The organism is Niastella sp. OAS944, assembly GCA_024809215.1.
Lineage (GTDB): Bacteria > Bacteroidota > Bacteroidia > Chitinophagales > Chitinophagaceae > Niastella.
The window spans coordinates 173,015-230,685 of record JANUBW010000008.1; the positions used below are offsets into that span (position 1 = coordinate 173,015).

Here is a 57,671-nt window from a genome sequence, read left to right on the forward strand (position 1 = left end):
GCGCCACCCGAAGTGATCTTAGCGCAGGTGATGGATGCTATTGAGCAAAGCAAACCGTTTATGATGAAGGGCGCGCATCACTGGAGTAAACCAATTAGCTAATGTGATAATTTGCTAATGTGCTAATAAAAAAATCCCTCCGGCTGAGCAAGAGGGATTTTTTTATTAGAGTTATTTCGTAAACAATGCTTTTAATTCAGTAGCATCATCGGGTTGCATTTTACCGCCAAGTATCAAACGCAACTGTCTTCTGCGCAAAGCACCATCAAACAATTTCTTTTCTTCATCCGTTTCGGGGATCAGTGCTGGAATTTTGCGTGGTTTTCCATTGGGGTCAAGCGAAACAAAGGTAAAATAGGCTTCGTTGCTTTTGTATTTATACTGGTGAAGGGCATCTTCGCCCCAAACACTCATATGTATTTCCATGGAAGTATTAAAGGCGCGGGAAACCCTGGCCTGAATATGAACGGCATTGCCCAGTTTAATAGGGTTCTCGAAAGAAATATTGTCAACCGATGCTGTTACAACCGGTGTGCTGCAATGTTTCATAGCTGCGAGGGCAGCTGCAATATCCATCCAGTACATTAATCGTCCACCCATTAAATTGCCAAACATATTGGTATCGTTGGGTAATACCAACTCGGTCATGGTAACTACCGATTCTTTGGCCGTCTTGGAAAACTGGTCCATGCTATTTTTTGCGCAAAGATATGGTGTGGTGGGTTTATATAGTGACCTTTTCAAGTGTTTGCAGAAAAGCTTCATCGGCATCGGCGCCTATACCCGGGGTTTCAGGCACTTCCAGGAAAAAGCCTTTGTATTGTACGCCCCCTGTAACCGGGTCGGCTTTATGGCCCAGCATACAGGTATCCATATCATAAAAAGCGACATTGTTGTGCGACAGCGCAAAATGCGCAAAAGCGGTAAGAGCTACCCGGCTTTCGAGCATACCGCCCATCATACAGGGAATGTTATTTTCTTCACACACCTCATGTATTTTGCGGGCTTCCCAAATACCCCCCGATTTGGCGAACTTGATATTCACATAGTCGCAGGCGCCGGCTGCAATAATACGTTTGGCATCGTGGTGGTCAAAAACGCTTTCATCGGCCATGATCCTGATGGGCGATTGTTTTACCAGCGTGGGAAGTTTATCATCGTCCCAATACCGCATCGGTTGCTCACAGAACTGGATATTATAAGGTCCCATGGCCTTGAGGGCAAATACCGCATCATCATAATTCCAACCCTGGTTGGCGTCTATACGAAGCCCTATTGCAGGACCAACGGCTTCCCGTATCTTTTGCACCCGTTCTACATCTTCTTTGGCATTTTTACCCAGCTTTATTTTGATAATTCGTACGCCCCGTTTTACAAAATCGATGGCTTTAGTGGCCATATTATCAGGTGTGTCTATACCTATGGTGAGGTCGGTCTCCAATTCTTTTTTGCTTCCACCCAAATAACTATACAATGGTTTGCCGGCGGCTTTGGCTGCCAGGTCGTACAGCGCCATATCGAAGGCGCTTTTAATGGTTGCATTGAAGGCCGTGTAACTATGTAGTTCCTGCAACCGTTCTTCAATAGCCGCTGCATTTTTGTTTTTCCAAAGGGCGGCAAAATCCTTCGCCATTTCAAAACAGGTGGCCTGGGTTTCACCAGCGATCATTGGAAAAGCACTGCATTCGCCCACGCCATAAATGCCTGCATCGGTGTGCACCCTGATAAACGTGTTTTGCGCATAGTGCATGGTACCGGTGGCAATGGTAAAGGGGTGCATGGGTATGCTAAACTTATAAATATCGGTATGTAGGATCGTCATAAGGGCCACAATTTACAAGGTTTAGGATAGTGAAAACTCAGCAAAAAGACGCAATGCGTGAGACGTGAAACGGTCCGCCAGCTGGCGGATGAAAGCCCATGCATCCTCACGACTAATTGCTGACTAAGTTCCTGTGCCAGACCGGTTATGCGGAAACCCGAAACCGGGAACGATTGCAAAAACCGTGTTGCAAACTTAGAATTTAAAAGTTTTCGAATTAACTTCGCGCCTAACATTCGTTAGTTCTATGTCAAAAACCGTCGTTGCTGTATCTTTTGATAATACTGAAAATGCATTTGCTTACAAATCGGATAAAGAGTTAAAAAAGGCCCATTTCCTTTTCTCAAGCATGGGATACCAGGCTCTGGTTCAATTAGGTACACGGCTTACCCCCTGGGCCATTAAGGTAGGGTTGCCTATAAAGAACATCATCCGCAATACCATATTTGAACAATTTGTTGGTGGAGAAACGCTGGAGGAAACGGCAAAGGTGGCTGCTAAATTAAAGCAGTTTAATGTGCAGGTGATACTCGATTATGGGGTAGAAGGAAAGGAGGGGGAAGAGAACTTTGACCACGCTACGGAAGAGTTCATTAAGGTGATCAATTATGCGGCCACACAACCCAATATTCCTTTTATGAGTGTAAAGGTGACCGGTTTGGCCCGGTTTGCCCTACTTGAAAAATTAGATGCTGCGGCCACAAACAAGAGTGGGTTTGAAGGAAGGGTTCATGAGGAAGTACTCACCACTGCCGAAAAAGCCGAATGGCAACGGGTGGTTGATCGTATTATTCGCATATGTGAAGCTGCTGAAGCCAAAAATATAGGTGTTTTGATAGATGCAGAAGAAAGCTGGATCCAGGACCCCGTGGATGCGCTTACCATGCAAATGATGGAACGGTTCAACCGCAAAAGAACAGTGATCTATAATACCATTCAACTGTATCGCCACGACCGTTTACAGTTCTTAAAAGACAGCTTTGCTTCAGCCCAACAAAAAGGGTTTGTACTGGGAGCCAAACTGGTACGCGGGGCTTATATGGAGAAGGAACGCAAACGCGCTGCCAGCAATAATTACCCATCGCCCATTCAGCCCAATAAAACAGCTACCGACCGCGACTACAATGCAGCGTTGGAGTTTTGCATAGATTATCTAAATCATATTGCGTTGATCGTTGCATCGCATAACGAATACAGCAATTTATATACAACCGAACTGCTCGATAAAAAAGGATTACCACATAATCATCCGCACGTACATTTTTCGCAACTGTATGGTATGAGCGATAATATTACTTTTAACCTCGCCAAGAATGGTTTTAGAGTAAGCAAGTATTTGCCATTTGGCCCCATTGGAGATGTGATCCCTTACCTTATGCGCCGGGCGCAGGAGAACTCATCCGTATCCGGGCAAACGGGAAGAGAGTTAGGATTGATTAAGAAAGAAATTGAAAGAAGAAAGACTGGGGTATAAATAAAAAGAAGCAGGAAGTAAGAAGTATGAAGTAGGAAATACAAAAAATCAGGATCTTCATACTTCCTACTTCGTACATCATCTGGCTATGTTCATAATGCTTGTTTCTATTTAATAGTATCGTTAAACAACTTCACCGTACGCTCCCAGGCCAGTTTTGCAGCTGTAGCATTATACCGCGTAGGGGCCGTATCATTATGGAATGCATGATTGGCGCCTTCATACACATACAACTCATATTTAGTACCTGCTTTCTTCAATGCTTCTTCAAATGCCGGGATACCGGCATTGATACGTTCGTCGAGGGCGCCGTAATGTAATTGCAGGGCAGCTTTTATTTTAGGTACATCGGCTGCCTCGGGTTGACGCCCATAAAAAGCAACCGCCGCTTTCAGATCGGGCACATTAACAGCTAACTGATTGGCCATGGCGCCGCCCCAGCAAAAACCAACACAACCTGTTTTACCATTGGCATCGTCCAGCGATTTGGCATAGTCGAAAGCCTTCATAAAATTGTTCAGGTTCTTCTGCATATCAAGCTTACCGAACATATTGCGGGCCTCATCTTCATTGGTTGGCGTGCCGCCCAGGGGCGATAGCGCATCGGGCGCAATAGCCAGAAAACCGGCAATGGCTACCCGACGGGTTACATCTTCAATATGGGGGTTTAAACCCCGGTTTTCGTGAATAACTACCACCGTACCATATTTCCCTTTTTGTTTTGGTTTGGCCAGATAGCCTTTCATGGTACAATCATCACCAGGATAAGTAATGTGTTCCGTAGTAATGCGATCATCCTGCGCAGGCACTGTTTGTGCCCGGGCATAATTTACTTCCAGCATGGGTAATACGGCCAGGGCCGCAGCCAGGCTGCCTGTTACTTTAGTAAGCCGGCGAAGGAATTCTTCCCGTGAAAGCGGCGCGTGGGTATACTCGTCGAAAAGGTTAATTATTTCCTGGTTCATAAAGGAGTTTGAATGGTGAAGTGCTTTCCTAAAGATAACGAATTACAAACCGGCATGAACCGATGAATATATTTTTAATGTTAAAGGCCTCCGGCGGTAATAAATTTGGGTAAAGCGGCCGGCTTTTTTATCTTCGGCTTTATACGGACTGCTAGCTCAGTTGGTTTAGAGCATTACTTTGACAGAGTAGGGGTCACTGGTTCGAGTCCAGTGCAGTCCACGAAATTGTAAAACCCGCTCTGGTAGCGGGTTTTTGAGTTTTAAGGAATCGGATTGATCTTTTTAAGATGTTTTATGTCTTTAGAATGAACTGTTTTTGGGTTCGAATCCGGTAATATTGTCCAACTGTTAAAAAAGAATTCGAAAGCCTCTTAAAAATTTACGCTGGGTGAAAAAACCTTAGTTGCTTAGCTGCTATTTGACGAAGTCTGCCTTGGCGGCTGTTAGCCGAATAGCATGCTCCATCTGCACGTCCTTATTTTCTAAAATATTGTTTATTGTAGGAACAACTACATAGTCAGGAATAATACCCCTGTTCTTTTCTTTTATTTTTCTAACGGCCATAACATATTTAGTAGTAGGAATGGAAACGGTTATACTGGTGTTCGGAAGGACTATATCGATAAAACCTCCTGATGTATTTCCATAATAACCTCCGCCCGTTTCTTCGCCAATAAACTTTCCTCGATTATTACTTTTCGCAATGGAACAAAATTCAGCGGCAGAAGAAAAAGTAAGTCCATTGATCAAAAACAATACTTCTCCGTTGTAGTGGGTATCAGTCGGCTTTAGCAGGGCTAGGTTCGGGTGATCTGCACTGGTTAGCTTTTTTCCTTTTGTTTCCAGTTCCTGGTAATACCTAAACGGTTTACTGGTTAGAAAGGAGTACAAATGAGCTCCATATACGTCCGCTCCGCCACCATTACCTCTTAAATCAATGATTAGGCGGTTAATGCCTTTTTGCTTTATCGTACGAAAAGAAGAATCTAGAAATGCATCAAAGTCTTTACTTGCGTTCGTTAATACTTGTCGGCTGAAGGTCTTGATAGTTAGTACAGCCACGTTCTTTTCAGGGTAAGACAAATCTAGCAAGTTTGCGGTTTGCAAAAACTCATAGGGCGAACAAAGGAAGTTTTTTCTTTGTTCTGCGTTTAGGGATGCAGTTTGGAAGCTGCCGCCGGGTAATTTAAAGCAGACTGCAAAGGCTTGCTGCTCTCCGAATACCAAATAGTAATAAAACCAGAAGGTACTGTTTAACATCCAATTTTTGGACGTTTTAACCGCACCATCGGAAACCAGATATGGATAAAGCCTTTCTCTAATTAGTTGTATAGCCACCCCGTTGATTGAGATTATTTGAGCTCCTTTAGGTATTAGTGGGTGGTCGCAGAAATTATAAGCACCCTGGTGAAGAAATATCAAGGACAAGGGAAAATAGGTTTGTGCTTCAAATACATTTCTCAAGCTTGGAGGTGCTTTGCTGGATAAATGCCCATCTCCCAAAGCGCTTAAAACGTATTTTATAGTGGAATAAAAGCTTGTTCGGTTGGTCTGCTGATTAATGGTAGCATTACAGCTATCAAACATTTTTTCTACTGAGGCTTTATCTGTGAAACGATTAAGGGAGGGATAGGTTCGCTCAAAAGCTTGTCGTAGGCATACAAAATCCTGCCTGTATTGCTCGGCGGTTAAAATCTGTAATGTATCTGCTGAACCCTGGCTGAAGCCAACAACACCAATTAGAATAAATAAACATACAAAGAAAGCTAGACGAAGCATAGAGTCAAAAATTTGAAAGGCACTTTATAGGCGCTAACTCCTAAATATACGTCACTTTTATTGGCCCACTTGCGTGTCATGTCGTGTAGCCGACATTTTCGGGATTAATAATTATATAAATTGCATAAACCTAATATGCCATTTATTTACTTATCAATACTTAACATGAAAATTATTTCCAGAAAAAGTTTTTTAACCGCCGGCCTTTCGTATCTGCTGTTTATTTCTGTTTTTCAGTTTAGCAGCACACACGCTTACGCACAAATGGCTAACGAAATACCATCCAAGCCGGAAGATATAAGTCCATTGTTGATCGGAGAAAATATTCCTGTAATAACGTTGCCAGATGCCATGGGTAACAATTTCGATTTAAATTCCGCTATTGCCCAGCAACCTACCCTACTGATATTTTATCGTGGCGGATGGTGCCCTTATTGTAATAAGCAGCTCTCTGGTATTCAGGAAATAGAGCCGGAACTTAAAAAAATAGGCTACCAGATCATTGCTATAAGCACAGACAGCCCCGATAATTTGAGAACCTCCGTAACTAAAAATAAATTGGAGTATACGCTTTTGTCAGATGCTGATTTGAGTGTATCAAAGAAATTCGGGCTAGCGTATCAAGCCCCTGCGGCCTATGATAATCTTTTGCCTAAGTCTTCCGGCGGGAAAAATCTAAATAAGTTATTACCCGTTCCTTCCGTTTTCTTTATCAGCAAAAAAGGGAATATCAGGTTTGAGTATATAAATGTAGATTTTAAACAGCGAATCAATGCTGATCTGTTATTATCAGTTGCACAAAAAATTCTTAATGAACTATAAAAGCATCCGCAAGACAAATTGCAAGCGACGCTGTTTAATTCAAAAAAATGGGATGAGATTGTTGTAATTGTATACGCTTAAAAAATGCCTTTAATTGGTTCGACAATCTGCCGGCGGACTCCACGAAATTGTAAAACCCGCTCTTGCAGCGGGTTTTTGCATTTAAAGAAGTTAAATTGTTCTTTCTGAGATGTTTTGTGTATTTAGTATGAACTGTTTCCTGGTTCGAATCCCTAAGCATATTCATATCTTTTGACAGAGTTGTTTAATGGGTGCAACAAATGAATATTGGAAAAGGCTTCTGTAACAGCCATTTATTTCTCACCATCTCTTTCGTTATCTCTTTTAAATGTAAGGCAAAGCTTTAATAAACTCGGTCGATTTCATTGTGTTTAATTGGTTCGACAATCTGCGGGCGGACTCTACGAAATATGAGCCTCTGATTTCAGGGGCTTTTTTGTTGATAGATGAGGGAAATTCGAACCCCGTTCTTCTCCACTCTTAACCATTCCTTTGTTATTCTTCTTTTGTTGCTGTGGCCTCCCGTATTATAATGGCTGCAATATCGCGCTCTAACTGATTTCGGTTGGCCAAGCTATTAGTCAGGATTACAAAGCCGGCATTCAGCTGTGGAAAGCATTCGAATGAGGTTCTCGAACCGCCAGTACCTCCGCCGTGCTCAAATATCTTATAACCATCTTCGCTGCTATGAATGAACCAGTTGAGCGCCATTCCTTCCTTGTCAGTACCGAATGTCGGCTGGTGCGATAATTTTATGGCCGGATCTGATTCTTTATTATTAGCGATGATATACTTTGTCAGATCTGCGGCAGTAGAACGTAAAGCGCCCATTGCCGGCAGTAATGATATATCCCACAATGGAACCGGCTCCCGCTTTTCATTATGCGGCCAAGCTATCCTTTCAGCCTGGTAAGCCGATATATCTATTCGGGTGTCACTCATGGATAATGGCTGAAGGATATGTTTGGAAATCAGACTGAAATAATTCTTCCCGTATGTGTCTTCCAGGATAGTGCCCAGTAAAGCGACTGCCATATTCGAATAAGAATAAATCTTTCCGGGAACGCTATCTAATTTCATTTTATGCAGGCCTTCGTATAACATCTTCCGGGAGTATCCTGCCAATGGGTTTAACGAATCATACCCAGCTCGTTCCCACATATTGGGAAATATCCGGGTAATGCGCGAAGTGTGGTTAGACAGCTCTTTTATGGTGATAGGCGTGCCATTGTATTCCAAATTAGAAAATGACCCTTTGAGATATTTTCTTATGTCATCCGAGAGAACGATCTTTTTGTCTAAAACAGCTTTTGCCAAAAGAATACCAGTAAAAGATTTAGTGGTGGAACCTATCTCATAGATTGTTTGCTTATCTGGTAGTTTTCCGTTTCCGGCTTTGGTTTCTCCGTAATTATAAAAATAAGTATTCCCACGCAAAACCAACCCTAATGTTAACCCAACCGCTTTAGTATCGCTGAAATATCGTAATACGTTTTCATGAACAAGGGAATCCAGCCGGGACTGATGGGGATTGTCGGTTTTGAGTGTGTTTTGACCTGAGACATTCAGCGCAGCTACACTGAAAAAGAAAATAAGTATGGATATGCATTTCATAAAAAAATAAATGTATCAGAACATCACATTTTTATTTTTTCGTCTGTCGAATAAGAACAGGCTTGCTTCTTAAACGCTCACACTAAAGATAAAGGTTTGAGGTACAGTCCTTACCAAAAGGTTGTCAATATTTATCTACCAATTGTCTTTCAACACTCATACGCTTAAATAATTCTTTTAATTGGTTCGACAATCTGCTGGCGGACTCCACAAATTGAAAATAGCCTCTGATTTTTACAAAGTACCCTGACATGATACCTGATTTCATTAAAATGTTCCCAGACCCTGTAGATGTTTTTGCTGATAAAGTTGAGCAACATGCGAAAGTATTATTTCCACTTTTTTCTGTTGACCTGAAACAGATAAATCCGGAATGGGAAGGTTACATTCATATGCTTCTTTACAATGAAGACCCTTATAATGATGACAGAGTGGACACGTTTAATGAATATTGTCAGGAGTCCATGATAGCCTTTGATGTCATTGATGGAAAATATTTATTCAAGACTGGGTTTGAATTTTTTAACCTGACACCAGATTGGGAAGAATACTTTGAAAAAACAAAGTCATCTTTCAATAAAACAAAACAAACATTTATCGACACTGGCAATTTAATTCATCCGCATTATAATAAACCTGCCGATATATACGAAGAAGTTGGCGGTAAGCCAAAATGGATACAAGGCGACGAAACTCCCAATGACCCGGATGGAAATCCAATGACTTTTATAGCGCGTGTTTATACGGCAAATTATACACACGACAGCAATGACATTTATTTATTCTACAGTCACAAACATAAGCTTGCTGTGATGCTTTATCAAACAACCTGAGAAAATAGATTGGGGTGCAAGTGTAAACTTATAAATTACCAGAAGCTTTTTTTCTTTTGATCAACTCTTCAATTTTTGACTTTATAAAACTTTCCAGCTTTTCATCTCCATTGCATCTTTTGACCATATAAGGAGTTTGCTCATCAATATCTTCTAATGAGTAATTATGCAGGTTCTCCCATATATTCAGTTCAATGAGCAGGCACTTTTTGTTGAATTCGGGGTTTTTCAATAATTCATCCAGTTCTCCTCCTCCTTCCTGTGTTAAAGAGAAGTAGTGCTCAGGATTTATGTCAATGGCATCAAAGTATAAGTCAATTACATCCCGTAGAGACTTTATTCCATTTCCTCTTAATGATTCAGCAAGAGTTAGTATTGCAGACCCACATTGAGGATGCCTTTTTTCATAAACAAGCTCCCAAAACTTTATTTCCTGTTCTTTTGTCCACCCAAAGCCATAATAAGATGTCCAAAATCCAGCTAAGATATACCATTTCAGAACCTTGACACTTTCTTGTTCAATGATCGGGAATTGATCTATAAAATTTCGAATTGACTCATAATCAGAATGAGTTTGAACAAAATTTCTTATGCTTGATGCTTGTTCGCTTAGCCCTTCCGGTGGATATTGATAATACATTTCTAAACAGTATAATATTTATTGTCGCCAGGCAATAAAAATAAAAACAAAAAAAGCTGTAACATAAATCTTATTATCAACACTTATGGAATGTGCTGCGCAGCCAGGAATTTTTTCACCCTATTAAAACTGTCCTTAACTCGATGAAAAAAATTTCTATCGTATTCGTCCTGACTATAATGTTATTTGCATTATCATGCTCTAAATCCTCCCCAGGTGTAGAACAACCAACGCAAACCCCGGTGCCTGAAAAAAGCAGTGCTAAAAGTATAACCGAGTTTTCGGTAATGAATATGCAGGCCAGCATTGTTGATTCAACCAATAGCATCACCCTGGTGCTGCCTCCTGGTACTACACTTAATAAGCTTACGCCGTATGTAACAGTTTCTGGCAAAGCTACCGTATCACCTGCCTCGCTGGCAGAGGTTGATTTCACTAATCCGGTGGTTTATACTGTAACGGCGGAGGATGGTACGCAGCGGAAATATACTGTGCGGGTCACTAACACCAAACGTACCGAAAAAGAGATCAATCTATTCACCATCAACGGTCTTTACGGCAATATTAATAAAACCAACATGACCATTACGCTGCAAATGCCTGTTGGTACCGATATAACCAGTCTGGCGCCTGAAATAAATATTTCAGACGGGGCCAAAGTGAGCCCTGCTTCCAGGGAGGTAATAAATTTTACCAATCCGGTAACTTACACGGTAACTGCAGAAGATGGCGGCGTACAGAAATATACCGTTACCGTTACTGCGAAGAAAAGCAGTGAGAAAAATATCCTCTCTTTCAATCTCGACCATCCGAACCTTTCTGCTGACTACTATGGGGCCAGTGCAGATACGGTGATCGGCGTATTCAAGCCCACGGATAACGCCATTGATTTCTACTGCACAAAAGATGCTGTAAATGGGCTGAGAAAAATTGTTCCTCTCATAAAAGTATCAGACAAAGCCACCATTAGCCCTGCCTCCGGTGTGGCTCAGGACTTTAACCTTCCGGTTACCTACACCATTACAGCTGAGGATGGTAGTAGCCGAACGGTAACAGTAACATTCAAACGTTTTGATTTGGGGTATGTAAATGCCGAAACTGTGAAAGCTACTTATCTGCGTCCCGGTAAAAACAGTTACGCAGTAGGCGAGGAGGTGATGGTAGATGTTACCGCCAACATGTATTGGGTGCTAACCAGGTCCAGTATAACGTATGTGAAATACCTGTCAGGTTCAACCCAGGTATCTGCTTTCCGCATCAAAAAAATGTATAGCGATGGCTCCCGCTTTTGGTTTGAATGTAAAGAGACAGGCAACTATGATATGTATTTCATCTACGCCAATACCATTGGCCCTAAATTCAATGTGGTAATTAATTAAACGATATTAGACACAAATTTTAAGCCTCTGATCATTCAGAGGCTTTTCTTTTGGATTGTTAAAACAACTTTATCAGGCCTGAGTGTAATTAACGCCTTCATTGCTGGTACCTGGCCGGAAGGCCTTATTTGAAATTCTTTTAAAAAAGTATATAAGAAGAAACACATTTCAACCATGGCGAAATTATTCCCGATGCACATTCTTGGCCCAGCCCCAAAGGGGAAAAAATATTTTGATCTTGCCAATTTAGGATCATTAATAAAGCGTTGAGGTTTAAAAGCCAGGGGATCGTCCCAAATATTCTTATCCCTGTGCAAGCCAAAGAAGAAAGGTATAATGATCGTTTTTGCGGGAAATGAAAAATCTCCGATCTGGTCATCTTCAACAGCCACGCGCTCTGTCATCCAGGCTGCAGGGTACAAACGCATGCCCTCATGGATGGTTGCTTTCAAATATTCATTAGACATGCAATCACCAATGTTCTTCCCGGCAAATGAAGCAATTAATTGTTCCAGTACTTCCTGGTTACACGCAAGCAGATACAATAACCAGGAAAGTGTATTGGCTGTTGTTTCGTGCCCCGCAAAGATCAGTATCAGCACTTCATCTATAACTTGTTCCTCTGACATTTTCTCACCGGTATTCTCATCGGTACAGCTTAGCAGCATATCCAGCAGATCGCAATTTTCTTTATTTTCAGTCTTTCGTTGATCGATGATACCCCTGATTATTTCCCGTAACCTGTTTGCTTTTTTAAGGCTTACATTTTTCGCTCCTGTTAGTGGATAAAATAACCGGCTTAATGGTTGATTGGTATCCCTGATTAAAAACTCCTGTATGTCGCTGAAGATCTCGCTTATTTCTGTAATGATCTCAGGAGGCAAGGGTATGTTGAATATTGATTTTAACAGCACATTGAAAGAGAGCCCATGAACAAGGGGATATACATCAACACGATCTCCGGCAGGGAATGCTGTTAGATACTTCGCAATAGTTTTAATCATGATACTTTGAAGCTCCTGTAGTTTTTCCTTATGAAAGGCAGGTTGTATCATTCTTCTTTGCTTTAGCCAAAAGTTCCCGTTTGAAAAAAGAATTCCATTACCCATGAACCTTGAGGCACTTTTTGCTATGGCCGATTTGTTGTAGTTTTTATGATTCTCTTTTAAGATGTAGTTAATGAGATCGGGGTTTTGAGTAATGATAATTTTCCTGTTTAAACCTAATGAAGCCGTATAGGTTCCAGAAAAGAGCGTCATGTTTTTAACCACAGCTTTAATGGGATCCTTTAAAAACGTACCTGACCTTATTGCTGTCTGTAATAAAGAAAATCCTGCCGGAAGACGATACTTTTTAGGGTTGCTCATTTTCAGGAGTATTGAAACCTAAAATAGCAATTGTTAATTAATTTTCACGACTGCAATGTATAATCGCCTATTTTTTTGTCTCTTCGTGATATTCCATTTCGGTATTGATAGACCAGATATTCGATTTGTCGGCAATGCCGGCAACAATATTGTCTACTGCTGTCATAGCCGTTAGCATAGAGTGGTCGGAATTGTTGTATTTGTGCATTCCATTGCGACCGATAAGGTATAGGTTTGGTAAACTGTCTACAAAGTTTCGAATAACATCAAAACGATCGTAGGTTCCAAAGTAGGCCGGATAGGTTTTCTCCATCCGGAGAACAGTAGCATCCAAAACGTCTTCCTTTCGGGCGAGCCCAATCTTTTCCAGTTCGATTATGGCTGTTTCCTTGATCACTTCTTCAGACAGGTTCCAAAAATCATCTTCTTTATTGCAAAAGTATTCCATGCCGATCCAGCTTGTTGCAGGGTCTTTTACCAGGAAAGGACTCCAATTGTTAAACAGCTGTAGCCGGCCCACCTTTACATCTTTTTCCTGTACGTAAATCCATGTATCCTCCAGGCTAAGTTTTTTGAAACCACCAGTTGCTTTATCCTGAGTAGAGAATTGTTTTAACAATAAACCAACCGTAATAAAATCACGGTATAACAAACCAGCCGCTACTTCTTTTACATCGTTTGGAACGTTACCTGACATGCCCCCAATAAGCTCATTAACGGGCATGGTAGAGAAAAAATAGTCGCCTTCCCAGGATTTAGTTTCCCCGGTTTGCGAATGAATAGATTGAATGGCTGAAACTCCGTCTTTATGATTTGCTATACTTGTAACTTTTTGATGGAAGATGATTTCACCGCCCATGCTTTCAATTTGCCGGGCAACTTCTTCCCAAAGCTGACCAGGTCCATGTTTGGGATAAAGAAAGCGTTCGATCTGACTGGTTTCCACATTTTTTTGCGCAATATCCCGGTCGTCTTTTTTCTTACGCTTTAGCGCATGTGCTACTGCTTTGGTTATGGATACTCCTTTGATCCTTTGCGCTCCCCATTCGGCGGATATTTCGTTACAATTAACTCCCCAAACTTTTTCGGTATAATCTTTAAAAAAGGTCTTGTATAAGGTTTTTCCAAACCTATTTATCATAAAGTCTTCAAGCGTTCTTTCTTTTCTTCGGGGAAATAGCCTGGCAAATGTATAGGAGAAACCAATTTTCATGGTTAGCAGAATACCTAATTTGCGAAGGGTGTTAGGCGACAGATTGAGTGGATAATTAAAAAACTGGCGCAGGAAATAAATGCGCGATAAACGACGGCGCAACAACATTACCTTGTCCTTATCAAGCGGTGCAGTACCGGAAGCTCCTGTAGTATATAAAGCGCGTGAGCGGTTCTGATAGTTAATGTTAACTTCACCTTCGGTAGTGGTTTCCAACGGCATAAAACGGAACCACCAATCCATAACCCTGTCTGATTTGGAGAAAAAACGATGCCCTCCAATATCAATACGGTTTCCCTTGTAATTAACGGTCTTGGATATCCCCCCAATGTCACCGGATCTTTCAAGGATTATTGGCTTTATGTTTGTCCGTGTCAGTAATTCATAGGCGGCTGTCAAACCCGCAGGTCCAGCCCCAATGATAATTGCTTTCTTGTTGTACTTAACAGTATCGTTTTTCATGAATGCGACTGTGAAATTAATAAAATTCCGTCATTCCTATACTTACATGGCAACGGCAATGATCTTTTGACTAATAATCAGTATCTTCCACTATAAACCTTACTCCATATGACAGAAGAGATCAATCAACACCTGCCCACCGCCTATAAAGAAATTGACATTGCCACCAAATTGTCGGGCTTTACAATGGCCTCCGATATTTTAACCTGTTCATTACTACGTACGCTCGCTGCTTCCAAACCCGAGGGTAAGTTTTTAGAACTGGGTACCGGCTCGGGACTTTCAACATCATGGATACTCGACGGAATGGATAATGATTCTACACTGGTCTCAATAGACAATGATCCTGGCTATTTAAAGATCGCCAGTGACCATTTAGGTCATGACGACCGCCTGAGCCTGGTGCTTGCAGACGGAGGCGAATGGCTGGCCGAGAACTGGTATCAAAAGTTCGATTATATCTTTGCCGATACCTGGCATGGCAAGTATCTTTTGTTAAACGAAGCACTGGCTATGTTAAAAAAAGGCGGACTGTATATCATTGATGATATGTTGCCGCAACCCAACTGGCCCGATGGGCACAATGAAAAGGCTAAGAATTTAATGGCAACCCTTGATGCGCGGAAAGACCTGTTGATTACAAAACAAGTTTGGGCAACAGGTATTATTGTGGCAGTTAAAAAGTAAACGTGCCTGTAAACAATACATGATAAGTCCCGTCCCGGCTCAGTCGGCACGGGACTTTTTTATGCGGCCCGGCTATACCACTTTAGTGGTATTTCGGCCATTAAACAGAATGAAATCGCCCAATTCAGAAATCTTAATTTTAATTTAGCCGAATTGGCGCTCAAAAAATCAGACGTATGCCACTTTATATGGATGTTCATATTATTCCTGGCATAAAGGCCCGGGACGTTGCAGAGGCGCATCGGAAAGATGTTCAGCTGCAGGAAGAACATCATTGTAAATGCATGACCTACTGGATAGATGAGGAAAGAGAGAATGTGTTTTGTTTAATAGATGCGCCCGATAAAGAATGCGTAGTGGCCATGCATCAAAAAGCCCATGGTCTTATACCAAATAAGATCATAGAGGTGAATCCCGAACTGGTGCAGTCTTTCCTTGGCAGGTTATACGACCCTGAAAATGCAGTTACTACAGATGATGGATTAAAGGTCTTTCACGACCCTTCTTTTCGCATAATTCTATTTATTAGTATAAAGGACCCGGTCTTATTGCGCCATGAGCTGGGCATCGAAAAAGCAAACGAGCTGCTGAGCATTTGCACCAACCTCATAAGGCAGCAGCTCACTGCTTTCGATGGCAGGGAAGTAGAACACCCTGGTAACGGTTTTCTTGCTTCATTTACAGGCGCCGCACAAGCCCTTTCATGTGCCTTTACCATTCAACAGCTAACACAGCAGCCCGAACTGATGGTTGTTGATCTAAAACTTGCGGTAAATGCAGGTGAGCCTATTGCAACGGTCAGTCAATTGTTTGGCGATACTATACAGTTTGCGCGGCAATTGTGTTTCATTACCAATGATTCTAAAATAGCTGTTGCATCACTTGTTAAGGAGCTTACCGTTAAAGATCAGTTTCAAAAGCCTGCCGGTAATATAGTTACCCTTGTTCCGCAGGATGAAGAACTACTTGCATCATTATTTAATAAACTGGAAGAGAACTGGCAAAATACCGATTTTACCGTTAGTGAATTTTGCCAGGCAATGGCAATGAGTCAGTCGCAATTATATAGAAAGACCATTGAGCTTACCGGCAAATCGCCCAATATATTACTAAAGGAGTTCAGGCTTGAGAAAGCAAAGGAACTAATGAATAAACAGCGATATAATATTTCTCAAATAACATTCGATACCGGTTTTACCAGCCCTTCCTACTTCACCAAATGTTTTAAAAGCCATTATGGTTTATTGCCTATGGCTTATCTCGAGTTGTTACGCTGAATGAATTTTACCATCTTCTGAACGATTTGTTTCAACCTTCACTTACTATAGTTTTTATTGATCAATGATTGATATTTATTGAATGATTTGTTATACAGCTTCCCTTGTTGTTGAAGTTACCTTTGGTTTATTAAATCATTAATCAATCAACATGAAAAGCAACATCCATTACAGCGCACTTGTTATTGTCATTCTGTTAGCATTCAGTTTTGCCGGAATGGCGCAAACAAACTTTGTTACCGAAAACTCTAAAACCAAAAAACAAGCAACAATGAAAATGTATGTTATTGAGCGGGAAATTCCTGACTTGGGTAAATTCACCCATGAGCAATTAAAAAGCGCTTCACAAACATCATGCGGCGTATTGAAATCAATGGGGCCGAAAATTGAGTGGGTACACAGTTATGTAACAGGTAATAAAATGTATTGCATTTACCGGGCCGAAAGTGTGGAGTTGATCAAAGAGCACGCCCAAAAAGGTGGCTTCCCCGCCAATTCAATTGTTGAAGTATCCGACATCATCAGTCCGGCAACAGCTACAGCCAACTGAGCCATGAAATACTAAAGCCATGAAAAAAGAAAGCCTTCCGCCGTTGACGGAAGGCTTTACTATAATGTTATCTTCATTATTGCTGCGTAAGCCAGTATACTGATAATATCAACAGTATTACCAAAATAACCGTAAGCGTTACTTTGCCTGCCGATACTGGTTTCTTACCATAGATCTTACCGGTTTGTCCGTTAATAAGAAAGTGGTACTTCTTGGTTTTGTAAACATATGAACAAACCCATAAGGGCAACAGAATGTGTTTGTAGGTTTGATTCTCATACGAAGTATTTATCTGCAGATCGCGGTACGTATCTATACGGCATTGTTCGGCACAACCTTCGTGAATTACCTGTTGCATAAATTGCTCGGCTTTATCATAACCTTCGTGTACGGCAATGTCATACACATCGGCTTTAAACCCCGACATATAACGTGCATCAAAGTTCACCACCTCTGCAAGATTGTAGGGGTAAATGCTTTCGTATTCGTTTTGCGTTAATTCAGTTGCCCCACCAATAAGGATATCATCAAACTCGTGCTGATATTCACCTTCGCGATAGATCCATTCTGTTCTTCGTTCCTGTCTGCTTGTTCTGTTACCATTTGAATCGGTATCAGAAACGTTTACATAATAGTAACGGCCGCCATAACCACTCCAGTGGCTATAGGTTTGCGCATCGTAGGTCCAGAAGGGAACATAAATACCATGCAGTGCATCCTGCCGGGCAAACTGACTAAGGTCGCGGGGCGCCCACCAGCCATTGCCCAGCCAGGCTTTGAAAATAGAAATAGATTTTTGTTGATCTACTGCAAAAGGAATAATACCCGATGGTTGAATGAGCCGTGTTTTATAAGCTACCGGGTTCACCACCTCGAAGTTGCAAAAGCTGCAAATGAAAGTGGGTGTATCGGAAACAAAAACTGTTTGTGAGCCGCAGCGTTCACATTTATATACCTGTTGTTCTATAAGAACAGCAGGATCGCCTGCTTCTGACATCTGTTGGCGAAGGCTGTTTTCTTTAACCCGGTCGGCGCCATTTTCAATGGCAACCTTAACGCCACAATATTCGCATTCCAGTTGTTGATGCCCGGGGTTGAAATACAATTGCGCATTACAGCCCGGGCATGGGAATAGCATTAGGGAATCTTTCTGAACTTGTTCCATAAGATGGTTGTCAGGGTTATTCGTTTACAGCTTGCCCAGTATCTCGGCTTTCTTTTGGTTGAATTCTTCTTCTGTAAGAACACCTGCGGCTTTCAGTTCGCCCAGTTGTTTTAACAGGTCGATCATTTTTTGTTGATCGTTACCACCGGCAGCACTACCGGCATTTTGTTGTTGCTGTGGTTGCTGGGGCTGGGTTTGTGTTTGCATCATATTCGTGAGCAAAACACCTGCGCCCATACCGGCCATATTGGCTGCGCCCGCATTCTCCGACATATTCTCCAACGCAATACCTGCCTGCATTTGGTTGAACTGGTTCAGTTTGTCGCTCATCATGTTCACCTGCGTAGCTTTGTCGAACATTCTTTCCACTTCTTCGGGCAGGCTAACATTTTCAATATAGAATTGACCCAACTCTATACCCCAGGCATCAAAATCGGTTTGGAAGATGGGTTTTAACTTATTGCCTATTTCGGTAAAATTAGCTGCCAGGTCAAGTACCGAAACACCCGCTTCGGCCAATCCTTCAGCCATTTTGCTGATGATGGTATTGCGGCATTGTTCGCTAATGGCGTCAATAGGTACATAGGGATTAGTACCTGCAAATTCTGTAATGAATTTTTTAGCGTCTTTTACCCTGATGGTATACGTACCAAATGATCTTACCCGCACCTGTTTAAATTCAGGGTCGCGCATGATAATAGGGTTTGAGGTGCCCCATTTCAAATTGGTGAACTGTTTGGTGTTCACAAAGAATACATCAACCTTAAAGGGAGAATCGAACAGGTATTTCCACGACTTCAGCGTGGTAGTAATGGGCATGTTTTGAGTAGAGAGCTCGTACCGGCCGGGTTTGTATTCATCGCCAAATTCGCCTTCATTCATCAATACCACCACCTGCGATTCCCGTACGGTTAACTGCGCCTTGTTCATGATCTTATTTCCCTTGTCGGGAAATTTATAAAGAACTGTATTGTTCGAGTCATCAACCCAGTCAATGACCTCTATAAATTCATTCTTGATAAAATCGAATAATCCCATATACTGTTGATTTTAGGAGTTGGCTAAAGTTGGTTGTTTGTAATTCTTACAAATTGGTAGTGAAACCTGGTAGAAAATTACACCAATCTGATTAAGAATTGCAATCCTTAACGAAAATTAAATGAAAGTCTTTCGTAATGTGAGTAATTTTTTATTCTTCATTGGCATTTCTTACCCAAAAACCCGGGCAAACGAGGACAATTACTATTGGTAGCAATTAGCTAAACAAGATATCTTTAGCGCAGTTAAAAACCATCGCACCCCTTCGCCTCACAAGCGCTATTTATAAATCCTTCTTCACAATGCTTTTTAGGCTTTTTGTTTCATGCTAATAAGCGTGAATTCGTATCCCTATGCCCATTCCCCAACACGATCTTTCATTTAACCATTAAAAAATCGAGTATTATGAAAAAACTGTCATTATTGCTATTGAGCGCTATGCTGCTGGGCATGGCTGGCTATAGCCAGGTAAAACCCGTGCCGTTAGGCAGGGCTGCCGATGTGCTGTCGCATTTCAGAAAACAAATTACAGTTAACGCACAACAACGTATTACCGGCCGGTTAATGTTACGAATAAATGCTGCTGATTCAATGCCGGGTAAAGTTAATTTCAGGCAATCGCTGGCTACCGGTAATGAATATCTGGTAGGTGAAATTGAAAATGTACCCGGTTCCTCTTTCTTTATTCGAATAGAAGGGACCAAAGTAGAAGGGAACATTATTTTACGCAATACTAAAAAAGCATACACTTACTCTTCTGATATTAACGGTAATGTATACATTGCCGAAACAGATATTCAAAAGGTGCTGTGTATTGATTATGAAAAAGCGCCGGCCAGTTCAGCCACCATCGCGGCAGCGGCAGCGCTTACCGCCGCGCAGTTGTATAGCCTGCAAAGTTATCCGAATGCCAATGGCGTTGTATTGCTCGATTTCGATGGGCAATATGTTTCCGGCACCGGCTGGAACAGTGGCAACCCTATTGATGCGGCGCCTTCTACATTAACTGAAGCAGAGCGGTATGAAGTATGGCAATTGATCAGTGAAGATTTTAGTCCGTTCAAACTCAACATCACAACAAGTGAGGCCGTGTATAATTCTTACCCGGCCAACAGACGCATGCGCTGTATTTTCACGCCTACCAATACTGCTGCGCCCGGCGCTGGCGGTGTAGCTTATCTTAATTCATTTACCTGGGGTAACGAAACGCCCTGCTGGGTTTTTAACGGTGGTATTAAAGGTGCCGGCGATGCCGCCTCGCATGAAGTAGGGCATACATTTGGCTTAAGCCACGATGGAAGAACAAGCCCGGTTGAAGAATATTACCTGGGACAAGGCAACTGGGCGCCCATTATGGGCGCTGGTTATTATGAACCTGTTGTTCAATGGAGCAAAGGCGATTATGCCAACTCAAGCCAAACACAGGACGATCTGGCCATCATTGCAAACAATGCAAATGGAGTAGGGTACCGTGCCGATGATCATAGTAATACAAGATCAGCTGCTACTACCATCAATATCAGTGGAACAGGCAGCGCATTTTTAACAGGTAATATTGAAACAACCAGTGATGCCGACTTCTTTACATTTACTACAACAGGGGGCGCCGTATCGTTGAATGTTAACCCTGCAGCAAAACATCCTAATCTCGATGTGCTGGCTATCTTATACGACAATGCCGGTAATGTGGTAACCTCATCAAACCCCGATGGGTTGAATGCTACCCTGAGTGCCATACTTGCTGCAGGCACTTACTTTATTTCAGTGACCGGGGTTGGCTTTGGCGATCCGGCTTCAACTGGTTATACAAATTATGGTTCGCTTGGTTATTATGCTATTACTGGTACTATTGCCGGTGGGGCCGCTAATACGGTTGCTACTTTCTATAAAGACTGTAACTATACGGGCAGCTATGCAGTAAGCCTGGCGCCCGGTGCTTACACGGTGGCCGACCTGGTGGCCAGTGGTATTCCTGATAAAGACATTTCTTCTTTCACCGTTAACAGCGGTTATGAGGTACTGTTGTACAAGAACAATGCATTGCAGGGAAGTTATACCAGCTTTACCGCAAACACGGCTTGTTTGGTAAGTTATACGTTAAACGATTCTACCTCTTCATTACGTATAAGGTCAATCACCAACCAGGCGCCCACGGTAAGTTTTGTAAAACCTGTTGCGGGGGGCATGTATCTTGCCCCGGCTACTGTAGCTATTACCGTTAATGCTGCCGACGCCGATGGCGCTATCAGCAAAGTAGAGTTCTACAATGGCGGTACTAAACTGGGTGAGGCAACCGCTACGCCTTTTTCTTACAACTGGACGGGTGTAACAACCGGTTCTTACACCATTACTGCAGTGGCCACTGACGATCGTGGTGGGCAGTCATCAGCAACTGTAGCTATTACTGTTACCAATACACCTATAGCAACTGTATATAAGAACTGTTCATATGGCGGTTATGCGGTAGGGCTGTTGCCTGGCAATTATACCCTGGGTCAATTGCAAAGCCTGGGCGTTTTGAACGATGATATTTCTTCATTGAAAGTGGCCAGTGGCTACCAGGTTGAATTATTTGCCGATAATAACTTTACCGGTACATCAGTAATTATCACCGGCGACAATACCTGTTTAACGGCTAACAGTTTTAATGATCTTACATCTTCATTAAAAGTAAGCGCTATAGGTGCAATAACCGGGGCAACCGTGTATAAGGATTGTAACTATGCTGGTTATGCTGTTTCACTGTCACCTGGTAATTATACACTTGCCCAATTGCAGGCATTGGGTGTTTTAGATAATGATATTTCTTCATTAAAAGTGAATGCGGGGTACCAGATCCAATTATTTGCGAGCGACAATTTCCTGGGTAATTCACAATCATTCAGTACCGATAACCCATGCCTGGTAACAAACGGGTTTAATGATGTGCCTACTTCAGTAAAAGTATATGCCGTAGCACCGGTAAAACCACAAGATGGCCTTATTACAGGTGCCGGTGGTTTGAAGCTTTACCCCAATCCTGTGCTTAATGAATTAAGATTCCAAACTGATCTTGATCTTACCGGAGCATTAATAAAAGTATATGACCTTTCAGGTAGAGTAGTATTACAGGCTAAAAATGTAAACAACAGGCTGAACGTTTCACACTTAACAGCAGGTATGTATTTAGTCAGAGTGAATAAGAACGGAAAAATGATCTCTGGTCGTTTTGTTAAATAGAAAGTAGTATTGAATATGGTCCCGGCCCAGGTGAACGTTGTTTCACCGGGGCCGGGATTATTATTATATTTAACGGGTATTCTTATGGAACCTGTATCTATGAATAAAAACATTAATAAATGAAATCCTACAAAGCGAATAATAAGAATGAGCTTTATTACATCTTTGTATATATTGCCCTATTGATAGTTGGGGTGGCGTTAACTAAAAAGCCAATGACGGCCCTGTATGCAGGGGGCATTTTTATACCGCTGGCTGTGCTTTACATTCTGTTTTATACCCGGCTTACCGAAATACAGGTAGATAGTAAGAAAGGTACACTCACCGCTATTTATAGCAGTCATATAAAGAAGAAAAGAAAACAGGTATTTAAGATCGCAAATCTTGAATGGGGATATAAACAGGGAGACACGGCTAAACAAGCGGTGTGTTTAATTTATGATTGCGGTAAAGAAGTAGTGAAGCTAAAGTCCGACAAAGACGGCTGGAAGAATGAAGCCATGTACTACCTTGTTACTGACCTGGAAAAACTAGGTGTAAAAAGAAGATTCACCGGTTATATGATGAAGGATGCCCAGCTGTAAATCGAAAATGTACTATAAGCCCTAATATGAAAAGAATGCTCCTAAAGACTTTATTGATAATTGCAATTGGATACCTGCTCATCTGCGTATTGCTTTACCTGTTTCAGGAAAAGCTGATCTTTTTTCCGCAGAAACTGACAAAGGACTATCGCTTTACATTCAATCAGCCATTTGAAGAACTTAACATACCCGTAAGCGACAAAACTAATTTGCATGGACTGTTATTTAAAGCGGACAGTTCGAAAGGCGTTGTGTTTTATTTGCATGGAAATGGCGGCGCGCTCGATTCCTGGGGCGAGGTGGCGCAAACCTATACCAATTTGAATTATGATGTGTTCCTGTTAGATTACCGGGGTTATGGCAAAAGCGAAGGTTCTATAAGCGGACAAAAGCAATTATTTAACGACGTTCAAACTGTGTATGATACGCTGAAGAACAGGTACAGCGAAAACAAGATAGTAGTGCTGGGGTATTCGATTGGTTCGGGCCTTGCCTGCCAGGTGGCATCAAATAATAACCCGGCCTTGCTTATATTGCAGGCGCCTTATTATAGCCTTACGGATATGATGCGGCATGCTTATCCTATTATTCCCACCTTTATTTTAAAGTATAAGTTCGAAACGAATAATTATATAAAGAACTGTAAATCGCCCGTGGTTATTTTTCATGGTAACCAGGATGAAGTGATCTACTATGGCTCTTCATTAAAATTGCAATCACATTTTAAACAACACGATACCCTTATTACATTAGAAGGCCAGTCGCACAATGGAATAACCGATAACCCCGTTTACCAGGCCGAGCTGAAGCGAATATTAAATAAGTAACATGTATATGGCGCCCATACTTTTAATACCCGAAAAAACAGACGTAGAGGTTGAACAGGTGGTTACTGCCTATACCAATCGAGGCGGTCGTGTTAAACGTCTTGGTAAATATTGGGTAAAGGATGAGGAACTGGCCGCCGAACAAATAGCCATATACGGTAACCAGGCTTTTGCGTTGGTGTTGGCTCAAATATATGGGCTTGAATTGCTTTCGCCCGACGATACATTGATTACCCGGCTTGAACATACATGGACCAAACGAACAGTTGAATTAAAACAACTGGGAAATATTAAGGAAACCGATTTCCCGGTTTTTATTAAACCTGTAATTCCAAAAATGTTTTTAGCAGGCGTATTTCAAAATATAACGGATCTCAAAAAGGCGACTGAAGGCCTGCCCAATACCGAAGAAATACTGGTTTCAACTGTTATTGATAACATACAGGCAGAAGCGCGGTGTTATTTACTGAATGGCGAGGTGCAGGATATTGCTTTTTACGAGGGAAGTGCCGATCTGTCAGCCGGAAAGGTGTTTGTTGCCGCATTTGCAACTGCCAATAAAGAACAATTACCGGCAGCAGTAGTTGCAGATATTGCTTATGCCCCACAAACCGGCTGGTTTGTACTGGAATTTAATGCCTGTTGGGGAGCTGGTTTAAATAGCTGCAACGCAGAAAACGTGCTCAATTGTATACTTGCTGCAACATTTAATGTTGGCCGATAGAGCTTGCATAAACAAAAGCTTTTACGACATTTGCGTCAGAAATCCCCTAAACTATGAAGAATCTGGTAAAGATCCTTACCCTTATTACGTTGATATACAGTTGCCAGGGCCCCATTGGAAACGAAACTTCTTTAACGGGGAAGCAAACCAGGTCAATAGACACCATGCAGCCTGAAGCGCTTGTTGAGGCTAATGTAACTGAACCACCACAAATAGAATATCCCGATTTTTCCATTCCGGCAACAGATTTTATGCTGATGTCGTACATCGCTTTTTCAGAAAATGAATTAATAAGGGTCGACCGTAAAGCCAATATCCAGGAAGAATGGGTGTTTGATCAAACCCTGAAAACAGATACTGCCGAATACCAGGTATATCAAATAGGCCATGATGCTGCCGAGGCAAGTGGCGAAAATCAGCACTTCGTCACCACCCAATGGGTGTATGTTGATACAGCTAAAAAAGAACTGTTTGAATACGATGTAAATGACGAGTGCCTGAATAAATGGACGTATGAAGGAAACAAACAGATCTTTTATCCCGTGTACGAATTGTCGCCAAAAACAACGGCCCTTGTAGTGCCTTTAAGTGAAATAGGTGAACGCCGGGGTGTGTTGGATAGTATCTTTAATGATATTGCGAAAACAGACGGTGTTTATGAAACAAGAGGAATTCCCAAATCGCATTCTTTGTACGATACAACCGGTATTTATAAACTGGTAAAGAGCAGTAAACTGGAAGCAGCGTTCAGAACGTATTTTAACCAGGAGTTGTATGTATACGGTACTAATGGATATGTAAAAACAAAAGTGAAAGATATTGTATATGGCCTCGATGAATGCATAAGCAACATCTTTGCTTTTTGTTTCGATAAAAAGAGTATTGCAACTATCGGTCGCCCGCTTTTTTGTTCCGAAAAAATGATCGATCTTAATTATGCAAAAGAGTACAATAAGATAGAGCAAAGTATACAGGCTTACGAATCAAAACAGCCAAATGATTATTCGGATAGTACTAAAACGAAAGTGTTTGCACATGTAGGAGATTTTTATTTTACCTATCATGATGATTTTAAGGTTGAACACAAAAGCCATAACTCAAAATGTAAATTCCCCGGCCGCAGTATTTATTGGGTAGATGCCAAGAGTTCTGTAGATTGCTTTTGGGCTACCGGCCTCGATTGGTTTGGAATACCCTGCGATTAATACCATAGCTTAATAACCATGGCCAACATTCAAATACAACCCGATTGCGGTAACGCACCCCGCAAGCTGTTCCTGAAAGAATTGCTGGTAGCCATTGCTGAAGGTAATGTAAAACATATACAGGAATTGGTACCTGAACAAATTAGCTGGGACATCGTAGGTCAAAAACAAACTACCGGGCTCGATCAGTATTTGAAAGAATTAAAAGGCCACGCCTTGTGGAAGGCAAAAGAACTTGTGGTTGATACCATCATTACCCACGGCCCCGATGCTTCTGTTAGCGGACAAATAACCGCCGCCGATAAAATAACGTATAAGTTTTGCGACGTGTACAGATTTAAAAGCGCCGCGGGCGCTACCATAAACTCAATAACTACCTTTCTGATAAGACTATAGCTTACATGAATTCGTCGAAAATAATTACATATACAGGCAGAACTATCACCTTTCTGGTACTTACGGTTCTAACCCAAATTGGCGGCCTGGTATATGTAATTAATTTTTCAACGTATAGGTTGATTAACCGAAAAGTAAACAACCCATGGCTGCGCAGAGGTTGTAAATTGGGGTCTTTTATTCTCCTTTATACAATTGCTGCTTTTTTAATAGTACCGGTACTGGTCAAACCCTTTGGTCGTGTACGGCTGCCGGTAAGCACCACTAACCACCTCCGCCCCCTGACGTTTTTAACCTGTTTGCTGAACAGGAATTATGTAAGCAAAGATCTGAGGGACGTGGCATTACAGGTTGCCGGTGAAATGAACACGAAATACCTAGGTACAGTAGTAAACTACCTCGATGCCAACTTCCCATTCTTCAATGGTTTCCCCTTGTTTCCGCACCTCAGCCATAATGATGGCCGCAAGCTCGATCTGGCTTTTTGTTATAAAAACAGCCAATCGATGCAGGAAACCAATGCGGCGCCATCACCCATCGGTTATGGTATTTGTGAAGAACCAACCGATGAAGAGAACAACACCGCCGCTTTTTGTGCAGAAAAAGGTTACTGGCTGTATAGTTTTCTAAAGAATGTAATACCGCAGGGAAGTAAAAACGATTTCGTGTTCAACCCGCAAAAAACTAAAACCCTGGTTGAATTATTTGCCAATGACAACCGTATAGGTAAAATATTTATTGAACCCCATTTGCAAACGCGCCTGCATATAACCAGCAACAAAATACGCTTTCATGGCTGCCATGCAGTACGGCACGATGACCATATTCATGTGCAACTGAAGTGAGGTTTATCCTGCATACACCCTGGCAAATAATGCAGCAAATTCAGTAAAACTGCGCTTCCCAAAAACAGGGTGTTTATTTTCCTCATAATGTTTTTCAAGCAATCCTTCGCGAATGGCAATACCCATATCAACAATATAATGTTGCGCAGCTTCCTTTGAGAAGTTATTTTGTAAAAGGGCCTGTAATAATTGTTCGTCGGGGAATTGTATCCAGGGAAGTTCAGGTTTGCCAATAGCGGCGCCGAGTATCTGTGCAATTTGCCGCCCATTCTTTTTATCGCTTACGATATACAAAATGTTCTTACCTGTAAAGGATAGTGAAGAAAGTGCTGTTGCAGCCGCTTCGGCAATATCCTCTGGGTGCGACATAAACAAGTTACTTTCTTCCCCGAAATTATTTCCAATAATGCCCTGATATTTAATGAGCCCAATGCTACCGAAAAAGTTGGAATAAAACCCTCCGGGCCGCAGGTGTAATACATTAACTGATGGCAGTTCATTTAGCCAGGTTTCCAGGTTTTGATAGTTGGTAAGCGGTGCGGTGCCTGCCAATGGCGAACCCGAACTGCTTAAATTTACCACGTACTTAATATCATTTTCCTGAATGGCCTTAGCATAATTCTTACCAACGGTTACCGTAAATGCATTGTAGTTGGGTACGCTGAAATTGGGTGGTATCATACAATAAACGGCATCGCTGCCTGCAAAGGCGTTCTTTACAAAATCATAGTCTTCTACTGAACCAATTAAAGGTGTAGCCTGTAATTGTTGAATGTCGCCGGCTTTTGCGGCATTGGAGCTAATAACGCGAACATCATGTCCCTGCTTAACTAATTGCATGGTAAGTGCCTTGCTTATGTTTCCTAATGAACCGGTAATTGTAATTTTCATTTTAATGATTGTTATTGTTGCACAAACCTAAAATGATACTTACTTTTATACAAGTACTTACCCCAAAGTAGGTATTGCCGCCTGGCGGCGGAAATTGCGATTTTGCATTTGTATTCATTTGGAACTTGAGATTTGAAATTGGGAATTTTTAGATTTTACTATGGCAGCAATTAAAGAATCATCCACTATTCAGGAAAATAAGGGTCAGGCGTTTGTAGCCTGCCCGGTAACGTTTGTAATGGAAAAGATCGGCGGGTACTGGAAACCCATTATTTTATTCAATTTATTATCTGGTCCCAAAAGGTATAATGAGTTGAAGCGGTCTATCTCCACCATAACCGAAAAGGTATTGATACAACAATTAAAACAATTGGAAAGCGATGGCCTGCTCATCAGGAAATCGAAACCGGTAGTGCCGCCCTTTGTTACCTACGAATTGTCGAAATCGGGTAAGGCCTTACGTCCCGTTTTATATTCCATGGCCGTATGGGCTGTTAATAACAGTGGCAAACAGGGGAAAGCTTTTTCAAAGCAGATGAAAGATTTTCCGATGGAATAATAAAATACCTTTATTTGCATTGTACAATAATTAATTGGCCACAATAATCTCATATAACGAACAGCAAATACTCAACGGCTTACAACAAGGCGATCGGGAAAGTTTTGAACGCCTGTATCACCTGTACAGCGAGCCCCTGTATGTTAGTTTACTAAAGTTGGTAAAACATCCCGAAACGGCAGAAGAAATTCTTCAAGACATTTTTATTCAGGTTTGGGAAAAGCGCAATACCATCGATATTCATACCAGTGTAAGCGGTTACCTGTTTCGCATTGGTGAGAACAAAGTATATGATTTCTTTCGCAAAACGCGCCGCGACAAAGTGCTTTATGCCCATGTAAAAGCTGCCGCTTCGGAACAGTATACCCATATTGAAGAAACGCTGTTGTATCGAGAAAACGAACAACTGCTGCACGCGGCCGTAGCGGCTTTGCCGCCCCAGCGCAGGCAGGTATTTGAGCTTTGTAAATTGCAGGGCAAAACCTACGAGCAGGTAAGCAGCGAGTTGGGCATTTCTACCTCAACCATTAACGATCATATAGTTAAAGCTACACGCAGCATTCGCCAGTATTTTTACTCCCACGATAATTCGGCCGGCGCCCTTTTGTTGTTTGCTGCCTGGCTGGCGCAGAAATAATTTCTAAAAATATTTATAGTAAGAGCAGATGACAGGCTTTTGCCAAACGTCATTACTATAAACCTTATATAGTGTCACAACTTTCGTTTGAAGAATTATTGCAGAAATATATAAACCAAACCTGTTCCCCGGCCGAAGTTGATCAGCTTTTTGAGCTGTTTGAAAAAGGCGAAGGGGGAGCGGCTGATAATGAACTGTTGAAACAACATTTTCAGCAGGGGCTACAGCCTACAGGCTATACTAATGATGCCACGCGCAGGCGCCTGCAGGGCCGCCTCGGCCTTATTAAACAACAAATAGCTCCTGAGCCAATTGCCAAAAGAAGAAGCCTGGTTGGCTGGTGGGCGGCTGCCGCTGCTATTACTTTATTGGTGGGTTGTGGCATCTGGTATTGGCTTGTAGCCGAAAAACAGGCTGCACCTGCGGTACATCAGGAAGCAGAAGTGCAACCAGGTAGCGATAAGGCGGTACTTACCCTGGCCGATGGTAAAACCATTTCCCTCGATAGTTCTACCCAGGGCATTATCGGCCGGCAGGGACAAACTGATATTAACCAACGAGGCGCACAACTTATATATGATGCCTCAAATGCCTCATCGGGTTCAGCAATATATAATACGCTTTCAACGCCCCGGGGCGCACAGTACCAGCTTACCCTGCCCGATGGTTCAACGGTATGGCTGAATGCTGCCTCATCTATTCGTTTTCCGGCGGTATTCAACGATTCGGCCCGGGTGGTTTATATAACTGGTGAAGTATATTTCGAAGTGAGTAAACAAGCAAACAAAAATGGAAATAGAGTGCCCTTTAATGTTATTATACCGGGAGCTGAGATAAAAGTTTTAGGTACCCATTTTAACATCAATGCGTATGAGGATGAAGATGTAGCGAGAACGACGTTGCTGGAAGGGGAAGTGAAGGTCGTGAAACATGAAATGGCAAAAAATGCTGAGTCTTCAGTTGTCCTGAAACCAGGCGAACAAGCTGTATTGTCGCGCGCCCACTCACCACTCACCACTCACCATTCACCACTCACCATAGACCATTCACCAAACCTTGAACAAGTTATGGCCTGGAAGAACGGGCTTTTCCGCTTCGATGGCGTTGAGCTAAAGACCATGATGCGGCAACTGGCCCGCTGGTATAATGTGGAGGTAACATTTGCACCCGGTGCCCCGGTATCGGAATTATTCAACGGCGCCATACAAAGAAGTTTGCAATTATCGCAGGTATTAACGGGCATGGATGCCATGGGTATTCATGTTAAAAGAGAAGGGAAACAACTCATCGTAATGCCATAGGGAATTATATAAATTTAAAAAAGAAAGTGTATAACATGAAAAAGAAAAGCTGGTTGATAGCTTGTTTGTTTAGCCTGGTATGTAATGTAACTGTATTTGCACAACGCGATACTTCAGACATGCCATTGATACATGCCATTATTGGTTCTAAATTCTTTTTGGTAAGTACCGAAAGAAAGATCGAGAAGTTAGACAGTTTTAAAATGCAGTTTCCCGATACGGGCATGAGTAAAGTAGGGGAGCAGTATGATCTGCTGCGTGGCGAGATCGTTATGTCGTACCTGAAAGCCGGCGATAAAGCAAACGCTGCAAAATGGCAGAAGAAAATTCGTACCCGGGAAGGTATTATTAAATCAAAGATCAGCACAAGTGTTTATCAACTCGATCAGGATGAAAAAGGCAATGCAAAAGAAGTGGAAGCCGATCTGCGGCCATTGGTTGATAAAGCAAGAAAGGCTTTTATGAAAGATGGCAGTAAGGATGCCTATAACCGTATAATGACGGTATATGTAAGGTCGTTGCTGTTATTGGGTAAGCAGGACAAAGTGTTGTTTCACCTGGAGCCGCTGTACATAGCCAATGGTAAGAAGTTTCCGGCCGATATGATGAATCGCGTAATGATGAAGGCAGAGAAATATAAGATCATATATAATCTTTCATACGATTATGGCATGGCATTGGATGCTGCTGGTAGATCGAAAGAAGCGGTTGCCGTATTGGCTAAATTGTATTTAACGGGTGAGGAAGTATCGGACCAAATTCAGGCCGATATAAAAGCCGCCAACAATAAAATACCGGGTGGTGAAAATTATTTTCAGTATCTTACTGACTCTGTACGCAATTACTATAAGCAAAAGCTCGCTTCATTTGCAGCTGCCAAAAAAGATATGAATGGAACAGCTGTTGATCTCAATGCCCTCAAAGGTCGTTACGTGCTGCTTGATTTCTGGGGAAGCTGGTGCCACCCGTGCCGCGCAAGCCACCCGCACCTGAAAGAATTGTATAGCAAGTTTAAAAACAAAGGTTTTGAAATTATTGGTATAGCCACTGAACACGCCAAAACCGCCGAAGAGCGCCGCAATTTGTGGACAAAAGCTATTTCGGAAGACGGGCTTACGTGGTTACAAGTGCTGAACAATGAAAATGCTCAGCAATTTGATGCCATTAAGGAATATGAGGTTAGTGCATTCCCTACCAAAATTTTGCTCGACAGGGATGGCAACATCATTGGCAAATACGTAGGCAATGGAAGTGGTGGTGAGGCCTTTGGCGACCGGTTAGAAGAATTATTAGGAAAATAGGCTCAGTAGAAGTCTGAAATAAAAGCGAGCTCCGAAATAGGGGTTCTTCATACTTCCTGCTTCTTACATAATACGTCAATAAACGAATGCCTATTTTAAGCATGTAGATTCACTGATTTTGTACCTTTTTTTTGAAAACTACGGCGATCCTCGCGCTTTGCGTCAGGTCGCCTTTTTTTATTTATGGCCGTGCCTGAAGGCAGATTTTGTATTAACTCTTTCGCCTCAACCACAGAAGAAAAGCACACCAAGCCCAGACCAAACCCAGACCAAGCCCAGGCAAAACCTCTGTTTCGTATGTGTTTCATGTACATTATGTATATAATTTATTTGTATTTGTTCCGAAAAAAAGTAGATTGTGTTACGAATCATTTACCATTAAATTAAATTATAACCCATGGCAACTTATACCGATGGCATCAATGGAAACTTTAAAGGCAAAGTTGGAACAGTGATAGGCTCTTCCTGAAAGGGAAAGGCGTATATGAAATCATTGCATCACCCGCGTACCATTCCCCCGCACAAACTGGAGCAGCAAAACCGTAATAAATTTGCAATGGCGCACCGCTGGCTGCAACCTGAGGCAGTTAAAACTTTTGTGCGTACTGGTTTCAAAGGTTATACGTCAACGGTGGAAGGTTTTTTGGCTGCTAAGTCGTGCCTGCTAAAAAAATCGTTTATTGTTGAAGGAGAAGAAATGGTTATTGATCCTTCGCTGGTGCAGGTAAGTTTTGGCAATGTGCCATTACCTTCAAATTTAACCGCAGCTAAAGCCGCTCCCAATGAATTGCAAATTACCTGGGATGCCGTTAATAAACATTCGGAAGATGCATGTGATCAGATTATGATACTGGCATACGACATTGAAAATGGTCAAGCCAATTCTAATATTACAGGACAGTTCAGGTATGTTGGTGAAGATACCCTCTACCTTTCACCTGGCATACCTGAAAGAACATATCATATTTATGCAGCGTTTGTAGCCGCCGATAGAAGTTGCCAATCTGCAAGTGTATACCTGGGCACTGTTAATAATTAATTATCTATTTGATATATAGGCTTCTAATAAAGTTTTAATACTGGCTTAACATTTGTTGTAGACTGGTGCTCAACCTGTTTTACAACGGCTTAGCTATTATACTATTTGCCGCAATATAATTTACTGGTTTTCGTTTATAGGTGGGAATTTTACAGCGGATACCGGATGAATTAAATTATAAAAAGGTTGCTTGCACAAAGTAATTTTTTTGTGATATGGGATTGTTTGTTTTAGGTGTGAAAATGACATTTAATTTGTAATATTGCGTCACACTAATTCCATTTTACTCCGATTGCAGGAATGTATCCGAATTGCCAAATGACATTAATTGTTAACCTGCAAAAAAGATCCAATCCAATTTTTATGCGAAAGATTCTGTTTTTAGCTGCTGCTTTATCATCATCTGCAGCCTTTTCACAAACAAAGAACTATTCAACAAACAACGCGCACTCACACAACGACTACCAACAGTCATCGCCCCTTGAAGCGGCATACCGACTGCAATTTGGCAGTGTTGAAGCGGATGTGATTTTACAGGACGACAAATTGTATGTAGCGCACACTGAAAAAGATATTCCACAAGGTCGTATGCTGGAAGATCTGTACCTGAAACCAATTCAGGGGTACATCAAAGCCAACAACGGGTATCCGTATTCTGATACTGCACACGGGCTGGTATTAATGATCGATATTAAATCTGAAGCCATTCCTGCATTGAACAAAGTGATCGATCTTTTACAGAAGTACCCTGAGCTTACCCGTTCACCAAAATTCAAAGTATTGATCAGCGGTAACAAACCTGATCCTAACACTTATATCTCATACCCTTCTTTCGTAGTGTTTGATGGTTTATTAAGCAATCGTTACTCAAAAGATGCGATGTCACGTATTGCGTTCCTGAGTGATAACTTCATCAACTATTCAAAATGGAAAGGTGAAGGCCCTATTCCGGCCAAAGACCTGGAAAGACTGAAGAAGAATATTCAAAAAGCACATGAACAAGGCAAACTGATTCGTTTATGGAACGTTCCTGATTTTGATGATGCCTGGACTGAAGTGTTGAAATTAGGTGTTGATTATATTGATTCTGATAGTATCAAGGCCCTGGCTGCCTTTCTGAAGAAACAGCCAAAGAGCTAATGTAATTGTTGTAGATTATAACCCTCGAATAAAAAGATTGGAACTTGGAGGAATGCGGTCGCAAGATGCATTCCTCCATTTTATTTTAAGGTGGGTCGCTCCTGCAGAGCGGCTCACCTTTGCTCATGGTGAGCGCCCTTTGAAAAGGGCACCCACCCTATATTATCTAAAGTCATATCCCAGTCCTGTTACTTGAGTCAGTAAAGTGGCGGGTGCATCAGTAGCTGTACACCTGCCCTCAATAACTGGTGCAATAGGCGAATGCACCGCAAGATATTCTTCAATCACCTTGTGCATGGTTTGTCCCAGTAGTTTAGGTTGTTTAACACCCTGCATACGGCAAATGGTAGTATCAGGGTCACCTTCGCGTTCACAGGCAATAAAACTATATTCTTTTTTCAGGTCAATAGGGTTGCCAGCCACTTTTATATAGTTCACTCTTTTACCTGCATCGTTACCCAATGTAAAGTTTACCTCCATGCCTTTGAAGCGTACCACCCAGCCACCCAGGCGTTTGGCGGGGTCTTTTGCAAATGCATTTTCCAATTCTGTTTCCATCCATTGCCATAACTGTTTACCACTTATAGAACCTTTTTTTGCTTCGCTGTCAACCGGTAACATGCTCCACAGATAATCTACTGTAATATCTGCCATACCTGTTGCGGGGTTGGGTATCAGGGGCGGGCAAAACCTAAACCCATTGCTAAGTGCAATATCAGGTTTGAACTTCCACATAATGGCATCGGTAATAAAGTTATCCATTGGTGACTCTATTACGTAGTACCTTATCAAGGGGAGTTTTGTTTTGCCAATCACCCGGCCCAGCTCTTTTTTGTAAGGCTCATTTGCTTTATGGATGAGGTGCTTCATTTCTTCATCTTCCTTGTATTTATCGGGGTCAACATCGAGCAATTGATAAGTATGATCTTTAACTATTCCATTTTCAATAACAATATCCAGTTTGGCTATGAAGGAACCAAAGGCGCCGGGCTCGGTAACTTTTGCGTATTTACCTTCTATAGGTTGGCGTAGCCGCTCGTGGGTATCGGCGCCAAGAATATAATCGGTACCCTTTATTTGTTCCATATTCGAAAGGCCAAATTGCTGGGCCAGTCCCATATGCGTGAGCAGAAATACCAGTTGGCATTTTTCATATTCCTTTAATATTTTAATGTATTTGGCCACATTCAATTCAGGCGGGGTGAATTTTATGCCGTCGCAATAGGCGGGCGATTGCCTTTTTGGCGTTAAGGGATCATTGTACCCTATAAAACCTATCTTGATACCGGCAATATGTTTTACAAAATAGGGTGGGAAAATAAGGTCGCCTTTCATTTCGTCATTGGTATCGTGAAACATATTGGCGCACACTTTCAATGCATCGTAGCCAAACATATCTTTCATCATCATTTCTTTACCATACACTACTTCCCAGTTGCCCGGCAGCATTATATCGTACCCTATATTGTTCATCAAAGGCACAATAGCCTTGCCTTCGCTGAGAGCTGCAATACCGCTTCCCTGAAAACAATCGCCCCCATCAATAACCAGGGTATTCACTGCATTTTGTTTGCGCAATGTGTTGATCATTGTTTTCAGGCTGGCGAGGCCACCCCGTTTTTTATATACCGGTTTCCCGTTCTCAATAAAAAATTCATCGTGGGCCATTACCTGGGAGTGAATATCGGCCGTATGAAGCAGGGTGAGCATGTTTGCTTTACCATTAATGACGGCTTTGTTTTTTTGCATGCTATTGGCTTTATATGTGGCCTCGTCATTATATAAGGCAGCAGCAGCAAGCGGCGTGGTGATGATAGAACCGGCCTTTTTTATGAAGTCACGGCGGCTGTTCTCAGAAAGTTCTATATGCAGCTCTTTTTCTGCAAGGCTAATTGCGTCATTGTTACAAACAGCGCAGCTGCATGAGTGTGAGTGAATGGCTTGCATGGCAATCGTTCTTTTAGTAATGGGTAGTTTTGTTTTTTGGCTCGCCCGGCTAAATTACAGGCTTTATTTATAAAAATCTGTAATGCGTGTAGGGTTAACATAATAAGTCGCGAATCACCCCTTCATTTGTCCTTTTCGCCCAGCATGGGTTTTGGAAACTTAGCCTAAGTTTGTGATGTCAATCGATAACATCTAAATAACCAATAAAAACAAAGAAAATGTCAACTACTAATGTAACCAGGATCACCGTAGAAAGCACTATTAATGCGCCAGTTGAAAAAGTTTGGAAATTTTGGTCGGCCCCCGAGCATATTACGCAATGGTGCGCTGCCTCAGATGACTGGCATGCCCCCAAAGCTGAGAACGATTTGAAAAAGGGCGGCACCTTTGCTACAAGAATGGAAGCTAAGGATGGCAGCTTTGGTTTTGATTTTGGTGGTGTATATGACGAAGTAAAAACAAATGAACTGATTGAATATACCATGGGTGACGGTCGTAAAGTAGAAATTAAGTTTGCCGGCAATGGAAATGAAACTAAAGTAACAGAAACCTTTGATGCCGAAAGCACCCACTCCATTGAAATGCAACAAGGCGGTTGGCAGGCCATCTTAGATAACTTTAAGAAGTATACTGAGAATAATTAGGTAGAAGAAAATAAGACCTGTAAGGTCCATCACAGAGTCTCGCATATTTTGTGTGCTGTGTTGGACCTGACAGGTTGAACATTTATAACGACCTGTCAGGATCGCGTAAACTTAATAATTAAGCAAGTTTAAATGGCGAACCTTACAGGTCTTCTTTTTGATTAAAAGTACAAATCATACTTTTTAATGTCATCCTATAACTAAGATAATTACAAACTATCCTATTTACTGGTGATTGTGTACTATTTGCTAAATAAGTTAGTAATGTTCCTAGCTTTGAATAAAGTAACGGGGCATTATGTACTTAAACTGCAGAACATATTTTAGTATACGATACGGAACTTATTCAACAGAAGAATTGGTGAACACCGCTGCAGAACATGGTATTCATGTACTGGCATTAACAAATATTAATTGTACCTGTGATAGCTGGGACTTTGTGAATTTCTGCCGTCAAAAAGATATTAAGCCGGTGGTTGGGGTTGAAATACGAAATGATGATACCCTGCTTTATATTGTAATAGCCAGGAACAACAATGGTTTTGCACGCATCAATGAATTTTTATCATTCCACTTACAACAAAAGAAAAACTTTCCCGGGCATGCAGCTGCTTATTTTAACAACAGTAGTGATGTGTACATTATTTATCCCCTTGATAGAAAAGCTCCCGCTGATCTGCTGGCTGGTGAATATATAGGTCTGCTGGCCAGTGAGCTGAATAAATTGTTTGGCACCGACTGGAAAAAGTATGAGCATAAGCTGGTTGTTCGGCAACCCGTGACCTTTCAAAACAAACAATACTTCAATTTGCACCGGTTGTTGCGGGCTATTGATAAAAACACCCTGTTATCAAAATTACCAGCCGAAACACAGGCCTCCCCCGATGAAACATTTGTGTCACCCGCTACATTGCTCGAACAGTTCAGGCAATTTCCAGCCCTTGTTACCAATACCTACAAACTGTTGGATGATTGCCACATTGAAATGGATTTCAAGGTTGATAAAAATAAACAGTGTTTTAGTGCGAGTAAAGAAGACGATCGTGTATTGTTAGAGAAACTGGCCACTGAAGGGCTGCTGGCCCGCTATGGAAAAAAGAATAAAGTGGCGCAGGATCGAATGCACAAAGAATTAAAGATCATCAATGACCTTGGGTTTAATTCTTATTTTCTTATTAACTGGGATGTGATACGGTATGCACAGTCGCGCGGATTTTATTATGTTGGGCGGGGGAGCGGCGCCAACTCTATAGTAGCTTATTGTTTGCGCATTACCGATGTTGATCCTATAGAATTGAATCTTTACTTTGAACGCTTTCTAAACCCCGAAAGAACATCGCCGCCCGATTTTGATATTGACTTCAGCTGGACCGACCGTGACGATATCATGGATTATATTTTCAAAAGATATGGAAAGAACCATGTTGCGTTATTGGGCGCCTATACTACATTTCAGCATGATGCAATTATAATGGAACTGGGCAAAGTGTTTGGTTTGCCCGTTGATGAAATAAAGAACCTGCAGCGTACGCCAAAACCAACAGATAAAATACAACACACCATATTGCAATATGGCGCGTTGATGAAGAACTTTCCCAGCAACATTTCTATACACCCCTGCGGCATGTTGGTTACCGAAAAACCCATTTACGAATATGCCGCCTTGTTTATGCCCCCTAAAGGCTTTGCCACCACGCAAATGGACATGTTTGTGGCCGAAAATCTTGGTATCAATAAGTTTGATATTCTCAGTCAGCGCGGACTGGGGCATATAAAAGAAAGCCTCAGGCTGATAAAAGCCAATAAGAAAATTGATGTAAACATCCACGACTTTCATAATTACAGGCATAATGAGGCTATTAAAAAACAAATAAGGGAAGGGGAAACCATTGGTTGCTTTTATATTGAATCACCCGCCATGCGGCAAATATTAAAAAAGCTGCGGTGCGATGATTATGTTACCCTGGTAGCGGCCAGCTCCATTATAAGGCCCGGCGTAGCGCAATCGGGCATGTTACGCGAGTATATTACCCGGTTCCATAACCGCGATAAAATAGTGTACCTGCATCCGCTTTTTGAAGAGCATTTAAGCGAAACGTTTGGAGTAATGGTGTTCCAGGAAGATGTGATAAAGATCGCGCATTATTTTGCCGGCTTAACATTAGGCGAAGCAGATATTTTGCGGCGCGCCATGAGCGGCAAGTACCGTTCTAAAGATCAGTTCAGGCATATTAAAGACAAATACCTGGCTAATTGCCGCAGCCTGGGCCACTCTGATGAGCTGGCGCATGAAGTATGGCGGCAGATGGAAAGTTTTGCCGGTTATAGTTTTAGTAAAGCCCACTCTGCCAGTTTTGCCGTGGAAAGTTATATGAGCCTATACTTAAAGACCTTCTTTCCCAAAGAATTTATGGTGTCGGTGATCAATAATTTCGGTGGGTTTTATTCACCCGAACTGTATTTTATAGAGCTAATGAAGGCTGGCGGAATTATTCATGCGCCCTGTGTAAACAATAGTGAGATGTATACCTCCATAAAAGGCGATGAAGTGTATACCGGGTTTGTGCATATTAAAGCTTTGCAACAAAATACCATGGTACAAATAGTGGAAGAACGAAAGGCCGGGGGGCCATATCTGCATGTACAGGACCTTATAGAACGTACGGGTATTGCCCTTGAGCAACTGAATATACTGGTAAGTGTAGGCGCCTTCAGGTTCACTGGTAAAACCAAAAAACAATTGTTGTGGGAAGCTAATTTTCTACAAAAAAAGAATAAAGCGCATGTGCCTGCCAGCGAATCGTTGTTTGAGGAAAAACCGGTAGAGTTTAGTTTGCCCACGTTGGTCGACAATGCCATTGATGACCTGTACGATCAAAAGGAGATCCTGGGCTTTACTTTATCGAACCCGTTTGCAATGGTTGATGAGGAGCCTGCCAATTATATTCCCGCCCGGGAAATTGGCAACCATTTACATAAAGTGGTTACGGTGCTGGTGTATTTTATTGCCACCAAGCATGTGCAAACAAAGAATAATGATGTGATGTTCTTCGGAACTTTTATTGATAACAACCTCAATTGGGTCGATACGGTGCATTTTCCTGATGCTGCGCGTGCCTATCCATTACATAGCGGCGGTTTTTACAAAATAACCGGCCGGGTGGTTGATGATTTTGGTGTGTACAGCATTGAGGCCCGCAGAACAGAAAAAGTAGGATTTAAAAAACGCAGTTACGATACCCTTAAATAGTAAATCATGTTATTATCGAAAGACCGGAATATAGCACACTTTGATCTGGATGCTTTTTTTGTATCGGTAGAAACCTTGCGCAATCCCAAACTGCAGGGCAAGCCCTTACTGGTGGGCGGCGGCAGCGACCGGGGCGTAGTGGCCGCCTGTAGTTATGAAGCGCGCAAATTTGGTGTGCACAGCGCTATGCCTATGCGGGTGGCTAAAAGATTATGTCCCGAGGCTATCATTATCAAAAGCGATTTTGAAGCGTACAGTAAATATTCGCACCTGGTTACAGATGTAATAAAAGATTCGGTGCCGGTTTTTGAAAAGGCAAGCATCGATGAGTTTTATATAGATCTAACTGGAATGGATAAGTTTTTTGGTTGTTTGCAGTTCACCGACCAGTTAAAGAAGAAGATCAATAAAGAAAGTGGGTTGCCCATTTCCTGGGGACTGGCTTCCAATAAGCTGGTGAGCAAAGTAGCTACCAATGAAGTGAAACCAAACGGGCAATTGGAAATTCCTTTTGGGAATGAAAAGAATTTTCTGGCCCCGCTAAGTATTATAAAGATCCCGGGCATTGGTAAGGAAACCGGGTACAAGCTGTTGAAGATGGGGGTGGAAACCGTAAAGGTGCTTAGCGAAATACCGGTTGAAATGATGGAGAATTTAATGGGTAAATCGGGCATCGATCTTTGGCGGAAGGCAAACGGCATCGACGAAACACCGGTGGTGCCGTACCACGAGCAAAAATCCATTTCTACAGAAACTACTTTTCAAACAGACACCATTGATATAAATTTTCTACACAGTCAGTTGGTGCGTATGACAGAAGAAATTGCCTTTCAGCTACGCCAGCAGAACAAACTCACTGGCTGTGTTACCGTAAAAGTACGGTACTCTAATTTCGAAACTTTCACTAAACAACTCACTATTTCTTACACCAATGCCGATCATGTGCTTTTAAAAACAGCGAAGGAGCTTTTTAATAAGTTATATGAGCGGCGCTTACTGGTAAGGTTATTGGGTATTCGCTTCACCAACCTCATACCCGGAAATTATCAAATAAGTTTATTCGACGACACGCAGGAAATGATCAACCTGTACCAGGCTATTGACAGTGTAAAAAAGCGGTTTGGAGAAAAAACGCTCATTAGGGCTGTTGGAGTGGGGGCATAACCGTTAATTTTCTCATTTTGGGATGGTTTTTTAAGTACAAATACTTAGTAAAAAATGAAAAACTATTCATTTTCAGGGTTTCTGAAAATTCTTTTTGTCGAACTGTTCACTCCGGTGTTTTAATTATATAAGGATACACTCAGTAATATGAGATGATATTCATAAAGTAACCAAAACCAAATTAACGATTCGTGAAGTAAGAATTTAATGAAAAACTGAATGAAGTAACTATGAAAAAAGAATTCCCCATCACCGTAGCTGTAGTAGATGATAATGCCTTGATCCGTGAAAGTGTTAAATTCCGACTTAAATCGTTGGGATACAATGTAGTATTGGAAGCTGAGAACGGTCAGGAGTTCCTTGATAAATTACACGTTAACAAAACGCCCGATATATGTGTGCTGGATATTAACATGCCGGTAATGGATGGTTTAGAAACCACCGTTCACTTAAAAAAGGACTGGCCGGCCATGAAGATCATCTTCTTTTCTATGGAAGACAGCAGTATATATATTAACAAAGGAATTCAACTGGGTGCAGACGGATTTGTCGCAAAAGACGCACCCTTTACAGATTTAAATAATATGTTGTTATCCCTGGTAAATCAAGGGCAAGTGGCCTAAATCTTGATGAACTCTTTATAAAGTAACGCGCCTTCCATTAAACCAAATAAAAAACAGTCCCGACGTGAACTCGTCGGGACTTGTTTATTTTTTAGCCTATCTAATCAGGAAGTTCCTGGTATTAATACTTGTTAACATCAATGTTTACTGACCAACCCGGCCGTCTTTTTTATCCATTGAGCGTCCTACACCATAACCTACACCGCCACCAACTACACCACCTACTACGGCGCCTAAGGCCCGGTTCTTTTTAATCAAAATTGCACCAGCTGCTGCACCTGCACCCGCGCCAATTACTGTGCCTTTAGCAGCTTTACTCCAGCCCTTTTTCTTTTTAGTGGTTGTTGCTGCGGCCGGTTCAGTTTTATTTACCGTATAATGCTTGTGTACAACAGTGGTTGTTTTGGGGGCTGTTTTGGCATTGGCGGTATTCTCCTGCTGTTGTTGTTGCTTCCAATCTTTAAACTCTTCATATTCTTTTGCCGAAACAGTGGCCGGCGTTACCGGTATGCTTTCCGTTGCCAGCTTGTTATCGTTCTTACACGAGCTTATTAACATGGCTGCGCTAACTACTACTGCTGTGGTTGAGTATAATATCCGATTCATAATTCTAAGTTTTTAGGTTTATCAATTAATTCTATCAGCACAGAATATAATATTGAAAAAGCGTGCCAATAAACAGGCAATTGTTAAAGAGTTAGTTTCATTAGGTTTGATAGGTTCATTCTCAATAATATGTAAGGGGTTCATATTAACATAAAGAATTATTAAAGGGCTTAGTTGACGAGTTGACGGGTTAACGAGTTGACGAGGAGTTGAAAAGTTGATATAGGTGATAGAGTTGATAGAGGTAATACAGTTCTTAGTTCTCAGTTTTCAGTTCTTAGTTTTTTAATCCGGGACTTGCTATTAATAGCAGCCTCTGGCTTGTAGCTTTCAGCCGTATTTCCGTTTCACGTTTTACGTTTACTGTTTGCCGTTTTACGAACGCAAGGCCCCGAATTTCGGGCTTTATTGCCGATTGCCGATTCACGATTGCCGAAGAGCGCGAGCCCCAAATTTGAGCGGCCCCTTTCACGTTTGCCGTTTCACGTTTTACGATCGCGGGGCCCCGAATTTCGGGCTTTATTGCCGATTCACGATTGCCGAAGAGCGCGAGCCCAAATTTGAACGGCCCCTTTCACGTTTCACGTTTGCCGTTTGCCGCCCGGGAACGTTTGCGTAAAAAATATGTGTTCAAAGTAATTGTTTTCATTCACTTCTTTTTTAACTTTCCTAATAGTTACATACCCATCCCCAGTATTTTCTACAATTACCCAGATTAGAATTATATCCGGCCCGTTTACCTGATCACCGTTATTGCTAATAGCGTTTGCTTGCTTATTGTTTGTTTCGAATATCTCCCCCTGCAACTAGGCATGTGATCGGCTGTGTTAGCTTCATTATCAATTTCATTGGAATTGGTGTAGCCATTAGTACGTAGTTCTTAAAAAGAACTATGCAGCTCTTTATTGCCCTTAACGATTGTCTTTTATTATTTACCTAAAGCTTGTTTTATGAAAAAAATGCTATTGTCATTGCTTTCCTTGTTTACTGTTTACCTGTGTGCTTCAGCCCAGCAGGTCTTGTATGTTTCGGCCTCGGGAAGTGCTTCCAACTCCGGCACTTCCATTTCTGCTCCAACTACATTGGCAAATGCACTGGCCACAGTTACGGCTGGTGGTACCATTTATATGCGTGGTGGTACATATAGTTTAACTTCTACAGTTGTAATTGCCGAATCAAATAGCGGTACTTCATCTGCTACCAAAAAATTATGGGCCTACGGTAGTGAAGTGCCCATCATCAGCTTTGCCGGTATGGCTGTTGTGTCTTCAAACCGCGGTATTGTATTGGATGGGAGTTACTGGCACTTCAAAGGATTGATCATTGAAAGCGCCGGTGATAATGGTTTGTTGCTTTCCGGCGATAACAACACTATTGAAAGTTGTATTTTCAGAAAGAATGCCGACACCGGTTTGCAACTAAGCCGCTACAATACTTCTTACACTTCTATAAGCCAGTGGCCCAGCAATAACCTCATTCTCAGCTGCGAGTCGTACGATAATAAAGATCCCGACAATGAAGATGCAGATGGTTTTGCCGCCAAGTTAACCTGCGGTACCGGTAACGTTTTTCGTAATTGCGTTTCACACCATAATATTGATGATGGCTGGGACCTATACACAAAATCTGATACAGGCCCAATTGGCCCTGTAACCCTCGAAGGTTGTATTGCACATTCAAATGGCAAATTAACCGATAACACTACCTCGGGTAATGGCGATAAAAATGGTTTTAAACTGGGTGGCGAAGATATTCAGGTGAACCATATTGTTAGAAGATGTGTTGCCTTTAATAATGGCAAACATGGTTTTACCTATAACAGCAACCCCGGTAGTATTGAAGTTACCAATAACACCTCTTATGGCAATGCTGAACGTAACTTCAACTTCGACGCTGGTACGCATGTGTTTAAAAATAACCTCTCGTACCTGAGCGGTTCAAACGACCGCATCATTGGTACTGCAACTGCGCCTAACTCATTTCAGGGCGCCGCGGGTGGGTTTACTGTAAATGCAGCCGACTTTGTTTCATTAACGCCAGGCGCCAATGCCAGTCCAACCGCAGGTGGTTTCCTTAACCTGGCCACTGGCAGCGACCTTATAAATGCTGGTGTTACTTCAACTGGTATCACCTATAATGGTTCTGCCCCCGATTTAGGCGCTATAGAATCGGGCAGCACAACTACGAACTATACGTTAACCACAAACGTAACTCCTTCCGGCGGTGGAACTGTTACCCGCAGTCCAAACGCCACTACCTATGCTTCTGGCACCGTTGTAACACTTACTGCTGCGGCCAGTAGTGGTTATACTTTCACTGGTTGGAGTGGTGATGTTACCAGCACGGCTGCTTCGGTAAATGTTACTATGACAGCAAACAGAGCCGTTACCGCTAACTTCACCACAAGCACAGGCACAACGTATACGCTCACTACCACCGCCAGCCCAACCGCCGGTGGAACTATTAGCCGTAGTCCAGATGCCGCCAGCTATGCAGCGGGAACTGTAGTTACGTTAACCGCCACGCCGGCTTCGGGTTATACCTTCAGCAGCTGGAGTGGTGGCGCCAGTGGAACAAACGCAACAACAACTGTTACCGTAAATGCCAATACCAGCGCAACCGCCAACTTTACTACCAGCAGTGGCGGTACTGTATTGCGTATAGACGATAAATCGGGTACAGGTGTAGGCTATTGCAGCGCCAATGGATCGCGGGCAAACACATATACCGGCGCCGATGGCGGTTATTATATAAACCTGAGCAACTCCAGCGGACAAGGTATTACCTGGGCCGTAAGCGCCGGTGCGGCGGGCACGTATAATATTCGCTGGCGCTATGCCAATGCAGGTTCGCAAAGCGCTACAACAGCCCGGGTGCTGGTAAATGGGGTAGAAGTAAATGGCAGCGTGGCCTTCCCTAAAACAGCCGCCTGGACCACCTGGACAACCACTGCCTGGATCCCTGTTACCCTTGTTGCCGGTGCAAATAAGATCAGGTTGGAAACAACCGTTTCTTCTGAATTTGCCAATATCGATTGGATAGAGATCAGCGGCACTAACCCAACGGAAGCATCCTGCAGCGCTGCTACCGGCGGCAGGCTGGCAACGGAAGGTACAATTACCTCAACCAGTGAGTTGATAGAAACTGCACCCATCGTGTTACCTAACCCAACAACAGGTAACTCAACCCTGCGGTTTACTATTGCCCGTCAGGAGAAAGTGGTGGTGAACCTGTTTGCAGCAGATGGCAAGCTGGTATCAACACTCGCCAATCGTTTATTCACTGCCGGTACACATAACGTGCCGGTTGACTATAAAGGTTTACAAAAAGGCATATACCTTATTTCCGTAAGCTATGGCGGCAAACAAAAGATACTTCAGAATATTTTAACCAGGTAAAACAACCATCAGGGCCGTTCGTCCCGGCGAGCCGGGAGGCGGCCCTTAATACTCAAAGCATAACAATTATGAAAAGCAGGATATTTACACTGTTGTGTATAATGATGATGTTTTTTTCGTTGTCATATGCACAGGACGCATGTGCACCACGAGGCTGGTGTACACAAAATGGCGGTACCACTGGCGGCGGTAGCGCAACACCACAAACAGTAACTACATTAAGTGCCCTCACAACTGCGGCCAATGGTTCGGGTTCAAGGGTTATTTATGTAAGTGGCACCATGGGGGCTGGTGTTAGCACCCGCGTAAAAGTTGCTGCCAACACTACCATCATAGGGTTGCCCGGCGCCAAATTATATGGTGGTTTTGATGTACGGGGAAGCAATGTGATCATTCGAAATATGATCGTACAGGGCCCTGGATCAGTAGATGTAGATGGTGTTGATTGTATCAATATCGATGGTTCATCCACTACCAATGTTTGGATTGACCATTGTGATATTTATGACGGGCAGGATGGCAACCTCGATATTACCAATGGTTGCAATTATATCACCATTAGCTGGACGAAGTTTCACTATACAGGCGCCTCCAGCAACCACCAGTATTGTAACCTTATTGGTAACTCCGACAGCAAAACAAGCGACCGGGGAAAGTTAAAAGTAACTATGATGTATAACTGGTGGACGTCGGGCACTGTTGAACGCATGCCCCGTGTTCGTTTTGGTCAGGTGCATGTAGTAAATAATTTATTCGATAGTCCGCAAACCAATTATTGCGTACGCGCAGGTGTTGAGGCCGACATACTGGTAGAAGGTAACTATTTTGACGCAGTAAATGATCCCATAGATTTGTATGAAAATGAGTTTACCGCCGTAACCGCCCGCAACAATGTATTTAATAACACAACGGGTAATACCGCAGGCAGCGGTACTTCATTTACGCCGCCTTACTCATTGAGTATAGCGCCGGCAGCCAATGTAAAAGCATTGGTAAGCGCCAGCTGCGGTGCAGGCGCTACTTTGCCATCGCCCACACAATGCGGTTGCGGCACCAGTACATCGTATACACTTACCACAACAACCAATCCATCGGCAGGCGGTACAATTACCCGTAGTCCCAATGCAACAACTTATACAGCTGGTACAGTAGTTACCCTCACAGCTACGCCAGCTTCTGGTTATACCTTTACCGGCTGGAGTGGCGGCGCCAGTGGAACAAGTGCTACCACAACCGTTACCATGAATGCCAATACCAGCGTAACAGCTAACTTCACCAATAGCACTGGCACAAGCTATACCTTAACAACAACAGCAAGCCCAAGCGCTGGTGGAACTATTACGCGCAGTCCGAACGCCACCACTTATGCTGCAGGAACGGTAGTTACCTTAACGGCAACGCCTGCCAGTGGTTATACCTTTAGCAGCTGGAGCGGTGGTGCCAGTGGAACAAGTGCTACCACAACGGTAACCATGAACGCCAATGTAAGTGTAACGGCCAATTTCACCACCAGCAGTGGCGGCACTACCTTACGCATCGATGATAAATCAGGTACGGGTGTAGGTTATTGCAGTGCGAATGGGTCGCGGCAAAATACTTATACCGGCGCCGATGGCGGTTATTATATAAACCTGAGCAATTCGAGCGGACAAGGTATTACCTGGGCTGTTAGTGCAGGTGCGGCAGGTACATATAATATTCGTTGGCGCTATGCCAATGCAGGTTCGCAAAGCGCTACAACTGCCAGAGTGCTTGTAAATGGGGTAGAAGTAAATGGTAGTGTAGCATTCCCTAAAACAGCCGCCTGGACCACCTGGACAACCACTGCCTGGATTCCTGTAACGCTTGTTGCGGGAGCCAATAAGATCAGGTTGGAAACAACAGCAGCCTCAGAGTTTGCCAATATCGACTGGATAGAGATCAGTGGTATTAACCCCACTGAAGCGTCCTGTAGCGCCGCTACCGGTTCGCGTTTGGCGACAGAAACGCCCATAACGCAATCGGGTTTGCAGCTTACACCTACCGTATTGCCAAACCCTACAAATGGCATAGCTACTATACGGTTTGGTGTTACGGCTGTTGAAAAAGTGATGGTGAATTTATATTCGGCAGATGGCCGTTTGGTGAAGAGCCTGACCAATAGGATGTATTCACCAGGCAATTATACACTGCCTGTAGATTATAGCGGTATGCAAAAAGGCGTTTATTTTATTACCATCAACAATGGGGTAAAACGGACCGTGCTTCAGAATATGTTTGTGCGATAATGATAAGCCTGAAATAAGTTCCCGGTTCCCGGTTTCCAGGCCTTGAATTTTCAGACCGCTAACTATTTGACTGGCATGCCGAACCCAAGGGCCGGAAACCGGTATCTGGTACCTACAAATCAAAACAAAGAGCCTCCCAATTTACCGGGAGGCTCTTTTTTTTTTGAGTAACATGTTGTATAACCATTCACTATTTCTGCACAGGCGGAATTATATAGGCTTCTGCCATCCTTGCTTTTTGCTTTGAAACCCTGCGCCCGCGGAAAAAGAGGTACAGATTAAAGAACAACATGATGCCCAGATAAATACTGAACCCGCCAATTTTAGTACTTAATATTTCGAGCATATCGCGATTGTCATATATTTCACCCGATATTTCCATTATAATAAATGCAAATCCCAGGTTAAGCAGGTAGAACCCTGTTTCAAAAAGTTTATTGGTTGCATGTGCTATGGTGATTTTGCCATGAAAAATATCTTCCATAAAGATCTTACCGTTCTTGAACAGAATGTGGGCTACATACCAGGTAAGCACAATTACAATCGGCAGGTAAATGAGATAAGCGATAAAGTTCAGGGACGTTTTCATATACTTAATGTTTGTTGTTAGCGAGCTGGTGGTAATGGCTTATCAGTAACAGGATGCCCATGTTGCAAAAATGAATGGCGCCCAGTATGATCATTATTTTACCGGTACGGGTACCGATGCTTGTTATTACATCGGCCCAGGTTGTTAGTAGTTTACCAAACCTGATGGTCATGGTAACATAGCCCAGGTTTAGTAAATAATATCCTATTAGTAGCATGCGGTTTATAAACAGGGTAAGTTTTTCATCTCCATGCAGCAGGTTCAGAATATAGCTTTTACCATTGCGGTAAAAGATCAATCCCACGTGTACTGTTATAAACCATGTAATGAGCAGGTAAACAATGAATGCCAGCGTGTTCATAACATAGGGTTTAGTATTTGACTACGCTTCTACAGAACAAAGATAGTTAGAAGTTTGGAAGTTTCAATAATTTCTGAAAATAATTATAGTTGATAAGTTAACGGGTTGACGAGTTGACGAGGGAGTTGATAAGTAGACATGTAAAATGTTGATTGGGAAGTTAATGATAGAGCAAGAAGTTGAAAGTAATCAGAGTTCTTAGGTATGAGGCCTGGGAACAGGGAACCGGAAACAAAAAAGGTGCACCAGATTGAGGATGCACCTTTTTAAAGAAAGTCAAAGAATTTATGCTATAGTAGCCTGAGTAAATTCAATTTGTTCAACTGCATTAAGCGGGAAGAGATACCAGCAAATGCCCAATAAAAAGCAGGCGTACTCTTCGTTGCTGTATTTAACAGCGGCAAGCGAGGTGAATGAAGGCGCTGCCGACATATCACAAACAGCAAGTGGGGCAGAAACGGTATGTTCAAATACTACAAGCTGTGAACCGTTCTGAATGGTGTAATTGTACTTTTTTCCTTCCATTTCAATAATTCCTGTTCCATGAACCTTATCGATCCCCATTCGGCCGATCTCAACACCATATTCATTCTTCAAAATGGTTTTGTTATGCCATAAACCGGTTTTGTCGATGAAGAAGAGCCGATGGTTTTCTTCACTACTAATACGTACTGATTGCTGATCGAGGTTATACTTTATTACCAGTTTAGTTTCTTCGCCTTCCGTCAATTCATATTTCCTGATATAAGCTGAAGGCTGGTTTACATACACCCATTTCATAATGCGGCAATTAGCGGGTTAAGAAATTGTTAGGGAATTTCATTTTTCTCCGCTCAAAAATATGGCTGTTCAATGTAGTAAAATTGCATTATGGCTTTTTATTTCAGCAATGTGGAAAAAAGATGAAACTTGTTGATAAAGATCATGAATTTCCAATGGTGTACATTCAACAATATTAAGTTTGTGTTACGTAATTGTTACCAACTCTTGTGTGTCGCAAAAATTTCGTAAATAAGTAAACTATTGTTGTACTACACTTCCTGAACCTGAAATATGTTTTGTAACTGCGGGCGACCCTTTATAAAATATAGTACCGCTGCCCGAGATATTTGCCTGTAAAGTTTGTGTGGCAAATAAACTGATGTTACCTGAGCCCCTAACACTGGCATCGGCGTCTTTCACCATAATGCCCGTTATATCAATTAACCCGCTTCCTTCAATATTGGCACTGGCTTCATTGGCATTCCCACTGGTTACAGATATCATACCTGAACCATCAATTTCAGCATTCACCTTTGTGGTAGTGGCATTATTTACTTTAAGATTGCCCGAACCTTTAACCCGTAACTGAAGATTGGCTGGCGTAATGGGATTTTTCGTTTCCAGGTAACCTGAGCCATCTACAGTGAATGAACGTACATTGGGACCGCTTACAAATATTTGAATGCCATCGTTGGTCCTGAACCGGGTATCGGAATGGCGGGTGCGAATAACCAAGTTGTTATTGATAACGGTTGTTTCAATTTCATCGAGAATATTTTCCTGCGACTGCAATTCAACCTTATAATCGTTGGCCTGGGTGAAATAAACGTCGGCCGAAAACCTTAATTCTACGCCGTCGAACGAAGCGGTTTGACGCCCTTCTGTAACTACGGGGCCTTTACCTGTTACTTTTTTGCAGGATGATGAAACAATGAAAACTAAAATGATACATAGTGCTAAATGGAAATTTTTCATGGTGCTTTGTTTGTTAATGAAGAAAGGTAATTGTAACTAAAAGGACAGGGTGCTTTTACCACTCAACTTTATAGTTCAAAACAGGGATAATGCCGTTCTGATAGTTGGTGATGGTTGTGTTCTTCAAAAGGTCGTAATCCTGGTTGGAGATGTTTTTACGGTTGATCATATTTTGGATGTCGAGCGAAAGGGTACTGGTGAGGTGGGTGCGGTTCCATTTTATGCTAATGCGGCAATCTGGTCTGAAGTAAGCCTCGTTCTGCAAACTGAAGGCTTCCTTCTCTTTGTAAATAGTATAACCTTCCCGTTGCGAAGCGGGCAAGTTGATGGGTGTTGTTCTGTAACCGCCCGCATAAATGATCTTAAAGTTTAATCCCAATACTCTTTTCTGACCTGCCAGTGGCCATTCTTTGCCCGCAACAGTATTGAAAAGATAATTGCCATTGAAACGTGTGTTCCTTTCTACACCATCGGAGGCCGTATATTTCGATTGATAAAAAGAGCCGTTGACGGTATAATAAAAATAGTTGTCCAGGTATTTCTCCAGCGTTAACTCAATGCCATAGTTCCTTCCTTTTCCATTATTGATAAGCGCTTCCGTAACAAATTCGTCGCGAATGTTAAGGGTAGAAAATGTTTTATCGCTGTTAACGGTCACAGGTACGTTATACAAATGCTGATAATATAATTCGGCTTTTGCCCGTAAGCGATGTCCTACCAGGCGGCTGTATGACAATACAAAGTGGTGCGCCTTGGTAAGATCGATGTACTGATTAGGATTCTCGTTATTGGCGTCTTTGGCAAAATATACACCCAATGCCTGCAATTGACTATGCATGCCATAGCCAAAGGCCAGCGAGCTTTTATTATCGGGGTCCCACTTAACAGATGCCCTTGGCTCAGCACTTCCGGTATTGTTATACAAAAGGGCCAGGTAATGCATGCCCAGGTTAAACGTAAGATTGTTCAATGGTTTGTATTGCCATTGAATAAAGGCCTGTACGGTTTGGGTGTTGCCCGAAGTATTTATTGTTTCGAGCAGGGGCGCATTGGGGTTCCCGTCTTCTTTAGAGAGTTTATAATATTTAAAGAAAATGAAATTTACATACGCGCCTGCACGAAATGCATTGCTGGCATTTATTTTATGGTTGAGGGTAGAGGATACCAGTATCTTTTTGGTAATGTAATTGTCTCTGTAATTGTCTACAACCACCTTGTTATAGTCTGCATACTTTTCATTGTATGAATTGGCCGTATAAGAAAACGCCATTGCCGATTTAATAGTGGTCTGATTGTCGATAGGAATAGTATGCGTGATGCCGGTAGCGCCGGTGTTCGCTACGAATTTACCGGCGTACCGGTCATCCTGCATTTCCCATTTAGAACTGTCGGTTTCAATCTTCTGGTTTTGCGAGCTAAGTCCGCCAAAGCCAAACAGGGTGAAAATGCCTTTATTTTTAGTAGGGAGATATATGTTGTAAGAAAGGTCCTGGAAGTTGGTTACGCCCTCTCCCAGCTCGAGACCCATATTGTTTAACAATGACAATGTTGAATAACGGTAATTAACAAGCCAGGAGCCTTTATGCGATGCAGATAGCGGCCCTTCAGCCGCGGCGTTGAGGCCAAGTAGACCTGCCTGCAGCGCATACTCCTTTTTTTCATTATTGCCTTTTCTGAGTTTGAGATCAAATACACCACTTAATGCATTACCATATTCAGCGGCAAAGGCGCCGGTCAAAAAATCGCTGTTTGCTAATAGTTGCGAACTTAAGATGGAGATGCCACCGCCACTACTGCCTGCCTCGCTAAAGTGATTGGGGTTGGGAATATCAATACCTTCCATACGCCACAATAAACCTGTAGGTGAATTACCCCTAATTACAATATCATTGCCGCCATCATCGGCGCTTGCCACACCGGCAAAGCCGGTAACCATTCTTAAGGGATCGTTCACTGCCGCTGCATAACGTTGGGTTTCTTCAACAGTAAAAGCGCGGGCGCTTACCACACTCATGTCGTTGAGCGGTTTGTTCTTTTTACTTGTAGCAGTTACTTCCACTGCTTTTTCAGTTCGTACCCTGGTTTCCATGCCAATGGTGAGCACTACCTCTTTACCGGTATTCACAATAATATTACTGGCAACTGCATTGTTATAATTGATGTGTGATATCACTAATGTATAGGTGCCGGCGGCCATGTTGGGTATTCTGAAGTTACCGCTTGAGTCGGCCACTACTTTTTTATCGGTACCGGTAATGATCACCGTTGCACCTGCTATGGGTGTTTGAAGCAATTGATCTATAATCGTTCCTCTGATATTTTGTGTTAGCTGCGCCATTGCTGTTAGGCCGTATAGCAAGCATGTTATAAGTAAGGTGAACAATTTATTCTTCATGAGTGGGTGTTTGCTATTGTGACAACTTAGCTTTTAAGTACCCCTATGAGAACTGTATTTACTTTTTCATTTCTTATTTTTCATTCTTCATTTCTCATTTAAAGGAAGCTTATGCCGGCGCTCCACCCAATCCAGCCTGTAACATTGCTATGCCATAATTCGAATGTGTTATAGCTATTGTTAGGTACAAGGAATTTATATCCTTTAACAGCTTCGGGTTGATCGGAGTAGTAAACTGAGAACGAAGGGCCGGCAAATAATGCAATACCTTTTGCCAGTTTAAAATTGGCCAGCACATGAAGTTTACTCAACTGATTCAAATAATTCCAATTGCCCAGGTAAAGATATTGTGTAGTGAGCTCAGGGTTTAGGGTGAACCATTTTGCGATCTTCATTTCATGGCCAATGCCGTAACCGTAGGAGAAAGTTTTTTCATCATTGCCCGCATTGATGCCAACCATAAGAATATTGTACAATTTGGCATTGCCCGATTTAATGGCCACGTTCATATTCAATACTTCATTGGTGCTTACGGCGATCTTATGATATCCTTTACGTACAATGTTTAACAAGCCAATACTATAACCGCTTGAGGTGTCGGCAATATTGATCAACCCCAATTGAAAACCTTTTAAGTGTTTGGTATAGTTTACAATACCTGCTATTTGTGCGCCGGTTACACTGCTGTTATTGATATTGGCAATACCAGCAAGCTGCCAACCTTTAACAGGTTGCTGGGTATAGTTGGCAATGCCCGCAAATTGCGCACCTGTAAGGCTTCCTGTTATTTGGTTGTACAAACCGGCAACCTGTAAGCCACGTGCGTTCCTGTTTATATAATTTATAAGTCCGCCATATTGCGCACCTGTAAAATTGCCTTTAACAGTATTGAACAAGCCTGCCAGTTGTAAGCCATTTACATTACCACCTACAATGTTGAAATGACCTGCGGCCTGAACGCCCTGCATGTTCATTTTGTTTATATTGAAGATGCTGCCCATTTCAAGACCTTTTACACTACCGATGCTTCCGCCAAATATGTTTAATGAAAAGTTACTTGTGGTGGTGGCATCATTCTTTCCAAGAGTGCTTATGCCGGGTATTACCCCAACGCGTGCAGGAACATTTTGCGCAAATACAACACTACTCATTACAAAGCAGGCGCCAAGGTATACTGCAATTTTCCCATTTATCATAGCAATATTATTTGCAGTATGACACCTGAGCGAAGTTGTTCCCCTATGTAAAAAGAAAATTTAAAGCGTATTAGAAAATGGTGAAACCAATGTTCCAGCCAATCCAGCCTTTAACATCATTGTCCCACAAATCGAATGTGTGATAGCTTGGCGAAGGTAAGTTTAAGCTATTGGCAGGTGCGCTTTCCGATTGTTCGGAATAATAGGCCGTAAAAGAAGGGCCGCCAAAAATGGCGAAGTACTTGCCGATTTTGAAGTTGAATTGTAAATGTAATTTTGCCAATGTGTTGGAGTTCTCTTCCTTGTCTTTGCTATCCCAATTTGCGAAGAATAAATGTTGTGCTGTGAACTCGGGATTGAGGCTGAACCATTTTGCAATGGAGAATTCATGCCCAATTCCATAGCCAAATGAAAACACTTTTGCAGTATCGTTATCCCAGTCGTGTGTTGATGTTCTGCCATAACCGGCTAACAAAATGCTGTATAGTTTGCTGTTACCTGTTTTAAAAGCTGCATTGTATTTCAATACCTCGTTGGTTGAGAACGCTATTTTATGATAACCTTTGAAAACGATATTCACAAGCCCTATACTGTAACCGGCCGAAGTATCGCTCACGTTTATGAGTCCGATTTGCACACCACGCAGTTTTTTGGTGTAATTGAAAATAGGCGATATCTGTACACCATTCAATTCGCGGTTGGCAAAATTACCAATAGCTGATAGTTGTGCACCTGAAACCTGCTTATGCGCAAAGTTTACTATGGTGGCGGCCTGTATGCCAAATACACTGTCATAAGCAACATTGTGGATATTGCTTAACTGCACACCAATTAATTTACCTTTTACAAAGTTGGAGATATTACTGGCCTGTATACCTGTAAATGAACCAGATACGTGATTATGTATAGCGCTTAACTGGGCGCCGGTGAAATTACCTTTTACATAGCTGGCTATACCAGACGCCTGCAGGCCTTTTACATTTCCCTGCACATGATTGTAAATACCGCTTAATTGTACGCCGGTAACGGATCCTTTTATAAAGTTGCTGATACCGGCAGCCTGTAACCCGGTAACTTCATGTATCACGTGGTTATGAACGCCTGCGAATTGGGCGCCATCCATTGAGCCACCGGTAATGTTCATAAGGCCGGCAGCCTGCATATACTTTACATCTTTTTTATTGATGTTAACGGCGCCGGCTATTTCAACACCATTTACACCGGCCGTATAACCAGCTATAATGTTTGCCGAAAAATTATTGACAACCTGCGCACTTAACCGGCCATGGGTACTTAAGCCTGGTGTTAGCGATACCTGGAAGGTACGGTCGGCAAAGAACTTCTTCAGGTTAATACTTTGAATATTTTGTTTGGCCGATAACAGGCGTTTGCCCCAGCGGGTCCTTTCTACCTGGTTCACTTCTTCTTTTTCTTTGGCAATGGAAGCGATTGTAAATGTATCGGTAGGCGGTTTAACAATGATGGTATCGGGCAATTCGTTTTCAACAGGGCTGATGGTGACCACCGGATCGCTGGCTATTACGGGGGTCATAACAATGGTTACCTGTTGGTTGTATTTGGGTTGAATGACAATGGTAGTGTCTTCAAACATTTCGCGGCTAATGGTAAGCGACGCTGTGCTGTAACGGCTTTTCAGTTTTATTGTGAAATTGCCTTTATCATCAGATAAGGTTGATACCAGCCGTTGTTTTTCATAAATGGTAACATTGCCTACTTTCTCACCTGTTTCACCATTCAGCACGGTACCTGAAACCGTATATAATTTTTCGGGGCTGGGTGTTGGGCTGGCAATTAGGGTAGGGGCAGTTACCGGTGCTTTTCTTAATATGATATAATTAACACTGCTTTGCTGCCATTTGTATTGGTTGCCGCAAAGTTGATCCAGTATTTGTTTTACCGATCTGTTATAGGCTGAAATTGAAATAAGGCTGTCGCGGGCGATGATGCTGCTGTTATAGGAAAAATAAAAATTCCCTTTGCTGCTGATCAGTTTTAAAACATCTGACAAACGTTGGTTATTTGCTTCAATAGTGATCCTTCTATCGAGCACTGCCTGTGAATATGATCCCGTACCTAAAAGACAAAATAATCCTATGAGAAGCGCTCCCCGTAATATTGTCATGGTTATTGATTCTGCGTGCAAGTTAACGTAGAATGATTTTTCCTTTTTCTTTAATTACAGAGGTATTAAATGTTGAGCTAATGACTGTCAGAATTTCTTCAAGCGGTTTATTGTCGAAAGTAACGGTATATGGTTCGTTGCGTAACGCTTCTTTTTCTATAACAATTTGCACATCGTATGCTTCGTTCAGTTTTTCAATGAGTTTATAGAGCGGTGTTGAATCGCATACAAATTTCTTGCTGCGGTAATAGTTGTATAGCTGATCGGTATTTGCCTGTTTTTGCAAAATGGCTTCGGTAAACCCGGTAATAGCTTTCTGGCCTGCTTTCAATACAACAGTTTGTTTATCGGTGGCTACCTCTACAACACCTGTTTCAACTATGATCTCAGTAGTGTCGCCCCGGCTTCTTACGTTAAATGAAGTGCCTACTACGGTAATGGTAACATTGTTTGTATGTACTTCAAATGGTTTTTTCTTATTGGGTTGTACTTTGAAGAAAGCTTCTCCGTTCAGTTGCAGTACTCTTTTGTCGTTAGCGAATTTTTCGGGATAAGATACCTGTGAGTGCTTGTTGAGGGTAACCTCCGAACCGTCGGGCAATGCGTTGGCCTTTACAGAATCTATGGCCTGTACGGTAACCACGGCTATTACTTTGCCGGGGTTGTTATGGAAAAGGAAAAAGGTAAGTGCTGCTATGCCTATAACCAGGCCGGTTATAATGGCTGCCCGCATCATAGGGCTGTTTAGTGACCATACCCGGGCCCTGGGTTTTGCAAACGATCCATGCTGAACACGGTTTTGAAATCGTTCCCAGGCCAGTTGTTCATCAACAGTGGTTGTGCTGGCCAGTTGTACGCTTTCTTCCCATATAAGTTTAAAGTGATCGAAGTAGTGTTTGTTCGCCTCATCGGATGCCAGCCACTTTTCCACCTGAAGCGTTTCCGCCTCCGTAGCCTCACCGGTAAGGTGTTTTACCAGCAAATCGTCCATATGTTGTGTATAGCTTTTCAATAAGGGTAATTTTTAAAAATTCCAAAATCCAAATTCCAAATTCCAAAAGTGATATTGTTCATATATAAAAGAGTGCAACCAGAAAAATGGGTAAATAGTCAATGAGTTTAACCCGTAATTGTTTTAACGCTTTACCCATCTGGTTCTCTACGGTCTTTACTGAAATGCCCAACTGATCGGCTATTTCCTGGTACTTCAAACCTTCGAAGCGGCTCAGCTGAAAAATGGTACGGCATTGCTGGGGCAGGGCGTTCATGGCATCACGTAACTTTTCTTCCAGCTCCTTTACCAGTATTTTACGGGATGCACCCTGATGGTCGTTATGGTTGTTTGTTTGCTGCATAACATGCAATTGGTACCGGGCTTTTATTTTCTGATGCTTCAGGTAATTCAGGCTTTCGTGATAAACGGCTTTGTATAAATAGGCCTTGAGCGATGTTTGAATATTGTCTGGTACTTTCTTCTCCCATATTTTATAAAAGACATTCTGAACTGTTTCTTCAGCAATGGCTTCGTTTTTCAGAATAGTGAAAGCATAGGCATACAGGCTTTTAAAATGATCT

At 42.3% G+C, this 57,671-nt stretch carries 49 protein-coding genes and 1 tRNA gene (2 of these 50 running past the window's edge); 28 read left to right on the forward strand and 22 right to left on the reverse strand.

The window, feature by feature from the left end; all coding sequences use genetic code 11:
• Nucleotides 1-102: the 3' portion of a lysophospholipid acyltransferase family protein gene (locus tag GGD38_RS27145; protein WP_375303122.1), read on the forward strand. 666 nt of this gene lie to the left of the window's left edge; only the last 102 of its 768 coding nucleotides appear in the window; the start codon falls outside the window, past its left edge; its stop codon occupies nt 100-102.
• 69 nt (nt 103-171) lie between these two features.
• Here the strand turns inward: GGD38_RS27145 and GGD38_RS27150 are convergent, their stop codons facing one another.
• Entirely contained in the window at nt 172-690 is a 519-nt protein-coding gene (locus GGD38_RS27150; RefSeq protein ID WP_375303121.1) for an acyl-CoA thioesterase, read from the reverse strand.
• Nucleotides 691-724: 34 nt separating this feature from the next.
• Nucleotides 725-1,822, reverse strand: a complete 1,098-nt coding sequence (locus tag GGD38_RS27155; RefSeq protein WP_375303120.1) for a mandelate racemase/muconate lactonizing enzyme family protein — start codon at nt 1,820-1,822, stop codon at nt 725-727.
• Nucleotides 1,823-2,069: 247 nt separating this feature from the next.
• Between GGD38_RS27155 and GGD38_RS27160 the strand changes: the two genes are divergently transcribed.
• Nucleotides 2,070-3,296 carry a proline dehydrogenase family protein gene (locus GGD38_RS27160; RefSeq protein ID WP_375303119.1) on the forward strand — a complete coding sequence of 409 codons (1,227 nt, stop codon included), beginning with the start codon at nt 2,070-2,072 and terminating at the stop codon, nt 3,294-3,296.
• A gap of 107 nt (nt 3,297-3,403) precedes the next feature.
• Here the strand turns inward: GGD38_RS27160 and GGD38_RS27165 are convergent, their stop codons facing one another.
• Nucleotides 3,404-4,261, reverse strand: a complete 858-nt coding sequence (locus GGD38_RS27165) for a dienelactone hydrolase family protein (protein WP_375303118.1) — start codon at nt 4,259-4,261, stop codon at nt 3,404-3,406.
• 145 nt (nt 4,262-4,406) lie between these two features.
• On the opposite strand from GGD38_RS27165, the gene GGD38_RS27170 reads away from it, so the two are divergent.
• A tRNA-Val gene (locus GGD38_RS27170) sits at nt 4,407-4,481 on the forward strand.
• A 194-nt stretch (nt 4,482-4,675) separates the two neighbouring features.
• On the opposite strand, the gene GGD38_RS27175 is transcribed toward GGD38_RS27170, so the two are convergent.
• The gene (locus GGD38_RS27175) at nt 4,676-6,040 is read right to left on the reverse strand and encodes a S41 family peptidase (RefSeq protein WP_375303117.1); all 1,365 of its coding nucleotides are present in this window, start codon (nt 6,038-6,040) and stop codon (nt 4,676-4,678) included.
• 165 nt (nt 6,041-6,205) lie between these two features.
• Between GGD38_RS27175 and GGD38_RS27180 the strand changes: the two genes are divergently transcribed.
• Nucleotides 6,206-6,862, forward strand: coding sequence for a peroxiredoxin-like family protein (locus GGD38_RS27180; RefSeq protein ID WP_375303116.1), 657 nt, complete (start codon nt 6,206-6,208; stop codon nt 6,860-6,862).
• A gap of 516 nt (nt 6,863-7,378) precedes the next feature.
• Here GGD38_RS27180 and GGD38_RS27185 read toward each other — a convergent pair.
• Nucleotides 7,379-8,497 (reverse strand): serine hydrolase domain-containing protein, encoded by a 1,119-nt coding sequence (locus tag GGD38_RS27185; RefSeq protein ID WP_375303115.1) that lies wholly within the window; start codon nt 8,495-8,497, stop codon nt 7,379-7,381.
• A 251-nt stretch (nt 8,498-8,748) separates the two neighbouring features.
• Between GGD38_RS27185 and GGD38_RS27190 the strand changes: the two genes are divergently transcribed.
• Complete coding sequence (locus GGD38_RS27190) at nt 8,749-9,330, forward strand: hypothetical protein (protein ID WP_375303114.1); 582 nt, start codon at nt 8,749-8,751, stop codon at nt 9,328-9,330.
• A 28-nt stretch (nt 9,331-9,358) separates the two neighbouring features.
• Here GGD38_RS27190 and GGD38_RS27195 read toward each other — a convergent pair whose 3' ends face one another.
• Complete coding sequence (locus GGD38_RS27195; RefSeq protein ID WP_375303113.1) at nt 9,359-9,970, reverse strand: hypothetical protein; 612 nt, start codon at nt 9,968-9,970, stop codon at nt 9,359-9,361.
• A gap of 143 nt (nt 9,971-10,113) precedes the next feature.
• Between GGD38_RS27195 and GGD38_RS27200 the strand changes: the two genes are divergently transcribed.
• Nucleotides 10,114-11,349, forward strand: coding sequence for a DUF5018 domain-containing protein (locus tag GGD38_RS27200; RefSeq protein WP_375303112.1), 1,236 nt, complete (start codon nt 10,114-10,116; stop codon nt 11,347-11,349).
• A 35-nt stretch (nt 11,350-11,384) separates the two neighbouring features.
• Here the strand turns inward: GGD38_RS27200 and GGD38_RS27205 are convergent, their stop codons facing one another.
• The gene (locus tag GGD38_RS27205) at nt 11,385-12,716 is read right to left on the reverse strand and encodes a cytochrome P450 (protein ID WP_375303111.1); all 1,332 of its coding nucleotides are present in this window, start codon (nt 12,714-12,716) and stop codon (nt 11,385-11,387) included.
• Nucleotides 12,717-12,783: 67 nt separating this feature from the next.
• On the reverse strand, nt 12,784-14,391 hold the full coding sequence (locus tag GGD38_RS27210; RefSeq protein ID WP_375303110.1) for an NAD(P)/FAD-dependent oxidoreductase: 1,608 nt from the start codon (nt 14,389-14,391) through the stop codon (nt 12,784-12,786).
• 108 nt (nt 14,392-14,499) lie between these two features.
• Here GGD38_RS27210 and GGD38_RS27215 point away from each other — a divergent pair, with 108 nt between their 5' ends.
• From GGD38_RS27215 to GGD38_RS27225, 3 genes are all read left to right on the forward strand, one after another.
• Nucleotides 14,500-15,078, forward strand: coding sequence for an O-methyltransferase (locus GGD38_RS27215; RefSeq protein WP_375303109.1), 579 nt, complete (start codon nt 14,500-14,502; stop codon nt 15,076-15,078).
• A gap of 176 nt (nt 15,079-15,254) precedes the next feature.
• Entirely contained in the window at nt 15,255-16,355 is a 1,101-nt protein-coding gene (locus GGD38_RS27220; protein ID WP_375303108.1) for a nickel-binding protein, read from the forward strand.
• Between the two features lie 151 nt (nt 16,356-16,506).
• Nucleotides 16,507-16,905, forward strand: coding sequence for a DUF4242 domain-containing protein (locus GGD38_RS27225; RefSeq protein WP_375303107.1), 399 nt, complete (start codon nt 16,507-16,509; stop codon nt 16,903-16,905).
• Between the two features lie 76 nt (nt 16,906-16,981).
• On the opposite strand, the gene GGD38_RS27230 is transcribed toward GGD38_RS27225, so the two are convergent.
• Nucleotides 16,982-18,070: a hypothetical protein gene (locus GGD38_RS27230; protein WP_375303106.1), complete on the reverse strand. Its 1,089-nt coding sequence runs from the start codon at nt 18,068-18,070 to the stop codon at nt 16,982-16,984.
• Nucleotides 18,071-18,094: 24 nt separating this feature from the next.
• The gene (locus tag GGD38_RS27235; protein ID WP_375303105.1) at nt 18,095-19,108 is read right to left on the reverse strand and encodes an SPFH domain-containing protein; all 1,014 of its coding nucleotides are present in this window, start codon (nt 19,106-19,108) and stop codon (nt 18,095-18,097) included.
• Between the two features lie 405 nt (nt 19,109-19,513).
• Here GGD38_RS27235 and GGD38_RS27240 point away from each other — a divergent pair, with 405 nt between their 5' ends.
• The 7 genes from GGD38_RS27240 to GGD38_RS27270 all read left to right on the forward strand — a co-directional run bounded on the left by GGD38_RS27240 (nt 19,514) and on the right by GGD38_RS27270 (nt 26,908).
• The gene (locus GGD38_RS27240; protein ID WP_375303104.1) at nt 19,514-22,327 is read left to right on the forward strand and encodes an Ig-like domain-containing protein; all 2,814 of its coding nucleotides are present in this window, start codon (nt 19,514-19,516) and stop codon (nt 22,325-22,327) included.
• A gap of 119 nt (nt 22,328-22,446) precedes the next feature.
• On the forward strand, nt 22,447-22,911 hold the full coding sequence (locus GGD38_RS27245) for a hypothetical protein (protein WP_375303103.1): 465 nt from the start codon (nt 22,447-22,449) through the stop codon (nt 22,909-22,911).
• Nucleotides 22,912-22,937: 26 nt separating this feature from the next.
• Nucleotides 22,938-23,738 carry an alpha/beta hydrolase gene (locus GGD38_RS27250; protein ID WP_375303102.1) on the forward strand — a complete coding sequence of 267 codons (801 nt, stop codon included), beginning with the start codon at nt 22,938-22,940 and terminating at the stop codon, nt 23,736-23,738.
• A gap of 7 nt (nt 23,739-23,745) precedes the next feature.
• Nucleotides 23,746-24,462, forward strand: a complete 717-nt coding sequence (locus GGD38_RS27255; protein ID WP_375303101.1) for an ATP-grasp domain-containing protein — start codon at nt 23,746-23,748, stop codon at nt 24,460-24,462.
• Between the two features lie 53 nt (nt 24,463-24,515).
• Nucleotides 24,516-25,667, forward strand: coding sequence for a hypothetical protein (locus GGD38_RS27260; RefSeq protein WP_375303100.1), 1,152 nt, complete (start codon nt 24,516-24,518; stop codon nt 25,665-25,667).
• 18 nt (nt 25,668-25,685) lie between these two features.
• A complete protein-coding gene (locus tag GGD38_RS27265) occupies nt 25,686-26,063 on the forward strand; it encodes a hypothetical protein (protein WP_375303099.1) in 378 nt (125 codons plus the stop codon).
• A 5-nt stretch (nt 26,064-26,068) separates the two neighbouring features.
• The gene (locus tag GGD38_RS27270) at nt 26,069-26,908 is read left to right on the forward strand and encodes a hypothetical protein (RefSeq protein WP_375303098.1); all 840 of its coding nucleotides are present in this window, start codon (nt 26,069-26,071) and stop codon (nt 26,906-26,908) included.
• A 3-nt stretch (nt 26,909-26,911) separates the two neighbouring features.
• Here the strand turns inward: GGD38_RS27270 and GGD38_RS27275 are convergent, their stop codons facing one another.
• Entirely contained in the window at nt 26,912-27,799 is an 888-nt protein-coding gene (locus GGD38_RS27275) for an NAD(P)H-binding protein (RefSeq protein WP_375303097.1), read from the reverse strand.
• Between the two features lie 160 nt (nt 27,800-27,959).
• Here GGD38_RS27275 and GGD38_RS27280 point away from each other — a divergent pair, with 160 nt between their 5' ends.
• From GGD38_RS27280 to GGD38_RS27305, 6 genes are all read left to right on the forward strand, one after another.
• Nucleotides 27,960-28,358, forward strand: coding sequence for a winged helix-turn-helix transcriptional regulator (locus tag GGD38_RS27280; RefSeq protein ID WP_375303096.1), 399 nt, complete (start codon nt 27,960-27,962; stop codon nt 28,356-28,358).
• Between the two features lie 34 nt (nt 28,359-28,392).
• On the forward strand, nt 28,393-28,995 hold the full coding sequence (locus GGD38_RS27285) for an RNA polymerase sigma factor (RefSeq protein WP_375303095.1): 603 nt from the start codon (nt 28,393-28,395) through the stop codon (nt 28,993-28,995).
• A 71-nt stretch (nt 28,996-29,066) separates the two neighbouring features.
• Nucleotides 29,067-30,296 carry a FecR domain-containing protein gene (locus GGD38_RS27290; RefSeq protein WP_375303094.1) on the forward strand — a complete coding sequence of 410 codons (1,230 nt, stop codon included), beginning with the start codon at nt 29,067-29,069 and terminating at the stop codon, nt 30,294-30,296.
• Between the two features lie 35 nt (nt 30,297-30,331).
• Nucleotides 30,332-31,597 (forward strand): TlpA family protein disulfide reductase, encoded by a 1,266-nt coding sequence (locus GGD38_RS27295; RefSeq protein ID WP_375303093.1) that lies wholly within the window; start codon nt 30,332-30,334, stop codon nt 31,595-31,597.
• 484 nt (nt 31,598-32,081) lie between these two features.
• Entirely contained in the window at nt 32,082-32,636 is a 555-nt protein-coding gene (locus tag GGD38_RS27300; RefSeq protein ID WP_375303092.1) for a DUF6266 family protein, read from the forward strand.
• Between the two features lie 363 nt (nt 32,637-32,999).
• The gene (locus GGD38_RS27305; protein WP_375303091.1) at nt 33,000-33,776 is read left to right on the forward strand and encodes an alkaline phosphatase; all 777 of its coding nucleotides are present in this window, start codon (nt 33,000-33,002) and stop codon (nt 33,774-33,776) included.
• A 162-nt stretch (nt 33,777-33,938) separates the two neighbouring features.
• Here the strand turns inward: GGD38_RS27305 and GGD38_RS27310 are convergent, their stop codons facing one another.
• Nucleotides 33,939-35,723 carry a bifunctional metallophosphatase/5'-nucleotidase gene (locus GGD38_RS27310; RefSeq protein ID WP_375303090.1) on the reverse strand — a complete coding sequence of 595 codons (1,785 nt, stop codon included), beginning with the start codon at nt 35,721-35,723 and terminating at the stop codon, nt 33,939-33,941.
• 218 nt (nt 35,724-35,941) lie between these two features.
• On the opposite strand from GGD38_RS27310, the gene GGD38_RS27315 reads away from it, so the two are divergent.
• The 4 genes from GGD38_RS27315 (at nt 35,942) to GGD38_RS27330 (ending at nt 41,404) form a co-directional block, all read left to right on the forward strand.
• Complete coding sequence (locus GGD38_RS27315) at nt 35,942-36,367, forward strand: SRPBCC family protein (RefSeq protein ID WP_375303089.1); 426 nt, start codon at nt 35,942-35,944, stop codon at nt 36,365-36,367.
• Nucleotides 36,368-36,665: 298 nt separating this feature from the next.
• Nucleotides 36,666-39,617 (forward strand): DNA polymerase III subunit alpha, encoded by a 2,952-nt coding sequence (locus GGD38_RS27320; protein WP_375303088.1) that lies wholly within the window; start codon nt 36,666-36,668, stop codon nt 39,615-39,617.
• A 6-nt stretch (nt 39,618-39,623) separates the two neighbouring features.
• The gene (gene dinB / locus GGD38_RS27325) at nt 39,624-40,781 is read left to right on the forward strand and encodes a DNA polymerase IV (protein ID WP_375303087.1); all 1,158 of its coding nucleotides are present in this window, start codon (nt 39,624-39,626) and stop codon (nt 40,779-40,781) included.
• Nucleotides 40,782-41,011: 230 nt separating this feature from the next.
• Nucleotides 41,012-41,404: a response regulator transcription factor gene (locus GGD38_RS27330; RefSeq protein ID WP_375303086.1), complete on the forward strand. Its 393-nt coding sequence runs from the start codon at nt 41,012-41,014 to the stop codon at nt 41,402-41,404.
• 144 nt (nt 41,405-41,548) lie between these two features.
• Here GGD38_RS27330 and GGD38_RS27335 read toward each other — a convergent pair whose 3' ends face one another.
• A complete protein-coding gene (locus tag GGD38_RS27335) occupies nt 41,549-42,010 on the reverse strand; it encodes a glycine zipper domain-containing protein (RefSeq protein WP_375303085.1) in 462 nt (153 codons plus the stop codon).
• 950 nt (nt 42,011-42,960) lie between these two features.
• On the opposite strand from GGD38_RS27335, the gene GGD38_RS27340 reads away from it, so the two are divergent.
• Together GGD38_RS27340 and GGD38_RS27345 are read left to right on the forward strand one after the other, a co-directional pair.
• Nucleotides 42,961-45,408 (forward strand): right-handed parallel beta-helix repeat-containing protein, encoded by a 2,448-nt coding sequence (locus GGD38_RS27340; RefSeq protein WP_375303084.1) that lies wholly within the window; start codon nt 42,961-42,963, stop codon nt 45,406-45,408.
• Between the two features lie 68 nt (nt 45,409-45,476).
• Nucleotides 45,477-47,675, forward strand: coding sequence for a T9SS type A sorting domain-containing protein (locus GGD38_RS27345; protein WP_375303083.1), 2,199 nt, complete (start codon nt 45,477-45,479; stop codon nt 47,673-47,675).
• A gap of 190 nt (nt 47,676-47,865) precedes the next feature.
• Here GGD38_RS27345 and GGD38_RS27350 read toward each other — a convergent pair whose 3' ends face one another.
• The 9 genes from GGD38_RS27350 to GGD38_RS27390 all read right to left on the reverse strand — a co-directional run.
• Complete coding sequence (locus GGD38_RS27350; protein WP_375303082.1) at nt 47,866-48,264, reverse strand: hypothetical protein; 399 nt, start codon at nt 48,262-48,264, stop codon at nt 47,866-47,868.
• Between the two features lie 4 nt (nt 48,265-48,268).
• The gene (locus GGD38_RS27355; RefSeq protein ID WP_375303081.1) at nt 48,269-48,625 is read right to left on the reverse strand and encodes a hypothetical protein; all 357 of its coding nucleotides are present in this window, start codon (nt 48,623-48,625) and stop codon (nt 48,269-48,271) included.
• A 285-nt stretch (nt 48,626-48,910) separates the two neighbouring features.
• Nucleotides 48,911-49,405: a hypothetical protein gene (locus GGD38_RS27360; protein WP_375303080.1), complete on the reverse strand. Its 495-nt coding sequence runs from the start codon at nt 49,403-49,405 to the stop codon at nt 48,911-48,913.
• Between the two features lie 240 nt (nt 49,406-49,645).
• On the reverse strand, nt 49,646-50,362 hold the full coding sequence (locus GGD38_RS27365) for a head GIN domain-containing protein (protein WP_375303079.1): 717 nt from the start codon (nt 50,360-50,362) through the stop codon (nt 49,646-49,648).
• 55 nt (nt 50,363-50,417) lie between these two features.
• Complete coding sequence (locus GGD38_RS27370) at nt 50,418-52,757, reverse strand: TonB-dependent receptor domain-containing protein (protein ID WP_375303078.1); 2,340 nt, start codon at nt 52,755-52,757, stop codon at nt 50,418-50,420.
• 98 nt (nt 52,758-52,855) lie between these two features.
• Nucleotides 52,856-53,953 carry an LA_2272 family surface repeat-containing protein gene (locus tag GGD38_RS27375; RefSeq protein WP_375303077.1) on the reverse strand — a complete coding sequence of 366 codons (1,098 nt, stop codon included), beginning with the start codon at nt 53,951-53,953 and terminating at the stop codon, nt 52,856-52,858.
• A 70-nt stretch (nt 53,954-54,023) separates the two neighbouring features.
• Entirely contained in the window at nt 54,024-56,096 is a 2,073-nt protein-coding gene (locus GGD38_RS27380; RefSeq protein ID WP_375303076.1) for a hypothetical protein, read from the reverse strand.
• A 22-nt stretch (nt 56,097-56,118) separates the two neighbouring features.
• Nucleotides 56,119-57,108, reverse strand: a complete 990-nt coding sequence (locus GGD38_RS27385; protein ID WP_375303075.1) for a FecR domain-containing protein — start codon at nt 57,106-57,108, stop codon at nt 56,119-56,121.
• Nucleotides 57,109-57,166: 58 nt separating this feature from the next.
• Nucleotides 57,167-57,671 carry the 3' portion of an RNA polymerase sigma-70 factor gene (locus GGD38_RS27390; protein ID WP_375303074.1) on the reverse strand. Its footprint extends 119 nt past the window's final position, so only the last 505 of its 624 coding nucleotides appear in the window; the start codon falls outside the window, past its right edge — the gene reads right to left on this strand; its stop codon occupies nt 57,167-57,169.

Excerpts from the sequence above, each read along its gene's own strand:
- GGD38_RS27150 (WP_375303121.1), bottom strand. The coding sequence starts at position 690 with ATGGACCAGTTTTCCAAGACGGCCAAAGAATCGGTAGTTACCATGACC.
- GGD38_RS27155 (WP_375303120.1), bottom strand. The coding sequence starts at position 1,822 with ATGACGATCCTACATACCGATATTTATAAGTTTAGCATACCCATGCAC.
- GGD38_RS27160 (WP_375303119.1), top strand. The coding sequence starts at position 2,070 with ATGTCAAAAACCGTCGTTGCTGTATCTTTTGATAATACTGAAAATGCA.
- GGD38_RS27165 (WP_375303118.1), bottom strand. The coding sequence starts at position 4,261 with ATGAACCAGGAAATAATTAACCTTTTCGACGAGTATACCCACGCGCCG.
- GGD38_RS27175 (WP_375303117.1), bottom strand. The coding sequence starts at position 6,040 with ATGCTTCGTCTAGCTTTCTTTGTATGTTTATTTATTCTAATTGGTGTT.
- GGD38_RS27180 (WP_375303116.1), top strand. The coding sequence starts at position 6,206 with ATGAAAATTATTTCCAGAAAAAGTTTTTTAACCGCCGGCCTTTCGTAT.
- GGD38_RS27185 (WP_375303115.1), bottom strand. The coding sequence starts at position 8,497 with ATGAAATGCATATCCATACTTATTTTCTTTTTCAGTGTAGCTGCGCTG.
- GGD38_RS27190 (WP_375303114.1), top strand. The coding sequence starts at position 8,749 with ATGATACCTGATTTCATTAAAATGTTCCCAGACCCTGTAGATGTTTTT.
- GGD38_RS27195 (WP_375303113.1), bottom strand. The coding sequence starts at position 9,970 with ATGTATTATCAATATCCACCGGAAGGGCTAAGCGAACAAGCATCAAGC.
- GGD38_RS27200 (WP_375303112.1), top strand. The coding sequence starts at position 10,114 with ATGAAAAAAATTTCTATCGTATTCGTCCTGACTATAATGTTATTTGCA.
- GGD38_RS27205 (WP_375303111.1), bottom strand. The coding sequence starts at position 12,716 with ATGAGCAACCCTAAAAAGTATCGTCTTCCGGCAGGATTTTCTTTATTA.
- GGD38_RS27210 (WP_375303110.1), bottom strand. The coding sequence starts at position 14,391 with ATGAAAAACGATACTGTTAAGTACAACAAGAAAGCAATTATCATTGGG.
- GGD38_RS27215 (WP_375303109.1), top strand. The coding sequence starts at position 14,500 with ATGACAGAAGAGATCAATCAACACCTGCCCACCGCCTATAAAGAAATT.
- GGD38_RS27220 (WP_375303108.1), top strand. The coding sequence starts at position 15,255 with ATGCCACTTTATATGGATGTTCATATTATTCCTGGCATAAAGGCCCGG.
- GGD38_RS27225 (WP_375303107.1), top strand. The coding sequence starts at position 16,507 with ATGAAAAGCAACATCCATTACAGCGCACTTGTTATTGTCATTCTGTTA.
- GGD38_RS27230 (WP_375303106.1), bottom strand. The coding sequence starts at position 18,070 with ATGGAACAAGTTCAGAAAGATTCCCTAATGCTATTCCCATGCCCGGGC.
- GGD38_RS27235 (WP_375303105.1), bottom strand. The coding sequence starts at position 19,108 with ATGGGATTATTCGATTTTATCAAGAATGAATTTATAGAGGTCATTGAC.
- GGD38_RS27240 (WP_375303104.1), top strand. The coding sequence starts at position 19,514 with ATGAAAAAACTGTCATTATTGCTATTGAGCGCTATGCTGCTGGGCATG.
- GGD38_RS27245 (WP_375303103.1), top strand. The coding sequence starts at position 22,447 with ATGAAATCCTACAAAGCGAATAATAAGAATGAGCTTTATTACATCTTT.
- GGD38_RS27250 (WP_375303102.1), top strand. The coding sequence starts at position 22,938 with ATGAAAAGAATGCTCCTAAAGACTTTATTGATAATTGCAATTGGATAC.
- GGD38_RS27255 (WP_375303101.1), top strand. The coding sequence starts at position 23,746 with ATGGCGCCCATACTTTTAATACCCGAAAAAACAGACGTAGAGGTTGAA.
- GGD38_RS27260 (WP_375303100.1), top strand. The coding sequence starts at position 24,516 with ATGAAGAATCTGGTAAAGATCCTTACCCTTATTACGTTGATATACAGT.
- GGD38_RS27265 (WP_375303099.1), top strand. The coding sequence starts at position 25,686 with ATGGCCAACATTCAAATACAACCCGATTGCGGTAACGCACCCCGCAAG.
- GGD38_RS27270 (WP_375303098.1), top strand. The coding sequence starts at position 26,069 with ATGAATTCGTCGAAAATAATTACATATACAGGCAGAACTATCACCTTT.
- GGD38_RS27275 (WP_375303097.1), bottom strand. The coding sequence starts at position 27,799 with ATGAAAATTACAATTACCGGTTCATTAGGAAACATAAGCAAGGCACTT.
- GGD38_RS27280 (WP_375303096.1), top strand. The coding sequence starts at position 27,960 with ATGGCAGCAATTAAAGAATCATCCACTATTCAGGAAAATAAGGGTCAG.
- GGD38_RS27295 (WP_375303093.1), top strand. The coding sequence starts at position 30,332 with ATGAAAAAGAAAAGCTGGTTGATAGCTTGTTTGTTTAGCCTGGTATGT.
- GGD38_RS27300 (WP_375303092.1), top strand. The coding sequence starts at position 32,082 with ATGAAATCATTGCATCACCCGCGTACCATTCCCCCGCACAAACTGGAG.
- GGD38_RS27305 (WP_375303091.1), top strand. The coding sequence starts at position 33,000 with ATGCGAAAGATTCTGTTTTTAGCTGCTGCTTTATCATCATCTGCAGCC.
- GGD38_RS27310 (WP_375303090.1), bottom strand. The coding sequence starts at position 35,723 with ATGCAAGCCATTCACTCACACTCATGCAGCTGCGCTGTTTGTAACAAT.
- GGD38_RS27315 (WP_375303089.1), top strand. The coding sequence starts at position 35,942 with ATGTCAACTACTAATGTAACCAGGATCACCGTAGAAAGCACTATTAAT.
- GGD38_RS27320 (WP_375303088.1), top strand. The coding sequence starts at position 36,666 with ATGTACTTAAACTGCAGAACATATTTTAGTATACGATACGGAACTTAT.
- dinB (WP_375303087.1), top strand. The coding sequence starts at position 39,624 with ATGTTATTATCGAAAGACCGGAATATAGCACACTTTGATCTGGATGCT.
- GGD38_RS27330 (WP_375303086.1), top strand. The coding sequence starts at position 41,012 with ATGAAAAAAGAATTCCCCATCACCGTAGCTGTAGTAGATGATAATGCC.
- GGD38_RS27335 (WP_375303085.1), bottom strand. The coding sequence starts at position 42,010 with ATGAATCGGATATTATACTCAACCACAGCAGTAGTAGTTAGCGCAGCC.
- GGD38_RS27340 (WP_375303084.1), top strand. The coding sequence starts at position 42,961 with ATGAAAAAAATGCTATTGTCATTGCTTTCCTTGTTTACTGTTTACCTG.
- GGD38_RS27345 (WP_375303083.1), top strand. The coding sequence starts at position 45,477 with ATGAAAAGCAGGATATTTACACTGTTGTGTATAATGATGATGTTTTTT.
- GGD38_RS27350 (WP_375303082.1), bottom strand. The coding sequence starts at position 48,264 with ATGAAAACGTCCCTGAACTTTATCGCTTATCTCATTTACCTGCCGATT.
- GGD38_RS27355 (WP_375303081.1), bottom strand. The coding sequence starts at position 48,625 with ATGAACACGCTGGCATTCATTGTTTACCTGCTCATTACATGGTTTATA.
- GGD38_RS27360 (WP_375303080.1), bottom strand. The coding sequence starts at position 49,405 with ATGAAATGGGTGTATGTAAACCAGCCTTCAGCTTATATCAGGAAATAT.
- GGD38_RS27365 (WP_375303079.1), bottom strand. The coding sequence starts at position 50,362 with ATGAAAAATTTCCATTTAGCACTATGTATCATTTTAGTTTTCATTGTT.
- GGD38_RS27370 (WP_375303078.1), bottom strand. The coding sequence starts at position 52,757 with ATGAAGAATAAATTGTTCACCTTACTTATAACATGCTTGCTATACGGC.
- GGD38_RS27375 (WP_375303077.1), bottom strand. The coding sequence starts at position 53,953 with ATGATAAATGGGAAAATTGCAGTATACCTTGGCGCCTGCTTTGTAATG.
- GGD38_RS27380 (WP_375303076.1), bottom strand. The coding sequence starts at position 56,096 with ATGACAATATTACGGGGAGCGCTTCTCATAGGATTATTTTGTCTTTTA.